Source organism: Brevibacterium casei CIP 102111, assembly GCF_900169275.1.
In the GTDB taxonomy this organism is placed as follows: domain Bacteria; phylum Actinomycetota; class Actinomycetes; order Actinomycetales; family Brevibacteriaceae; genus Brevibacterium; species Brevibacterium casei.
The window spans coordinates 1-57,671 of record NZ_FXZC01000001.1 but is presented as its reverse complement, the minus strand read 5'-3'; the positions used below and the strand labels follow the sequence as shown (position 1 = coordinate 57,671).

48 protein-coding genes and 2 tRNA genes (1 of these 50 running past the window's edge) are annotated in these 57,671 nt (G+C 65.9%); 25 read left to right on the top strand and 25 right to left on the bottom strand.

Annotation, left to right across the window (positions count from 1 at the left end):
* Window positions 1-207, top strand: the end of a protein-coding gene (locus tag BC102111_RS00250; protein WP_232252528.1) for an FUSC family protein. 855 nt of this gene lie to the left of the window's left edge; 207 of the gene's 1,062 nt are visible here — the last part of the coding sequence; its start codon lies beyond the left edge, outside the window; it ends in the stop codon at window positions 205-207.
* Between the two features lie 147 nt (window positions 208-354).
* On the opposite strand, the gene BC102111_RS00245 is transcribed toward BC102111_RS00250, so the two are convergent.
* Window positions 355-1,653, bottom strand: coding sequence for a DUF445 domain-containing protein (locus BC102111_RS00245; protein WP_101623312.1), 1,299 nt, complete (start codon window positions 1,651-1,653; stop codon window positions 355-357).
* Window positions 1,654-1,803: 150 nt separating this feature from the next.
* Between BC102111_RS00245 and BC102111_RS00240 the strand changes: the two genes are divergently transcribed.
* The 4 genes from BC102111_RS00240 to BC102111_RS00225 all read left to right on the top strand — a co-directional run bounded on the left by BC102111_RS00240 (window position 1,804) and on the right by BC102111_RS00225 (window position 3,940).
* A complete protein-coding gene (locus BC102111_RS00240) occupies window positions 1,804-2,214 on the top strand; it encodes a hypothetical protein (protein ID WP_146001374.1) in 411 nt (136 codons plus the stop codon).
* Between the two features lie 12 nt (window positions 2,215-2,226).
* A complete protein-coding gene (locus tag BC102111_RS00235; protein WP_101623310.1) occupies window positions 2,227-2,442 on the top strand; it encodes a hypervirulence associated TUDOR domain-containing protein in 216 nt (71 codons plus the stop codon).
* Entirely contained in the window at window positions 2,439-3,041 is a 603-nt protein-coding gene (locus tag BC102111_RS00230; protein ID WP_101623309.1) for a DUF488 domain-containing protein, read from the top strand. Before BC102111_RS00235 ends, BC102111_RS00230 begins: the two co-directional genes overlap by 4 nt.
* Before the next feature lie 119 nt (window positions 3,042-3,160).
* A complete protein-coding gene (locus tag BC102111_RS00225; protein ID WP_009376848.1) occupies window positions 3,161-3,940 on the top strand; it encodes a class I SAM-dependent methyltransferase in 780 nt (259 codons plus the stop codon).
* A 163-nt stretch (window positions 3,941-4,103) separates the two neighbouring features.
* Here BC102111_RS00225 and BC102111_RS00220 read toward each other — a convergent pair whose 3' ends face one another.
* The 9 genes from BC102111_RS00220 to BC102111_RS00180 all read right to left on the bottom strand — a co-directional run bounded on the left by BC102111_RS00220 (window position 4,104) and on the right by BC102111_RS00180 (window position 14,293).
* Window positions 4,104-4,739: a DUF1345 domain-containing protein gene (locus BC102111_RS00220; protein ID WP_009376849.1), complete on the bottom strand. Its 636-nt coding sequence runs from the start codon at window positions 4,737-4,739 to the stop codon at window positions 4,104-4,106.
* A 247-nt stretch (window positions 4,740-4,986) separates the two neighbouring features.
* Entirely contained in the window at window positions 4,987-5,445 is a 459-nt protein-coding gene (gene rplI, locus BC102111_RS00215; protein ID WP_009376850.1) for a 50S ribosomal protein L9, read from the bottom strand.
* A 16-nt stretch (window positions 5,446-5,461) separates the two neighbouring features.
* On the bottom strand, window positions 5,462-5,701 hold the full coding sequence (gene rpsR / locus BC102111_RS00210) for a 30S ribosomal protein S18 (protein WP_009376853.1): 240 nt from the start codon (window positions 5,699-5,701) through the stop codon (window positions 5,462-5,464).
* 35 nt (window positions 5,702-5,736) lie between these two features.
* The gene (locus tag BC102111_RS00205; protein WP_009376855.1) at window positions 5,737-6,357 is read right to left on the bottom strand and encodes a single-stranded DNA-binding protein; all 621 of its coding nucleotides are present in this window, start codon (window positions 6,355-6,357) and stop codon (window positions 5,737-5,739) included.
* A gap of 31 nt (window positions 6,358-6,388) precedes the next feature.
* Window positions 6,389-6,679, bottom strand: a complete 291-nt coding sequence (rpsF, locus tag BC102111_RS00200) for a 30S ribosomal protein S6 (protein ID WP_009376857.1) — start codon at window positions 6,677-6,679, stop codon at window positions 6,389-6,391.
* Window positions 6,680-6,855: 176 nt separating this feature from the next.
* Window positions 6,856-8,280 (bottom strand): hypothetical protein, encoded by a 1,425-nt coding sequence (locus tag BC102111_RS00195; protein ID WP_009376859.1) that lies wholly within the window; start codon window positions 8,278-8,280, stop codon window positions 6,856-6,858.
* Between the two features lie 50 nt (window positions 8,281-8,330).
* Window positions 8,331-10,670, bottom strand: coding sequence for a transglycosylase domain-containing protein (locus tag BC102111_RS00190; protein WP_009376861.1), 2,340 nt, complete (start codon window positions 10,668-10,670; stop codon window positions 8,331-8,333).
* Window positions 10,671-10,995: 325 nt separating this feature from the next.
* Entirely contained in the window at window positions 10,996-12,702 is a 1,707-nt protein-coding gene (locus tag BC102111_RS00185) for an AMP-binding protein (RefSeq protein ID WP_101623308.1), read from the bottom strand.
* A gap of 109 nt (window positions 12,703-12,811) precedes the next feature.
* Window positions 12,812-14,293 (bottom strand): CCA tRNA nucleotidyltransferase, encoded by a 1,482-nt coding sequence (locus BC102111_RS00180; RefSeq protein ID WP_063250373.1) that lies wholly within the window; start codon window positions 14,291-14,293, stop codon window positions 12,812-12,814.
* Between the two features lie 115 nt (window positions 14,294-14,408).
* Between BC102111_RS00180 and BC102111_RS00175 the strand changes: the two genes are divergently transcribed.
* The 7 genes from BC102111_RS00175 to BC102111_RS00145 all read left to right on the top strand — a co-directional run bounded on the left by BC102111_RS00175 (window position 14,409) and on the right by BC102111_RS00145 (window position 24,002).
* Complete coding sequence (locus tag BC102111_RS00175; RefSeq protein WP_040341368.1) at window positions 14,409-14,897, top strand: NUDIX domain-containing protein; 489 nt, start codon at window positions 14,409-14,411, stop codon at window positions 14,895-14,897.
* A 42-nt stretch (window positions 14,898-14,939) separates the two neighbouring features.
* Window positions 14,940-17,222: a DUF6049 family protein gene (locus BC102111_RS00170; protein ID WP_101623307.1), complete on the top strand. Its 2,283-nt coding sequence runs from the start codon at window positions 14,940-14,942 to the stop codon at window positions 17,220-17,222.
* 3 nt (window positions 17,223-17,225) lie between these two features.
* Entirely contained in the window at window positions 17,226-18,839 is a 1,614-nt protein-coding gene (murJ, locus tag BC102111_RS00165; protein WP_101623306.1) for a murein biosynthesis integral membrane protein MurJ, read from the top strand.
* Between the two features lie 135 nt (window positions 18,840-18,974).
* Window positions 18,975-21,188 (top strand): protein kinase family protein, encoded by a 2,214-nt coding sequence (locus BC102111_RS00160; RefSeq protein WP_101623609.1) that lies wholly within the window; start codon window positions 18,975-18,977, stop codon window positions 21,186-21,188.
* Between the two features lie 169 nt (window positions 21,189-21,357).
* Window positions 21,358-22,347, top strand: a complete 990-nt coding sequence (gene trxB / locus BC102111_RS00155) for a thioredoxin-disulfide reductase (RefSeq protein ID WP_101623305.1) — start codon at window positions 21,358-21,360, stop codon at window positions 22,345-22,347.
* A 109-nt stretch (window positions 22,348-22,456) separates the two neighbouring features.
* Window positions 22,457-22,774 carry a thioredoxin gene (trxA, locus tag BC102111_RS00150; protein ID WP_101623304.1) on the top strand — a complete coding sequence of 106 codons (318 nt, stop codon included), beginning with the start codon at window positions 22,457-22,459 and terminating at the stop codon, window positions 22,772-22,774.
* 91 nt (window positions 22,775-22,865) lie between these two features.
* Complete coding sequence (locus BC102111_RS00145; RefSeq protein WP_009376882.1) at window positions 22,866-24,002, top strand: N-acetylmuramoyl-L-alanine amidase; 1,137 nt, start codon at window positions 22,866-22,868, stop codon at window positions 24,000-24,002.
* 3,171 nt (window positions 24,003-27,173) lie between these two features.
* On the opposite strand, the gene BC102111_RS17915 is transcribed toward BC102111_RS00145, so the two are convergent.
* From BC102111_RS17915 to rpmH, 8 genes are all read right to left on the bottom strand, one after another.
* A complete protein-coding gene (locus BC102111_RS17915) occupies window positions 27,174-28,907 on the bottom strand; it encodes a ParB/RepB/Spo0J family partition protein (RefSeq protein ID WP_009376886.1) in 1,734 nt (577 codons plus the stop codon).
* The gene (locus BC102111_RS00135; RefSeq protein WP_009376888.1) at window positions 28,900-29,796 is read right to left on the bottom strand and encodes a ParA family protein; all 897 of its coding nucleotides are present in this window, start codon (window positions 29,794-29,796) and stop codon (window positions 28,900-28,902) included. The genes BC102111_RS17915 and BC102111_RS00135 overlap by 8 nt, the downstream gene beginning before the upstream one ends.
* A 66-nt stretch (window positions 29,797-29,862) precedes the next feature.
* Window positions 29,863-30,501, bottom strand: coding sequence for a 16S rRNA (guanine(527)-N(7))-methyltransferase RsmG (gene rsmG, locus BC102111_RS00130; RefSeq protein ID WP_100227413.1), 639 nt, complete (start codon window positions 30,499-30,501; stop codon window positions 29,863-29,865).
* Complete coding sequence (locus BC102111_RS00125) at window positions 30,494-31,015, bottom strand: Jag family protein (protein ID WP_009376890.1); 522 nt, start codon at window positions 31,013-31,015, stop codon at window positions 30,494-30,496. Before BC102111_RS00125 ends, rsmG begins: the two co-directional genes overlap by 8 nt.
* A gap of 8 nt (window positions 31,016-31,023) precedes the next feature.
* Window positions 31,024-31,980, bottom strand: coding sequence for a membrane protein insertase YidC (yidC, locus tag BC102111_RS00120; RefSeq protein ID WP_009376891.1), 957 nt, complete (start codon window positions 31,978-31,980; stop codon window positions 31,024-31,026).
* A 107-nt stretch (window positions 31,981-32,087) separates the two neighbouring features.
* The gene (yidD, locus tag BC102111_RS00115; RefSeq protein ID WP_223289831.1) at window positions 32,088-32,459 is read right to left on the bottom strand and encodes a membrane protein insertion efficiency factor YidD; all 372 of its coding nucleotides are present in this window, start codon (window positions 32,457-32,459) and stop codon (window positions 32,088-32,090) included.
* Window positions 32,431-32,805 (bottom strand): ribonuclease P protein component, encoded by a 375-nt coding sequence (gene rnpA / locus BC102111_RS00110; protein ID WP_040341370.1) that lies wholly within the window; start codon window positions 32,803-32,805, stop codon window positions 32,431-32,433. Before rnpA ends, yidD begins: the two co-directional genes overlap by 29 nt.
* A gap of 2 nt (window positions 32,806-32,807) precedes the next feature.
* On the bottom strand, window positions 32,808-32,945 hold the full coding sequence (gene rpmH, locus BC102111_RS00105; protein ID WP_009376895.1) for a 50S ribosomal protein L34: 138 nt from the start codon (window positions 32,943-32,945) through the stop codon (window positions 32,808-32,810).
* A 406-nt stretch (window positions 32,946-33,351) separates the two neighbouring features.
* Between rpmH and dnaA the strand changes: the two genes are divergently transcribed.
* The 9 genes from dnaA (at window position 33,352) to BC102111_RS00060 (ending at window position 44,444) form a co-directional block, all read left to right on the top strand.
* On the top strand, window positions 33,352-34,965 hold the full coding sequence (dnaA, locus tag BC102111_RS00100) for a chromosomal replication initiator protein DnaA (RefSeq protein ID WP_009376897.1): 1,614 nt from the start codon (window positions 33,352-33,354) through the stop codon (window positions 34,963-34,965).
* Between the two features lie 517 nt (window positions 34,966-35,482).
* On the top strand, window positions 35,483-36,622 hold the full coding sequence (gene dnaN, locus BC102111_RS00095) for a DNA polymerase III subunit beta (protein WP_009376899.1): 1,140 nt from the start codon (window positions 35,483-35,485) through the stop codon (window positions 36,620-36,622).
* Window positions 36,623-37,762 carry a DNA replication/repair protein RecF gene (recF, locus tag BC102111_RS00090; RefSeq protein ID WP_063250779.1) on the top strand — a complete coding sequence of 380 codons (1,140 nt, stop codon included), beginning with the start codon at window positions 36,623-36,625 and terminating at the stop codon, window positions 37,760-37,762.
* A 13-nt stretch (window positions 37,763-37,775) separates the two neighbouring features.
* Window positions 37,776-38,288 (top strand): DciA family protein, encoded by a 513-nt coding sequence (locus BC102111_RS00085; RefSeq protein ID WP_009376903.1) that lies wholly within the window; start codon window positions 37,776-37,778, stop codon window positions 38,286-38,288.
* 200 nt (window positions 38,289-38,488) lie between these two features.
* Entirely contained in the window at window positions 38,489-40,486 is a 1,998-nt protein-coding gene (gene gyrB, locus BC102111_RS00080; RefSeq protein ID WP_009376905.1) for a DNA topoisomerase (ATP-hydrolyzing) subunit B, read from the top strand.
* A gap of 122 nt (window positions 40,487-40,608) precedes the next feature.
* Window positions 40,609-43,194 (top strand): DNA gyrase subunit A, encoded by a 2,586-nt coding sequence (gyrA, locus tag BC102111_RS00075; protein ID WP_009376908.1) that lies wholly within the window; start codon window positions 40,609-40,611, stop codon window positions 43,192-43,194.
* Window positions 43,191-44,024, top strand: a complete 834-nt coding sequence (locus BC102111_RS17910; RefSeq protein ID WP_009376910.1) for a DUF3566 domain-containing protein — start codon at window positions 43,191-43,193, stop codon at window positions 44,022-44,024. Before gyrA ends, BC102111_RS17910 begins: the two co-directional genes overlap by 4 nt.
* 122 nt (window positions 44,025-44,146) lie before the next feature.
* Window positions 44,147-44,220 (top strand) — tRNA-Ile (locus BC102111_RS00065).
* Between the two features lie 151 nt (window positions 44,221-44,371).
* Window positions 44,372-44,444: transfer RNA gene (locus tag BC102111_RS00060), tRNA-Ala, on the top strand.
* An 86-nt stretch (window positions 44,445-44,530) separates the two neighbouring features.
* Here BC102111_RS00060 and BC102111_RS00055 read toward each other — a convergent pair.
* The 3 genes from BC102111_RS00055 to BC102111_RS00045 all read right to left on the bottom strand — a co-directional run bounded on the left by BC102111_RS00055 (window position 44,531) and on the right by BC102111_RS00045 (window position 47,949).
* Window positions 44,531-46,057, bottom strand: coding sequence for a multicopper oxidase family protein (locus tag BC102111_RS00055; protein ID WP_101623303.1), 1,527 nt, complete (start codon window positions 46,055-46,057; stop codon window positions 44,531-44,533).
* A gap of 187 nt (window positions 46,058-46,244) precedes the next feature.
* The gene (locus BC102111_RS00050) at window positions 46,245-46,820 is read right to left on the bottom strand and encodes a hypothetical protein (protein ID WP_131248437.1); all 576 of its coding nucleotides are present in this window, start codon (window positions 46,818-46,820) and stop codon (window positions 46,245-46,247) included.
* Between the two features lie 97 nt (window positions 46,821-46,917).
* On the bottom strand, window positions 46,918-47,949 hold the full coding sequence (locus BC102111_RS00045) for an Atu2307/SP_0267 family LLM class monooxygenase (protein ID WP_101623301.1): 1,032 nt from the start codon (window positions 47,947-47,949) through the stop codon (window positions 46,918-46,920).
* Window positions 47,950-48,155: 206 nt separating this feature from the next.
* Between BC102111_RS00045 and BC102111_RS00040 the strand changes: the two genes are divergently transcribed.
* Window positions 48,156-49,652 carry a DHA2 family efflux MFS transporter permease subunit gene (locus BC102111_RS00040; protein ID WP_101623300.1) on the top strand — a complete coding sequence of 499 codons (1,497 nt, stop codon included), beginning with the start codon at window positions 48,156-48,158 and terminating at the stop codon, window positions 49,650-49,652.
* A gap of 142 nt (window positions 49,653-49,794) precedes the next feature.
* Here BC102111_RS00040 and BC102111_RS00035 read toward each other — a convergent pair whose 3' ends face one another.
* Complete coding sequence (locus BC102111_RS00035) at window positions 49,795-51,000, bottom strand: MFS transporter (protein ID WP_101623299.1); 1,206 nt, start codon at window positions 50,998-51,000, stop codon at window positions 49,795-49,797.
* Window positions 51,001-51,174: 174 nt separating this feature from the next.
* On the opposite strand from BC102111_RS00035, the gene BC102111_RS00030 reads away from it, so the two are divergent.
* A complete protein-coding gene (locus tag BC102111_RS00030) occupies window positions 51,175-51,624 on the top strand; it encodes a MarR family winged helix-turn-helix transcriptional regulator (protein WP_009381257.1) in 450 nt (149 codons plus the stop codon).
* On the opposite strand, the gene BC102111_RS00025 is transcribed toward BC102111_RS00030, so the two are convergent.
* From BC102111_RS00025 to BC102111_RS00015, 3 genes are all read right to left on the bottom strand, one after another.
* Window positions 51,600-54,176 (bottom strand): excinuclease ABC subunit UvrA, encoded by a 2,577-nt coding sequence (locus BC102111_RS00025; RefSeq protein ID WP_101623298.1) that lies wholly within the window; start codon window positions 54,174-54,176, stop codon window positions 51,600-51,602. The genes BC102111_RS00030 and BC102111_RS00025 overlap by 25 nt on opposite strands.
* A 125-nt stretch (window positions 54,177-54,301) precedes the next feature.
* Window positions 54,302-54,562, bottom strand: a complete 261-nt coding sequence (locus BC102111_RS00020) for a hypothetical protein (protein ID WP_009381251.1) — start codon at window positions 54,560-54,562, stop codon at window positions 54,302-54,304.
* Between the two features lie 195 nt (window positions 54,563-54,757).
* Window positions 54,758-56,131: an NAD-dependent succinate-semialdehyde dehydrogenase gene (locus BC102111_RS00015; RefSeq protein WP_101623297.1), complete on the bottom strand. Its 1,374-nt coding sequence runs from the start codon at window positions 56,129-56,131 to the stop codon at window positions 54,758-54,760.
* Between the two features lie 368 nt (window positions 56,132-56,499).
* Between BC102111_RS00015 and BC102111_RS00010 the strand changes: the two genes are divergently transcribed.
* Both BC102111_RS00010 and BC102111_RS17505 read left to right on the top strand, forming a co-directional pair.
* Window positions 56,500-56,898 carry a VOC family protein gene (locus tag BC102111_RS00010; RefSeq protein WP_101623296.1) on the top strand — a complete coding sequence of 133 codons (399 nt, stop codon included), beginning with the start codon at window positions 56,500-56,502 and terminating at the stop codon, window positions 56,896-56,898.
* 361 nt (window positions 56,899-57,259) lie between these two features.
* On the top strand, window positions 57,260-57,520 hold the full coding sequence (locus BC102111_RS17505) for a hypothetical protein (RefSeq protein WP_180960553.1): 261 nt from the start codon (window positions 57,260-57,262) through the stop codon (window positions 57,518-57,520).
* The last annotated feature ends 151 nt before the right edge of the window (window positions 57,521-57,671 follow it).

Genomic DNA, 57,671 nt, shown 5'->3' with positions numbered 1-57,671 from the left:
GGGTTCGCGCTCACGTTCTTCACCCCGATGATCCTCCTCATGACCCAGCTCGCGCACCCGATCCCACGCTCGACGCTCATCATCGACCGCGGGATCGAGACCCTGCTCGGGGCGGTCGTCGGCATCGCCGTCGTCCTCGTCGTCGGGTACTTCGGCAGGCGTCGCAGCGCTCAGTCGCGCACGGACGACGGCCTCGCCGAGGCGTGAGCCGGGTTCCGCACTCATCGCACCTCGGCTCGTGCCGGGTCACCGCCCGCGGCCTCGGGCGGATGGGCAGACCGTCGATCGTGAGTTCCGTGCGCATGGCGGCATCGGTCCTCTCACCGGACGATGCGGTCGGTGATGACGCCGGTCTCAGGTCGGGAGGAGGACGATGACCGTGTGGAGGGCGAGGCCGACGAGTGCGCCGATGACGGTGCCGTTGATGCGGATGTACTGGAGGTCGCGGCCGACGTAGAGCTCGATGCGGTCGGCGGCCTCCTTCGCATCCCAGCGTTCGATCGTGTCCGAGATGACGCTGGCGATCTCGGGGCCGAAGCTCTCGGCGAGGTCGCCGGCGGTCGTCGCGACGCGGTCGTCGATCCTCTCCGCGAACGCGGTGTCGGTCTGGAGGCGCTCGGCGAATTCGCCGATGAGATCGGCGATGCGGTCGCGGACCTCGCCGTCGGGTTCGATGATCGCCTCGCGCAGGAGCTGTTTGAGGGAGGTCCAGATCTCGAGGACCGAGTCGACGACCCCGTCCTGGGTGAGAAGGTCGTTGATGATGTCCTCGGCCTTCTCGGCGAGCGGGGTGTCGGTCGAGAGGTCGGTGGAGAGGTCGACGAGCCACGCGTCGAGGGCCTGGCGGGCCTTGTGGTACGGGTTGTCGCGGACGTCGACGAGCCAGCCGAGGATCTCGCGCTGGAGGCGGCTGGCGAGCTGATCGTTGACGAAGTCGGGCACCCAGGACGGGGCGCGGTTGTGGACGATCTCGTCGATGACCTGCGGATTGTCGCTCAACCAGGTGTACGCCTCGGCGATGACGAGGTCGACGAGCTTGTGGTGGGCGCCGTCGAGGACGATCTGGCGCAGCAGCTGACCGAGCACCGGTGACTTCTTCGTCGCGACCAGACGCGGGATGATGACGTTGCGGGTGAGTGCCGCGATCTGCTCGTCGTCGATGCGGTCGAGGACGTACTCGAGGCCGCCGGCGGCCCGGTCGACGACGAGGTCGCGGTTGGCGGACCTGCTCAGCCATTCCCCGGCCCGCCGTGAGACTCCCAGCGACCGGATCTTCGTCGACACCGCCTCGGCGTGGAGGAAGTTCGTCGCAACGAACGCGGAGAGACTCGCCCCCAGGGCGTCCTTCTTCCGGGGGATGATCGCGGTGTGCGGGATCGGCAGGCCGAGTGGGTGGCGGAAGAGTGCGGTCACGGCGAACCAGTCGGCGATCGCACCGATCATCGCGGCCTCAGATCCGCGGGCGATGAAGCCCCAGACGCCCGAGAGGTCGGTGAAGAGGTTCGTCGAGAGGAAGATGAGGGTCGCGAGGATGAGCAGGGAAAGGGCGAGCCGACGCATCTTCCGCAGGCCCCGCGCTCGTTCCCGATCCTCCGGTGTGAGTTCGCTCGGCCCGCCGAAGCGCGGCATCGGCTCGGTTCTCTCGATCGTCATCTCTACCCCCTGGGCACCGACTCTAGCGAACACCGACTCTAGCGAACTATGGGCCGGGTTCCGTGCCGACCGGCTGGGTCGGACCTGGGAACCTCAGCTGCCACGGTCGATCCCAGTGTGCGTTGCGGCCGGCCGGAGTACCGTGGAGGCATGAACCGAGCATTGACCGACCTCGAGAGGAACACAGCGCTTCTCCTCATCCGTCGCGGTCACACATCGCCGAGTGCCGAGGACTATGCGGAGTTCACGCCCGAACAGAAGGAAGGGTGGGATCCGCCGACGGCGATCACGGATGCTCAGCGGGCATTGTGGGAGGCCAACCTCGCCGAGGTGGTCGTCACCTCGGAGTGCGGATGCGGGATGTGTCCGACGGTGGACCTCGATCCTGTCGACGGCAAGACTGTGCGTTCCGACGATGATCTCGTGCTCAGTGCATACCTCCCCGATGCTCTCCTCTACCTCATCATCGACGAAGGTGTTCCGAGCAGTCTCGAGCTCGCCCCGCTCGACGACAGCGTCGCCTACGCCGAATTCCCTCCAGCCGAGCGCATCGAATTCTGAAAGGAGGCCGACATGGCACTCGAATACTCCGTCGGCGATCACGTGGGGTGGAACTCCGAGGCCGGTGAGGTCTCCGGGCACATCATCCGGGTCCACACCGCGGATTTCGACTACAAGGGGCACACGCACCGGGCGACGCCGGACGATCCCCAGTACGAGATCAAGAGCGACAAGACCGATCACATCGCCGCCCACAAGGGCAGCGCACTCCACCTCATCGACGGATGAGCGATTCCGCGCCGGAACCGGATGGGCCCGCATCGGGTGAGCCCGAAGCCCCCGCACCCGCACCGGGCGGACCCGACTTCCTCACGATCGGCCATTCGAACCGGCCCCTCGAGGAGTTCCTCGACCTTCTCCACGAGAATCGCGCCGAGGTGGTCGTCGACGTCCGCAAGCTGCCCGGCTCGAAGGCGAACCCGCAGTTCAACGCCGATGTCCTCGCCGAGGCGCTTGCGGATCAGGACATCGAGCTGCGTCGTCTCGACGGACTGACCGGCCGGCGGAATGTCAGCGACGACGTGCCCTTCGACGTCAACGCATGGTGGGAGAACCGCAGCTTCCACAACTACGCCGACCACGCCCTGACCGACGAGTTCGCCGCCGACATCGACGTCTTGCTCGGCTGGGGCGAGGATGCCCGGTGCGCGGTCATGTGCTCGGAGGCCGTGTGGTGGCGCTGTCATCGGCGCATTATCGCCGACTACCTCCTCGCCCGTGACCGTCCCGTCCGTCATGTGCTCGGAAGGAATCAGACCGCCGAGGCGGTGCTCAGCTCAGGTGCCGTCGTCGCCGACGACCGGACCATCACCTACCCGAAGCGCTGATTCCGCCCTCAACGTCCTCGTCCTACCCTCGGCAGTCTTCCCGAGGAGGATCGAGTTCGAAATCGGGCTCGGATTCGCACCGGATCCTCCTCGGGAATGCTGTTCCTTAGACTGTCCAAATGGAACCCCATACCGACAGAGCGCGAGCCGAGTCCTTCGGTCCCGTAGCCGACCAGTATGACCGCTACAGGCCCCGGTATCCGAAGGAGCTGCTGACCGCGATGTTAGAAGCTTCGTCGGGTTCGAAACCTCGACTACGGGCACTTGATGTCGGTGCAGGTACCGGGATTCTTGCCATGCAGTTACGGGAGCGAGGGTGCGATGTCCTTGCGGTCGAACCCGATCCGGGCATGGCCGCCGTCGCCGCAGGCAAGGGCCTGCACGTGGAAACGGCGAAGTTCGAACAGTGGGACCCATCCGGCAGAGAATTCGACATCGTTGCGTTCGGACAGTCGTTCCATTGGGTCGATCCGGTTCCGGCACTTTCCCGAATTCGGAAGATCCTCACTCCCTCAGGCACACTCGCACTTGCCTGGAACCGCATCGTTCCACAGGGCCCTCCCGCGAGGCGAATCGATGAGACCTTGGACGAGTATCTTCCGCAGCAAGATCGTTCCAGTGGAGAAGTCGACAGCGAGGGCGCAGAACAGGACGGCCCGGCCCCATTGGTCGAGGTGCTGCGACGGAATAGCTTCGATGTCGAAGAACTCCACTTCGAGGAAAGCCTCCGATACGCTCCAGAGGCGTGGTTGTCGATGGTCGCCACCCATTCGGATCAGCTCACTATGGGGACCGAAGATCGACTGGCTCTGCACACCGCGCTCAGGGATGCTCTAGGACAGGACGTACTCGAGACGCAGAACCATGCGCTGTTGCTTGTGGCGAAACCACGACGATGAGCACCGCCCTAGCGAGAATGGGTGACTCCCCGAGGAGGATCGAGTTCGAAATCGGGCTCAGTTTCGCACTGGATCCTCCTCCGGAACAGCCGACAGCCCCGACTGCGGCGTCGACAACACGCACGACCGCACCCGCAGCGCAACTCCCTGCGCCCCGCCACCCTCAGTTCGAGAAGACCCCGACGACGAGGTTGATGGCCGTGGCGAGGATGACCGCGTTGAAGACGTAGGACAGCAGACTGTGGCGCAGCACCACGGCGCGGATCTGCGTGTCGGAGACGCTCGTGTCCGTGACGCCGAAGGTCATGCCGACCGCGTAGCCGAAGTAGAGGAAGTCCTTGTAGTTGGGCACCCGATCGGAGTTGAAGTCGATGCCGCCGGGGGTCCCGTCGCCGAAGTACATGTAGGCGTAGCGCGCGCTGTAGAGGATCTGCAGGCCGGCCCAGGACATGAAGACGCCGAGGAGGGCGATCGCCGCCTCCCAGTTCCCGGCCTGGGAGCCGCCGACGATCTGGAGGAGGATGATGCCGCCGAGACCGCAGAGCTGGGCGATCGTGATGACGACCTCGTCGAGGACGGGGTTGAAGTCCTCCCGGCTCGCGTTCGACTTCGTCTCCTCGGAGGACATCGGCCACAGGGCGGCGGTGCCCACGAGCACGAAGAACGTCGTCGCCGCCGCGATGCCGACGAGGAACCCATCGCCGGTGGTGGTGAGGAGACCGACGATGCCGCCGATGATGAATCCGACGATGATGGACGCGACGAGCCGTCCGGTGGCGCTGATCATGAGCTTCTTCATTGGGTCACGTCTCCAATCGACCGGGGCGGGAGTTCCGACAACCGAGGTTTTCGACAACACTCTGCCACACCCGGAGCCGATCTGGCCGTTCCCAGCCACGTGAATGCACGACCGCCGGGTGCCCACGGTGGGGCACCCGGCGGTCGTGGTCTCGGCGGCCGGTCCCGGAGGACCGACCAGCTCACAGTCCCGGAGGACCGATCAGCCTACGGTCCCGCAGGACCGTCAGCCGATCAGGCTACGGCGATCAGGCCTTGCCGATGACGTCGAACTTGGCGTTCGCGGTGATCGTGTCGTTGACGCGCACGACAGCGGTGTAGCTGCCGGAGGTCTTGACGTGACCGGTGAGCGCCACCTGACGACGATCGAAGTCGTGTCCGGTCGCGGTCTGCAGCGCCTCGGCGACGAGTGCCGGGGTGACGGCGCCGAAGAGGCGACCGTTCTTGCCGGCTTTGAGCTCGATGCGAGCGCTCGTCGACTCGAGCTGGTCCTTGACGCGGACGGCTTCGTCGTGGTCGGCGATCTGCTTGGCCTGACGGGCCTTGCGCAGCGCGAGGATCTGCTTCTCCGCGCCCTCGGTCCACGGGGTGGCCCAGCCGCGGGGGACGAGCAGGTTGCGCGCGTAGCCGGCGCGAACCTCGACGATGTCACCGGCGGCCCCGAGGCCGTCGACTTCCTGAGTGAGAATCACTTTGCGATTCGGCATAACTGTTCTCCTCCGATCAGCGAGCAGAGCTCGAGTAGGGCAGGAGTGCCATCTCGCGGGCGTTCTTGACGGCCTTCGCGATGACGCGCTGTTCCTGCACGGTCACGCCGGTGACGCGCCGTGCACGGATCTTGCCACGGTCAGAAATGAACTTGCGGAGCGTAGCGGTGTCCTTGTAGTTGATGTTGGCCGCTTCGCCCTTCTTGAGCGGATTCGCCTTCTTCTTGATAGGCTTCCGGATCTCTGGCTTTGCCATGAGTCTCTCCTGTATGAGAAATGTCTAAAACGTGGTCAGAACGGCGGTTCGTCGGCGCCGGGATTGCCCCAGCCGCCGTTGTCGTTCTGGGGAGAAGATGATGCCCACGGGTCGTTGTTCGGACCGTTGTTCCCCTGGCTGTAGCCGCCCTGGCGCTGTCCACCCTGCTGCGGGTTGCCCTGCTGCGGGTTGTTGCCCCACCCCGACGACTGCTGCTGGTAGCCGCCCTGCTGGCCGCCACCCTGGTAGCCGCCGGAGTTGCCGCCACCGCCGGAGAAGCCTCCGCCGCCGCGTTCGTTCTTCGAGACCTGAGCGGTCGCGCGTCGCAGGCTGGGGCCGACTTCGTCGACGTCCAGCTCCATGACCGTGCGCTTCTCGCCTTCCTTGGTTTCGAACGAGCGCGACTTCAGTCGGCCCTGCACGATGACCCGGGTACCCCGCTGCAGCGATTCGGCGACGTTCTCTCCCATCTCACGCCAGACCGAGCAGCGCAGGAACAGGGTCTCCCCGTCCTTGAACTCGTTCGACTGACGGTCGAAGATACGCGGCGTCGAGGCCACGGTGAAGTTCGCGACTGCAGCACCGTTGGGTGTGAAGCGCAGTTCGGGATCGCTTGTCAGGTTCCCGACGACCGTGATGACTGTTTCGCCTGCCATTGAATGCTCCTCAAACGGGGTAGCGTGACGCTTACTTGGCGTCCGGGCGGAGGATCTTGGTCCGCAGCACCGACTCGTTGAGTCCGAGCTGACGATCGAGTTCCTTGGTCGTGGCCGGCTCCGCGTGGAAGTCCACCACGACGTAGTAGCCCTCGGACTTCTTCTGGATCTCGTAGGCGAAGCGCCGACGTCCCCAGATGTCCACGTTGTCGACGGTTCCGTTCTCTGCCGGGACAACCTTGATCAGGTTGTTCACGGTGTCAGCCAACGTCCGCTCTTCGAGGTCGCTGTCGAGAATGAGCATGAGCTCGTAATGACGCATGTGTCACCCACCTCCTCTGGTCTTCACGGCCATGGTCGGTCCATGGCAGGAGGGTAAATGCGTGCCCGTTCCGTCCTCCGCGAGGTCCGCGAAATGGGAACAGACCTCCCTATTCTACGGGACCGCGCCGCCGGCTGTCATGTCGGTTTCCCGTGCCCTTGGCCACGGGGGCAGGGTCATTCCCTCGCCGAGGCGGTGCCCGAGTCCCCGTGTCCGCCTGAGTCTCCTTCGGCGGTCTTCCCGGCACCGCTGCCGGCCGCTCCATCATTCCCGCCGGCCGCGACGTCGGCGCGGGGGCCCGCGCCCTCGGAATCGGCATCGCCGGTGGCTGGCTCTGCCGACCGGATCCGCGGGCGCAGCCGTCCGCGCACCCGACGCCGGTAGAGGTTCTCCCCAGCGAAGACGACGACGATGATGAGGGCGAAGAGCCGCAGGAGGGAGAAGAGGGCGATGAAGGAGGGTTCGAGGCCCTTGCTCGGATCGATGCCGGTGACGTCGCCGAGTTGGATCGCAATGGCGAAGACCGCCTCGGCGAGGGCCCAGGCAATGAGCACCCACCACCGGGACACGGCGAGGGCGAGGAAGGGGAGAAGCCACAGCGAATCCCACGGCATGAGGGCGGGGGCGAGGACGAGGCACGAGCCGATGAGCAGACACGAGGTGACGGCCGGGTCGAGGCCATGCACACGCACCATGAACAGGGCGACGAGGACGCCCGCCACAAGGAGCCCGCTCGCGACGATCCACACCGTCGCCCACGTCCCGGCGTCACCGATGCGGGCCATGACGAGGATCGAGGCGAACGAGCCGCCGTCGACGGCGTCCGAGAGCCACTGGGTCACGCGACGGATCGTGGTGCCGTCGGCGACGAGGATGATCGCCGAGGCGATCGTCGCGGTGGCGATCATCATCTGCGGGTTGCGGTGCTCGAGCCGGCCCGGCGGGTAGAGCCCCGAGAGCGCGAGGGCGGCGAGGACGAGGAGAGCGAGCGGATTCTCGAACGCAGCGATCGCGAGCAGGATCCCCGCCAGCCACGGTCGCGGAGTCACCGGAGCCGGAGCGACGACGAGGACGACGGCCCAGAGACTGAGCGCGAGCGCGAGAGGGTCGAGCGTCGATCCGAGGGTGAAGAGGATGACGGGTGAGGCGAAGACGGCGACGAGCCATGCCCGCCGGCGGGCGAGGAGGAGCAACGCCACACCGAGTGCCGCGACCCCGACGACGTTGAGGAGAAGGACGAACGCCATGAACACCGAGACGTCGTCGGTGATGAGGCGGAAGACGTCGACGAGCACGCCGTCGAGGACCGAGAGACCCGAGGCTCCGCCGCGAGCGCGGCCCACCGCCTCGGGATTGAACTGCCCGAGGAACGCCGTCGACAGCGGGCCCGCGCACATCCTCGCCGAGGCGCTCGGCCGCTCGTAGCCCGAGCTCAGACACGGACCCTGGAGAGCGAGAGCGAGGAACGTCGTGATCCCGAGGATCCCCGCGAGGACGAACGCCTGCCCGCGCAGATACACGGCCGATGCGGAACCGCGGTGAATGCCGTCCGGACCGCCGAGCAGGGGCTCGGCGATCCGGGTGGCTGGAGTCGAAGGCATATTCAGAGGTTACCGGTCATCGGAGGACGACCGGCCCCCGGCGTGCGGGATCACCCGCCGGGCGCTCCGGTCGGCGGATCGATAGGAACCGGCTTCTTCGGGGGCTTAGTCGGGTCCGGTTTCTTAGGCGGCTTCGTCGGATTCTCACCGTCCCCGCCTTCGTCTGACGACCCGGTTTCGTTGCCGTCCTTGGACCCTTCATTCGACCCGTCGGCGGAGTCCTTGCCGTCGGTATCGGCGGTGGAGTCGGCGTCCTTCTCCTTGTCCTTGTCCTTGCCGGAGTCCTTCTCCTCGTCGTCCTTGGGCTTCTTCGTCGGTTCGTCGACGGGAGCCTTCTTCCGCGCGTCGTCGTCATCCTCGCGCGGCTCGCGCTTGGGCGCCGGAGGAGCGTTCGTATTGGCGGGCTTCTTCACCTCTGGCAGCTTGCCGCGCTCGGGGAAGGGTTCGACCTTCGTCCCCTCGAGGGCGTCCTTCATGTACGCCGTCCACACCTGGATCGGGAACGAACCACCGGTGACCTCGCTGCGACCGCCGTAGGCGCCGATCGGCACGGACTTGCCGTCGACCTCGCGGTAGAGGACGACCGAGGTGGCCAGCTGCGGGGTGTAGCCGGAGAACCACGCCGACTTGTTCGACGTCGAGGTACCGGTCTTGCCGGCCGCCGGGCGGCCGAGGTTCTGGGCGTAGCTGCCCGACCCGCCGTTGACGACCTGGCGCAGGGCGTAGGTGGTCTCGGCGGCGACGGCCTTGTCGAAGACCCGCTCACCCTTGGTGTCGGCCTTGTAGACCTCTTCGCCGTCCTTCGAGACCGACTCGATCGAGTGGGTCTCGTGGCGCACGCCGTTCGAAGCGAACGTCGCGTAAGCGGTGGCCATGTCGATGACCTTGACGCTCGGCGTACCGAGGACGTTGGCCGCGTTCGGGGTGAGGTCGATCGTGCAGTTGCCGGTGTCGCCCGAGGCCATCTGCTCCTTCGTGCAGTTGGGGCTCAGGCCCGCCCGCTGTGCGACGTCGACGGTCTTGTCGGGACCGACCTGGACGTTGAGCGCTGCATAGGCCGTGTTGATCGAGGACTGCGTGGCCTTGAGCAGGGTGACCGGTCCATAGCTCGAGCCGCCGAAGTTCTTCACCGGCCACGGAGTGCCGTCATTGTTGAGCGTCGTCGGGCTTCCCGGGTACCGATCGGTCAGGCGCACGCCGTTCTCGAAGCCGGCGACGAGGGCGAAGGGCTTGAACGTCGAACCCGCCTGAGCGTGTCCCTGCGTCGAGGCGTTGAACGCCTGATCGAGGTAGTTCTTGCCGCCGTAGAAGGCTTCGATGCCGCCGGTCTTCGGATCGATCGAGACGAGGCCCGCCTGCAGGCCCTTCGGCTTGTCCTTCGGCAGGTCGTTGATCGCCTGCTCGGCTTCCTTCATCCGCTTCGCGTCGAAGGTCGTGACGATGTTGTAGCCGCCGCGGTCGAGCTGCGACTCGTCGATCCCGAGCTTCGCCATGGCCTCCTTGCGGACGTACTCCCACATGTAGCCCTTCTGACCGCTGAGCGAGTCCTCCTTGCTCTGCGCCTTGACCTCGGGCATCTCGACCTGGTCGGCCTGCTCCTGGGTGATGAAGCCCTCGTCGACCATCGACTTGATGACGTAGTCGAAGCGATCCTGGTACATCTCCGGGTTCTCCGCCGGATCGGCGGCACCGGGGCGCTGGATCATCGCGGCGAGGAGCGCCGATTCGGCGAGATCGAGGTCCTTCGCGGACTTGCCGAAGTAGTTCTGCGCTGCGACCTCGACACCGTAGGAGCGGCGTCCGAGGTAGATCGTGTTGAGGTAGTTCGCGAGGATCTCGTCCTTGCTCTGCTGCTGGTCGATCTTGAGCGCGATGAACATCTCCTTGACCTTGCGGTCGAGCGAATGCTCGTTCGTCAGGTAGAAGTTCTTCACGTACTGCTGGGTGATCGTCGACCCGCCGCCGGCGTACTGGTTGGTCACGACGCCGACCACAGCGCGGGAGAGGCCCTTGATCGAGATGCCGCGGTTCTCGTAGAACGACGTGTCCTCGGCAGCGATCGCGGCCTTCTGCATCGGCTCGGAGATCTCACCGATGTCGACAGACCTCCGGTCCTCGATCTTGTAGTGGCCGATCGGGGTCTTGCCGTCGTTGTAGTAGATCGTCGACGTCTGCCCGGTCGCCTCGAGGTTGGGTTCGGGGACCTCGGTCGTCGCGTAGCCGATTGCGAACGCGATGCACGCGAGGATGATCGCACTGAGACCGCCGACGACGAGGATGCGCAGACTGGGCAGGAAGCGCGTCCACCCGCTCACTCCGGCACGCGGATAGTTGAGCAGATTCTTCGTCTTCCTGCCTCTGGTTCCGGCTGCTTTCTCTGCCTTAGCCACCCAAGGTCCTCCAGGTCTTCTCCACGTCCCGCACTGCGATGGCGACGAGGTTCGAAAAGGTCACAAATGGATTTCAGTGTCGCACGCGTTCATTGGAACACCGTGAAAAATGCGGTTCCGCCGCGCCATGTGGCTGCTGAGCATCACCCGCTGTGAGAACGGCGCGCCTACGGCAACCCGTTCACCAGCAATTTTACATCTCTTCACGTAAAGCAAACACTCAGAGTGCGTGTTTGCTCACATTCTCCCTTGTCACAGGCACTGAAATCGCCTCGGCCGCGAGGCCGACCTCCCGTCCGCATCCCCTGTCGTGCAGCCGCCCGACTCAGCCCTTGAGGTCGAAGTCGGTGTCCGCGTACTCGGTCCCCTCGACAGCGGGTTCGCCGCTGAAGGGGTGGAGCTGATCCTCTCTCGCGCGGAGTTCGACGCGACGGATCTTGCCCGAGATCGTCTTCGGCAGCTCGGCGAACTCGAGTCGGCGGATCCGCTTGTAGGGGGCGAGGTTCTCCCGGCAGTACGCGAGGATCGAGCGCGCGGTCTCGGCATCGGGCTCGAACCCGCTGCCGACGACGACATAGGCCTTGGGGACGGCGAGACGGACCGGATCCGGGGAGGGGACCACGGCCGCCTCGGCGACGGCCTCGTGCTCGATGAGCACGCTCTCGAGTTCGAACGGGGAGAGCCGGTAGTCGCTGGCCTTGAACACGTCGTCGGCCCGCCCGACGTAGGTGATGTAGCCCTCCTCATCGCGCTGCGCGACGTCGCCGGTGTGGTAGACGCCGCCCTCGAAGGCCTCAGAGGTCTTCTCGGGGTTGTTCCAGTACCCGGTGGTCAGGCCGAGCGGAGGCGGGTCGAGGCGGAGGCAGATCTCGCCCTCGTCACCCTCTTCCCCGGTGGCCGGGTCGATGAGGACGACCTCGTAGCCGGGGAGCACCTTGCCCATCGACCCGTACTTGAGCGGCTGGTCCGGGGAGTTGCCGATCTGCAGGGTCGTCTCCGTCTGTCCGTATCCGTCGCGGATGAGCACACCCCATTCGCTCTTGACCCGGTCGATGACCTCGGGGTTGAGCGGCTCACCCGCCCCGAGGGCCTTCGTCGGCGGGGTCTGCAGCTGGCCGAGGTCGGCCTGGATGAGCATCCGCCAGACCGTGGGAGGCGCGCAGAAGCTCGTCACCCCGGCCCGATCCATCGTCTCCATGAGCGCGCCGGCGTCGAACTTCGAGTAGTTAAAGAGGAACACGCACGATTCGGCGATCCACGGGGTGAAGATGTTCGACCAGGCGTGCTTCGCCCATCCGGGCGAGGCGACGTTGAGATGGACGTCGCCGGGGGTCAGCCCCATCCAGTACATCGTCGAGAGATGTCCGACGGGGTAGGAGACATGGGTGTGGGCGACCATCTTCGCCTTCGACGTCGTGCCCGAGGTGAAGTAGAGCAGGAGCAGGTCGTCGGCGCGGGAGCGGCCCTGCGGTTCGAACTCGGTGCGCTCCTCCTCGGCCTCGGCGTAGGCATAGTCCTGCTGGCGGGTCGGCTCTCCGCCGACGACGATGCGGACGACCTCGGCGTCGACGTCGTCGAACTTCGCAGCGTCCTCAGGACCGGCGACGACGAACTGGGCCCGGCCCCTCTCCACGCGGTCGCTCAGGTCGATGGGGCCGAGCTGCGTCGTCGTCGGCAGGAGCACGGCGCCGAGCTTGATGCCCGCGAGCATCGTCTCCCACAGCTCGACGTGATTGCCGAGCATGACCATGACGTGGTCGCCGCGCTGGACGCCGGAGCGGCGGAGGAAGTTCGCGACCTGGTTCGAACGTGCGGCGAGCTCGGCGAAGCTCCACTTGCCCTCCGACCCGTCCTGTTCGACGATCCACAGCGCAGGATCGTCGTTGTCCTCGGCGATCCGGTCGAACCAGTCGATGCCGAAGTTGAAGTGCGAGAAGCGCGGCCACTCGAAGTTCTCACGGGCAGCGTCGTAGTCGCTGCGGAGCTCGATGAGCCGGTCCCTGGCCGCCCGGAACTCGTCAGTCACAGTCATTGCGGTCTCCTCGTGCTCGCTGCTCGCGCGTCGCCTGTGACGGCGCACACATTCTCACGACTCCGAAGTTACCAGGCGGCGGCCGCCCCGGTGGAGGCGGGGGGCGGTGTCACTCCTTCGGGGCGTTCTCCGCCCACCAGGCCCGCAGCATCTCCTCGGCCCGCTCCTCGCCGAGCGGTCCGTGTTCGAGGCGCATCTCGAGGAGGTGCTTGTAGGCCCGCCCGACGAGCGGAGAGGGTTCGATGCCGAGGATCTCCATGATCCGCCGACCGTCGAGGTCGGGCCGGATCGCCGCGAGCTCCTCCTGCTCGGCGAGCGCGGTGATCCTCGACTCGAGATCGTCGTAGGCGAACGCGAGCCGGTCGGCCTTCTTCCGGTTCCGCGTCGTGACATCGGCACGGGTGAGGATGTGGAGGCGGGTGAGCAGAGCTCCGGCATCGGTGACGTAGCGGCGCACGGCAGCGTCCGTCCACCCCGCATCCCCGTAGCCGTAGAAGCGCAGATGGAGTTCAACGAGGCGGCAGACGGCTTTCGTCGTGTCCTTGTCGAAGCGCAGGGCCTTCATCCGCTTCGCCGTGAGCTTCGCGCCGACGACATCGTGGTGGTAGAAGGTCACGGCACCGCCAGGGAGGAAGTTCCTGGTCGCGGGCTTCCCCACATCGTGCATGAGGGCGGCGAAGCGGACGACGAAGTCGGGTTCGGGCAGGTGCTGTGGGTCGGCGGCCTCGACTCCGGCTTCCCGCTGCCTCGCGGCATAGGCGGCCTCAAGGTCGACGGCCTGCCGGAGCACGGTGAGACTGTGCTGGTAGACGTCCTTGTGCCGGTGGTGCTCGTCGGTCTCGAGCCGCAGCCCTGCCACCTCGGGCAGGACATGGTCGGCGATCCCGGTGCGCACGAGCAGGTCGATCCCGGCGGCGGGATCGACGCCGGTGATGAGCTTGACGAGTTCGACCTGGATGCGTTCGGCGGAGACGATGGCGATCCGGTCGGCCATCTCCGTCATCGCCGCCTCGACGCCGGGATCGACGTCGAGTCCGAGCTGTGAGGTGAAGCGCGCGGCGCGCATCATCCGCAGCGGATCGTCGGAGAACGAGTCCGCCGGGGTTCCGGGTGTCCGGATCCGGCCGGCCATCAGGTCGTCGAAGCCCTGGTAGGGGTCGACGAAGGTCTTCTGGGGCAGGCGCACGGCCATCGCCCCGATCGTGAAGTCGCGGCGGACGAGGTCGGCGTCGAGGTCGGTGCCGAAGCGGACGACGGGCTTGCGCGAATCGGGCTCGTACGCCTCGGCGCGGTAGGTCGTGATCTCGATCTGCACCCCGGACTTCATCGCTCCGATCGTGCCGAACTCCCGGCCGATGTCCCAATGGGCATCGGCCCAGTCGACGATGAGGGCGAGGATGTCGTCGGGGCGGGCGTCGGTGGTGAAGTCGAGGTCGGGCATCGGCCGTCCCATGAGCGCGTCGCGCACCGAGCCGCCGACGAGGGCGAGCTCGAATCCCGCCTCGGCGAATCGACTGCCGAGCGGACCGAGGATGTCGTCGAGCTCATCGAGCTTGTCGTACAGCCGCACATGCGCGCTCTGCGGGTCCACCGAACTCCTGACTCTTGGAGGTAAGCCGGCCTGCGGGCACGGCGATCGAGCAACCTCCAGCCTACCGGGAGCGCGTCAAGCGGGACTTCCAAGAATCGCCCATTAAGGTAGGAGAATGACCACACCGATGCCCAAACCGGGACCGCGGGCATCCCGACGCACCACGGTCGAGGAGACATCCGCCGGGGGCATCGTCGTCGACTTCTCCAGTCAGGATCTCAGTGTGGCCGTCATCGCCCGACTCAACCGCGCAGGGCGTCTCGAGTGGTGCCTGCCCAAAGGGCATCTCGAAGGGGAGGAGACCGCCGCCGAGGCGGCCCGCCGTGAGGTCGAGGAGGAGACCGGGATCCTCGGCCAGGTCATCTGCCCGCTCGGTACCGTCGACTACTGGTTCACGGTGACCGGGATCCGCATCCACAAACTCGTCCACCACTTCCTGCTCCGCGCGAGGTCCGGCACGCTCACGGTCGACAACGATCCCGACCAGGAGGCCGTCGACGCCGCCTGGGTGCCCTTCGACGAGCTGCGGACGCGATTGTCGTTCGCCAACGAACGCCGTATCGTCGCCGCTGCCCGTCCCATGGTCCGTGAGTGGGAGATGTGAGGGCGGTGTGCCTGTGTGCCGCATGACGAACGAAATGGAACAGTGAACAGCTTCACCCCCGCGCGCGTCCTCTTCGCGCTGCTGACTGCGACCCTGCTGCTGGCAGGGTCGGTCTTCGCCCTCCCCCTGGCCGCGGCGGCTTCCGGCGGCCAGAGCGGCGAGAATGCGAGCGGCGCGGCCGACGGCGGCGACGCCGACGGCGGGAGATCCGGCACCGGCGTGTCGATGCGACTCGATGAGATCACTCCGTGGCTCGACGACAAGGGCACCCTGACCGTGCGCGGAACGGTGACGAACTCGACGGACACGGCGATCGTCGATCCGCAGCTGCGCCTCGGCATGTCGCTGCGCACCCTCGACTCCGAATACCGCATCGAAGCGTGGAAGACCGATCAGTCCCGGCACCGGGTCGTCGCCGATCTCGACAGCGACGGGCCGGAGGCGAGGAAGCAGGCCGAGAAGCAGGGCGGTGACGATGCCGATCCGGTCACCTCGGTGGATGCGACCTTCGCCAAGGAACTCGCCCCGGGGTCCACGGGCGAGTTCACGATCACGGTGCCCGCCGACCAGCTCGGTCTGCGCGCGTCCTCCCCGAACTCCTCGTGGGGGTCCCGTGGACTGAGCGTGCAGATCCGCGACGCCTCCGGGGCGCTGGCCACCGGAGTGGGCTTCACGACGTGGTATCCGAACCCGAAGTTCGATCGCACAGCGATCAGCTTCCTCGCCCCGGTCACCCTGCCCGGCTACACCACCGACGGCCTCATCGGCCCCGACGAGCTCGATGCCGCGATCGCCGAGGACGGAGCGCTGACGAACGCCGCCCGGGCGTTCGAGGACCCCAAGGTGGCCATCGCCCTCGACCCCAGGGTCGTCGCCTCGTTCGAGGCCGCCGTGGCAGAACCCCCCGCCGAGGACGGCGAGGAAGAGGAGACCGGTGCGCCCTCCCCGCCGCCGAGCCCTGGTGAGACCGCAGCCGCCGAAGGCCCCGACGAGCGGGAGGAGCAGCGCAAGCGCCTCGACGCGTGGTACCGCGAGTTCCTCGCGACCGCAGAGACCCGCACGGTGCTCGCCCTGCCCTTCGGCGATCCCGATCAGAACTCGCTCACCGGCGAGGAGCTCGACGACCTCGGTGCCTTCGCGGAGAAGGAGAAGAGCATCGTCAAGGATGTCCTTCCGAATGCCCGCACGGACATCGCGTGGCCGATCGCCGGCACCGCGGACCGTGCGGACCTCCGCGCCCTGCAGAAGGCGGGGAATTCGACGGTCATCCTCGATGACGTCCAGCAGCCTCCCACCTCAGGCATCCGCGAGGACGCGCATTCGGTGACCCGGACGACCTCAGACGGGCAGTCGACCGTCGAGACGCTCATCTCCGACTCGGCCCTGACCCGGCTGAGCGCCGACGTCATCAACGCCGAGGCACCGGCGGCGGCGATGAGCGAACTCGTCGCCACGACCGCGGCGATCCAGTCGGAGGCGCCCAACCGGTCACGGCACCTGCTCGTGCCTCTGCCGCGCACGACCGCCTCGGCGGGGTGGGAGTCGACGGTGAAGACCGTGACCGGAACCCCCTGGATCGAAGCGGCCGGTCTCGATGCCCTGCTCGAGAGCGATCCCGAACCGCGGGGCCTGCTCCAGAAGGCGACGGATCCCGAGCGGATCGCCACGAGCACGCTCGAGGGGATCGCCGAGGTCCGGACCACGGAGTCGAAGTTCAACAGCGCGTTCTCCGATCCTGAGGCCGCGAACACGCGCCTCGACCGGTCCCTGCTCGCGTGCACCTCGGTCGCGTGGACCCTCGGCGGGGATTCGTCGACGTGCCTGGCGAAGGCGCAGCAGACGAGCCGGGCGCAGATGGACGGCCTCTACCTCGAGAAGGGCTCCTCGGTGCTCCTCGTCACCGGGGAGAAGACGACGATCCCGGTGACGATCGTCAACGACACCAACGCCGAGGCGACGCTCAGGCTGCAGATGAAACCGCAGACCCCGCAGCTGCGGGCCCAGACCACGGAGACCGTCGCCGTCCCACCCGCAGAGACGATGCGCGTCGACGTCCCCGTCGAGGGGCTCGCGAACGCCGACGTGCCCACGACCATCGAGATGGTCACCGCCGACGGCGTCGTCCTGCCCAGGGACGCCTCACTGCTCGTGCGGGTCCGCGCGGACTGGGAGAACATCGGCACCGCGGTCGTCGGATTGGCGCTCGCGGCCGTGTTCGTGATCGGCTTGGTCAAGTCCGTGTCCCGCGGACGGCGGAAGATCCCCGAACAGCAGCTGGCGGCGGCGGTCGCCCGCGCGAAGAACGACGAACCGGAGAAGAGGTAGGACGTGGCGAACTTCTCGAGCCTGGCGCGATCCTCGGCGATCATGACCGCCGGCACCCTGGCCTCGCGCATCCTCGGCCTCGTCAAGGCCTCCCTGCTCGCCATCGCGATCGGCATCACCGCCGTCCAGGCCGACGCCTTCGACGTCGCGAACAAGGTCCCGAACACCCTCTACATGCTGCTCGCCGGCGGCGTCGTCAACGCTGTGCTCGTTCCCCAGCTCGTGCGGGCGACGAAGCGCGAGGACGGCGGACGCGACTACACGAACCGCCTCCTCACGCTCTCCTTCCTCCTGCTCGCGATCGTCAGCGTCGTCGCGACGCTCGCCGCCCCGATCCTCGTTTGGCTCTACTCCTCGGGGTGGAGTCCTGAGCAGATGGCGCTGGCCACGGCGTTCGCATACTGGTGTCTGCCGCAGCTCTTCTTCTACGGCCTCTACACGCTGCTCGGCCAGGTCCTCAACGCGAAGTCGTCGTTCGGTCCCTACATGTGGGCGCCGGTGCTCAACAACATCGTCGCGATCGCCGGACTCCTCGTCTTCATCGTCGTCTTCGGCACGAACACCGCCTCACCGCACACGCTCGACACGTGGACGCCCGAGAAGATCGCGCTCATGGGCGGGTCGGCCACCCTCGGCGTCGCGGCCCAGGCGCTCATCCTCATCTGGCCGCTCAAGCGGATCGGCTTCAGGTACCGGCCGACCTTCGGCTTCCGCGGCGTCGGCCTCGGCACGGCCGGCAAGGTCGCCTTCTGGACGTTCGCGGCGATGCTCATCGGCCAGCTCGGCTTCCTCATCATCTCCCGCGTCGCCGCCGGCGCTTCGATGCCCGGCGAGGGGAACGCCTCGAACGCGGCGTACACGTATGCCTACCTCGTCTTCATGCTCCCGCACTCCCTCATCGCGGTCTCGCTCGCCACCGCCCTCTTCACCTCGCTGAGCAGGAACGCCGCCGAGCACGACACCGAGGCGGTGAAGTCCGACTTCTCGATGGGCGTGCGCATGGTCGGGCTCGTCAACTCCTTCGCCGTGGCCGCCCTCGTCGTCCTTGCCTCTCCGGTGGCGATGGTCATCGCCGGCAACGGTCGGGAACAGGCGATGGCCGTCGGTCTCGTCATCATCACGATGGTCTTCGGGCTCATCCCGTTCAGCGCGAACTACCTCGCCCAGCGCGTGTTCTACGCGTACGAGGACGCGCGCACGCCGTTCTTCATCCAGCTGCCGCAGATCGTCTTCCAGTCCCTCGCCGTCCTCTCGGCGTCGATCTTCCCGAAGTCCGTGACGGTGGCGATCATCGGCCTCGTCATGAGCCTCGGCTACCTCTTCGCGATGATCCTCTCGTTCGCCCTTCTGTCCAAGCGTCTCGGCGACATCGGCATCCGCGCGATCGCGAAGGCGCATGTGAAGTTCCTCCTCGCCGCTCTCGCTGCGGGACTCGCCGGCTACGGGCTGCTCCTCTTCTTCCCGGACTTCGCGCTTTCGGGTCAATGGCAGGCCTTCGTCGTCACCGCGGGAGTCGGCACGGTCATGCTCATCGTCTACGTCGGAGCCTGCTTTCTGCTCCGAGTCCGAGAGTTGCATTCGATTATTGGCCTCGCAGCTGGAAAACTTAGGAGATAGTCAGTCCTCGTCCGTCCCGCCGCCCCGGAGGTGATCCCCCTGATCGATATCGAACCCGGCATGGTCGTTGCCGGTCGCTATGTCGTATCAACGGTTGACCGCCCGTGGTTGGAGGACAGGCCCGAGGTCGGTGCGGTGTGCACCGCCCTCGACGCGATCCTCGACGAACCGGTCCTCATCCACGTCGCCGACGCCTCAGGCGGCTCCGACGTCCTCGAAGCCGCACGCCGGGTATCGATCCTCGGCGACCCGCGGATCGCCCCGACCCTCGACGTCGGGAACTCGAACGGGCTCGACTACGTCGTCTCGACGCGCATCGCCGTCACCCCGCTCGGCACCATCCTCCCGAAGACGCCGCTTCCCGTCGACGCCGCCCGCGCGCTCATCGGGGAGGTCGGCACGGTCCTCGTCACCTCGGCGAGGCGAGGTCTCTTCCACATGTTCCTCCGCCCGAGCGTCGTCGGCATCAACGCGAACGGCGGGATCCTTCTCTCGGGAATCGGCATCGATGCCGCGCTCGCGCTCGGCAACGGCGTCATCGACCCCGACGACTACACTCCCACGGCAGCCTCCCGGCAGGACGCCCTCGACCTCATCCGACTCTTCTATGCAGCGGTCACCGGGTACTGGCCGGGCGAGGAGGGCAAGGACGGCATCCCCCCAGCGCCCCGCGAGAACTCGCGGATCGCGCGGGCGAAGTCACTCAACCCGGAGATCCCCGCCGAACTCGATGACTTCGTCAGCGGTGTGCTCACAGGCGCCGATCCCGGTCCCGGGTCCGTCGCCGAGGTGCTCGGATTCCTCGACGAATGGGACGCCGAGCTGCTGCGCTACGTCAACCGCACGCCCGCAGCCGAGAACGACAAGCTGTTCGACGAGTCCCCGTCCAGCTTCGACGAGGCGACGAAGCTGCCGAGTCCGGGTCCGGCGCCGCTCGGCGGGTCGACATCGCAGGCCAGCGACGACCAGGTCAAGGCGGCTCTGGTGCGCATCGGCATCACCCGTCCTGGAACCCGTGGCCTGGCTGCCGGTGTCGTCGGTCGCACGACCGGTCGCTACGCGGAGCGCATGCAGATGCGACAGGCCTCGAGCTTCCCGATCGGCGCGGAGCAGATCGACAACGCCGCGAAGGACTGGGACGAGTGGTCCCCCGAGCAGACGTACTCGGAGTACTCCGGCTACTCCGCGCATGAGTACGACGAGAATCTCACGACCCCGATCCTCAACCGCGATGAACCCGACCCGGACACGCAGGCGATGGACATCGTCGCCGTCGACGAGGAGGACGACGACAACGACACCCGCGTGATCATCGACGACGAGGACGACGGTTCGTGGTTCCTCGGCGGGATGTTCGAGACCTCGGAGCAGCAGCGCGAGCACCAGCTGCGCGAATACGAACGCGAGCGCCGCATCGCACGTGCGAAGGAGGAGGAGGCCAGGCGCCGCCTCGCCGCCCTCGATGCTTCGGCTGCCGCGCGGCGCGAGGAAGCCGAAGCAGCGGCCCCGCCGAAGCAGGTGCGCAGGCTCTCCCCGGAGACCGTCGACCAGGGCGAAAGCGGGACCGCGGCCGCCGGGACCGCGGCGGCCGGCGTGGGCGCGGCAGCGGCGGGAGCCGGTGGACCCGGGAACACCGCACCGACGAGCTCAGCACCCACCGGAGGGTCCGGGCACGGGAACGGTGGGGCCGCCTCGGCGAGCAGCCTGGCGTCCGCCCCCGGGGAGGACCCGCGGGAGACCCGAGCCCGAACGCGGAAGCCCTTCGCCCTCCTCGTCCTCGGTCTCCTCGTCGTCGCCGCAGTGATCATCGGCATCATCGTCGTCAATCTCAATTCGGGACAGGACGAGCCGACGGCGACGCCCGAGACTGCGGCTCCGAGCGAACCCGCGGAAGACAGTCCGGCCGAGGAGGAGCCGAAGGCCGAGCCCCCGAAGATCGCCGAGGTCTCCGCACTCGATCCCGAGGGCGACGACAAGGAGAACGACGACCGCGCCGGCGACGTCGTCTCCGGCGAGAAGGGGTCGTGGCGGACGGATCGCTACAACTCGGCGAAGTTCGGCAACCTCAAGTCCGGGGTCGGCCTGCTCTTCGAGCTCGAGAAGTCGGCGACCGTCAATGAGGTCACCGTGAAGTCCTCGACTTCCGGGGGAAAGTTCGAGATCCTCAACGGCTCCGATCCCACCTCGGCGAAGAAGGTCGGCGAGGGCGAGTTCGAAAAGGGCGACGACGGGGTGACCGTCAAGCTCGATGAGGGCGTGGAGACCGATTCTCTCATCCTGTGGATCACCCAGCTGCCCAAGGATGACGGCGGGTACCGAGCCACCATCAGCACCGTCGACCTCGCCTGAGCGGTCGCGGTCGGCCACGTCAGCCGGTGGACCACCTCGGCGGGGGTGCCCGGACGACGGCCGCAGGCGACCGCTGCCTGCGGAATAGTCGCCGTCGGGCTGCCGTTACCACTAGGCTAGGAATCCAGCGTCAGCACGGCGCACGAGACTACGACAGGGAACGCACAACATGACTGACACACAACTGGTGATCATCGGGTCCGGTCCGGCCGGATACACGGCCGCCGTCTACGCCGCCCGAGCCAACCTGTCACCTGTGGTCATCGCGGGATCCGTGACCGCCGGCGGTGAGCTCATGAACACCACCGACGTCGAGAACTACCCCGGGTTCCCCGCGGGGATCCAAGGTCCCGAGCTCATGGAGGCCATGCGCGAGCAGGCCGAACGCTTCGGAGCCGAGGTCGTCTACGACGACGTCGAGACGCTCAAGCTCAACCCCGGAGCCCATCAGATCGAAACCGCCCTCGGCGCGCGCTACACCGCCAAGGCCGTCATCCTCGCCACCGGCTCCGCCTACCGCGAGCTCGGACTGCCGAACGAGAAGAAGCTCTCCGGCCACGGGGTGAGCTGGTGCGCGACCTGCGACGGCTTCTTCTTCCGCGACCAGCACATCGCCGTCGTCGGGGGCGGCGACTCCGCCCTCGAGGAGGCGACGTTCCTCACTCGCTTCGCGTCGAAGGTCACGCTCATCCATCGCAGGCAGGAGCTCCGTGCCTCCCAGGCCATGCAGGATCGTGCGCGCGCTGATGAGAAGCTCGAGTTCCTCCTCGACACCGAGGTGGCGGAGATCCATGGAGACGAGGCTCTCACCGGGCTGACGGTCCGCAACACCGTCACGGGAGAGACCTCCGAACTTCCGGTCACCGGTCTGTTCGTCGCGATCGGGTCCGACCCGCGCACGAGCCTCTTCGCCGAGCAGTTGCCCCTGCGCGCCGACGGCTACCTCGAGGTGGAAGGCCGCTCGTCGAAGACCGCCGTCGAAGGCGTCTTCGCCGCCGGCGACGTCATCGACTCCGTGTACCGTCAGGCGATCACCGCAGCCGGGTCCGGCTGTGCGGCCGCCCTCGACGCGGAGAACTACCTCGCCGATCTCGAGGCCTCAGAGCAGCTCGAAGCAGACGGCGACCACGAAGCCGCCGTCGAGGTCATGAACGCCTGACGGAGGCGGGTGCACCAGGCTCCGGAGTCTGCCTGCGCCCTGGGGGAATGAAACCCCCGCACACGCTGTTCTCGGTAGAGACAGACCACCGCCAGCAGAAAGGGAGCTCATGACGACCGAAGTCACTGATGCCACGTTCGATGAGACCGTCCTCAAGTCCGATAAGCCCGTCCTCGTCGACTTCTGGGCCCCGTGGTGCGGCCCGTGCCGCATGGTCAGCCCCATCGTCGACCAGATCGCCGACGAGAACGCCGACAAGCTCACCGTCGTCAAGGTCAATACCGACGACAACCTCGAGACCGCGAGCAAGTACGGGATCACCTCGATCCCGGCACTCTACGTCTTCAAGGACGGCGAGGTCGCCAAAACGATCATCGGTGCCCGTCCCAAGCCGGCGCTGGAGGAAGAGCTCGCAGAGTTCATCTGATCAAGTTCCAAGGCGCCTGTTGTAATATCAACAGGCGCCTTCGGCGTATTCCCCTCGGAAACACACCCCAGAGAAGCAGATTGGCACGACATTGAATCACCACGGACGCCCCCAGTTCAGGAACGGGGACACCTCAGAGGTCCTCCCTGCGATCAAATCGCAGATGGCGCGTCTCGGTCTCACTGTCGGCGATGCCCACACCCAGGACTTCGATCGTCCCTTCGAGCTCGCCGTCCGGCAGTTCCAGCAGACCAGGGGAATCCTCTGCGACGGTGTGCTCGGCACTGAGACGTTCGCAGAGCTCGAACGGGCCCGGTACCAGCTCGGGGACCGTGTGCTCCGTTTTGACCCCGTCAAGGTCCTCACGGGGGATGATGTGCTCTCGTTGCAGCGCACCTTGTCGGGATTGGGGTTCTACGCCGGCCGAATCGACGCCGAATACGGTGCCACCACCGAAGCGGCGGTCAAGGAGCTGCAACGTGGTCTCGGAACCAAGGTCGACGGCGTCGCAGGACCGCAGACGCTGCGTGGACTCTCTGCCGTCGATCGCAAGCAGAGCACGGGCAACCTCTTCGCCCTCGAGGAGCACGCTCGAGTCGCGGCGTCGGGAACATCGCTCGCCGGCCGCACCTTCGTCATCGAAGCGGCGACGACGATCGCGGACTTCGTCACCCTGCCGATGAACGAGGAGCAGAGCAGGCTCGAGAGGGAAGTCACTACAGATGTAGCACGCCGCTTGGCAGGGCGCCTGGAGGCCGTCGGTGCTGGTGCCGTCCTCCTCGATGGCGATGCTGCCGAGATCAATGCGGCCGATCAGCTGGGCGCGTCGGCCGTCGTCACCGTCACCGCCGACGTCAGTCGGTCGCCCGGAGCGAACGGTCTCGCGACGTTCTATTTCGGGCACGAGGAACATCCGGACATCAACTCACCGGTAGGGGCCCGTCTCGCGGGCCTCATCCAGAGTGAGATCACCGCGCGTACGGGAATGCAGGACTGCCGATCCCACGCTCGCACGTGGTCATCACTCAAGCGCCTCCGCACACCCAAGGTCCACGTGGTCACCGGGTACCTCACGAACGAAGGCGATCGACGCAACCTCGAAGACCCTGCGGTGCGCGACGCCATCGCGGATGGCATCGCTGCAGCGCTGCAGCGTCTCTACGTCAGAGAGGACTCCGATCCCGAGACCGGTACCCTCAGTCTCGCCGAGATCAAGGCCTACGGCTGAGACTCGCTGATCGATTCGGGTCCGCTCATTCGTCGCCCGTTCCATGTGATTCACGAATCGCCGATGCCTCGATGCTGAAAAGCCCCGTTGGCCAGGTATTGTCGCCGTGCCCGTCCCTCGAGACCATCGGCCCATCGCTGATCCGAATCGGTCGAGCAGAGCGCAGAGTCGCCCCCCTGTCATAAGTGCCCCATGTCGTAAGTACTGTGCGAGATACCCGACGGCAAGCAACCAACGGTCGGCGATTATGCCGACGACGACTTCCTTTGAATAGACCCACTGCACAGGACCGCGCGAAAAGCTTGCACATATTCCCAACCCGCCACCACCCAAACCTTCCGCATTACCTCCACACGAACACCGTTTCCGCGGTTCAGCCATGCCGGTCGCAGCCACATATGCGGCTGAGATGGGAATGGAGGGAAGCGGCTTCCGTTTCACGTGGAACCGAGGTCCAATCACACCCCAGAAGTTCCGACATCCACGGCTCATTCTCGTCGGCGGGCGCCCACAGAGTCGATCCCTCGGTTGACTATCCGGTCAAGTAATCGGCAGACGACAAGCATTTTCGCCCTCCGCCAGCGACATCGTTCGGCTGAAAGATGCCCGTGCGCCAGTGCGTGTGTTTCCGTCTTCAGTTGCTCGTACCATGTGGAGCCATGTGGATGCATGATCTGCCGTACCAATTCCACGATGTACGATCTGGCGTAGCGATTCCACACAGCGGGTAGGTCACCAACATCAAGTCACGAAGTCCGCAGCATGCTGGAGGAAGGCTACTCTGTCGCAGAGTTGGACTGTTTCACGTGAAACAAGGTGCGCAGCTCGGACACGTCTTTACGTCGAACATGGCTCGGACACGTCTTCGCTTCGAACACAGGGGGAGCACATCCTTAACTGGGTTTCACGTGAAACAACGATGACAACTGACGTCCAGCGTAGGTCGCCATGGATTCCGCTAATCCAGGTTTCAGAAACACATGCCCAACAAATCTCCCCGCCTTGTTACCGACACCGCTTCTTCCCAGAAGGTGGGTTTCCTTCGATTGACGTATTGGAGGACCTGGTTTCACGTGAAACGCACCGTGTTCCCTCTCTGAGATGCACGTCTGCCAGCTCACGCGAGTACGCCTATCAGCCGACGGTTCACGGAAGAACTATGAATCCAGGAGCGAAAGACCACAGCCTTCAGTTCCAATCCTTCGTCCGTACCGACGACTGCCCCAAGCGGTACCTTCAGCTGAATCCCGCGGTTCCGGACTCCAACAATGTCGTCCACTTGAGTAAATCGACCAACCTGGGACGACTCGGTAGCCTCCGGTTGTCACAGAAGCCTGCCCTCCCGATAAGCTTCACTCGTAAGACGTTGGGCCGACCCCACGCGTGTTTCACGTGAAACGCGCCTGCTGACGATCATTGGGCAACATTACCGTCGGTCAACAATGTTCATCGCTGATCCAAGAGCTTCGCATTGCGCCGGGAAGCAGACCACCAGATCGATGCAAACACTTATTCACAGTGCATCGCGCTAAAGAAAAATCGCGGATGAAACCCACTCCAGTGAATCGTAACTGCGGCCTGTGCCTCATCAGACCGATTTCCACCATCTGGTGTACCACTTTAATAATATGTTTCACGTGAAACGGCTACCAGCGAACTGAAATCACGACCGGAGGGACGAGCGGGTGTCCGCCTATCTGTTCCACAGGACGCTGCAATCGACGCTACATACCTAGAACATGGAGCAGACTTCGCAAAACGGCCACCAGATAGATGTTTTGAATTGGGCCGTGCATTGATGCGGACTCGACCTGTTGGGTTCATTTGCTTCCTACAACCGCCTCAAATAGACCTCGGTTCTACAGGAGCGAGCGCTCAGGTGAGGACTGCCGGAAACTGCTTGATGGGTTGAACGGCTTCAGACTGGAAAATGATCGCACCGACATACGCACGTAACGACTCGGGTACATGGTGAGCTCGGAATCGTAAGTGGCGGCCCGTTTCACATGAAACTGGTTGTAGCCATGTTTGGGACTGGTCAGTACTCACCGGATTCAGGAATCGTCGCTTCTTCGGATACTCCACGAGATTTGTGCTCTGATCTTCGTTTCACGTGAAACGCCGCCCGGCCATCCCTACCAGCGCTCATCTCCTTCATCCAGCAGTCGAGTTAACCGTACATAAGTGAGTGGAGATCAAACGCCGGAAAGTAGGCAGGCATTGAAAAGGACCGAACTCGATTGAATCCACGGAGAACGACCACTCATGCCACCAACATCGGTACCAAGTATGCTGCGGCGCAATCGAACCTCGATATCGTGCGTTCTGAGTTCAATAGTCAACTTCCCGTTTCACGTGAAACACCGTGTTCCAGTTTCACGTGAAACCTCAGACGAGTCACCCACGAAGATCTCCAACGCACATGCCAGACAGAGGCATTTGTGACGCCGCTACTTGTTCCGACAACCGTCTAGAAGGAATCTCCAGGTTCAAGCGAACGTGGAGTAACCGAATGCAGAACTCGGTCGAAACGTTCACCTGTCGTCTCACGCTTGCGACCGGCTTACCGGACGACTGAACCGTGCAAATGGACCAAACCAACGTCGACGAGTTCCGTGGCCGATTCTTCCTCTGGAATAGCACTGCTGCTGTCATCCAAATCCGTTGATCGCTCCCGTCATAGCGCCACGTTTCACGTGAAACGGGAGTCTGATCGCCGGTACGCAGTTAGTGGGACAAGGCCATGAGTCAGCGCATCCCGGTTTCACGTGGAACACACGTACCTCCCCGGTTCAGGGCGAATTGCATCAATCGAAACTCATGAAATGCCCTAGTCGAGACCACCTGTTAAATGGGACAGTGGTGTTCAGTCGCATGACACTGAGAATGCTGTGACCGCAGGAGTTCTATCATCGTAGGCGCGAATCTGCGCAATTTGTGTCACCGGCAGCCCAAACGTGTCACCGGCAGCCCAAACAACGTGCTTTCAGCCGGGTTCAACGCGCAGATCAACGACTTCTATAAAGACGAATACTTACGGGCCGCGGCAACTCCTGAACAACCGCAAGCGAACCGACCCAGCTATAACTCGGCTTGATATCGGCAGTTCCGCAGTCCCCAGGAGTTCTGGCTGACAAGTGGGCTTCGAATCAGAGGAAGATACCGCGTGACCTATTCGGGGGACTTGACGCCGAGAAGGGCGAGGATGCGGTCGAGGTCCTCCTGATTGGCGAACTCGACGCTCAGCTTGCCCTTGCGCTTGCCGACGGTGATGTTGACCTTCGTATCGAGACGATCACCCAGACGCTCGGCAACCTCGATGAACTCGGGCGCCACACGCGATGTTGCACGTGAAACATTCACCGAGTCGCCGCGGTTGAGGAGCACAACGGCTTCCTCAGAGGCACGCACAGAAAGACCCTCGGCGACTATTCGCTGAGCAAGGACTTCCATCTGCTCCGGATCCTTGAGACCGAGGATAGCGCGAGCGTGTCCGGCCGAGATCACGCCGGCTGCGACGCGACGCTGAACCAGCGGTGGGAGACGAAGCAGGCGCAGGGTGTTCGAGATCTGCGGACGGGAACGTCCGATGCGCTCCGACAGCTCCTCCTGCGTGCAGCCGAAGTCCTCGAGCAGCTGGCCGTAGGCAGCCGCCTCTTCGAGAGGGTTGAGCTCGGCACGATGGAGGTTCTCAAGCAGTGCATCGCGGAGAAGGTCCGTGTCCTCGACATACCGGACGATCGCAGGGATCGTCTCCAGACCGGCTTCCTTCGTCGCACGGAGTCGACGCTCACCCATGATGAGCTCGTATCGCTCGGCCTCACCGGGCTTCCGGCGTACGACAACAGGCTGGAGCACACCGATCTCGCGAATGCTGTGAACGAGTTCAGCGAGCTGATCCTCGTCGAAGACGGTCCGCGGCTGACGAGGGTTCGGATCGACGAGAGCGACGTCGATCTCTCCGAATGCCGTATCCGGGATCGAATCGACTCCCGACGCTTCAGCAACGCCGTCCGCCTCATCATCGGCGTCGTTGACGGCTGCGGCATCGCCGGATCCATCGTCGCCCGACGTGATCGCAACGTCTACTACATCAGTAGTAGACATTCCGGTGTCACTCGGCTGGCCTGCCGGTTCCTCAGCCGAGGCCTCTGTCTCCGGGCCGGCGTCCGCGGCAGCCTCGTCGTCGCTGAATCCCCTCGAGGTGTAGACACCAGGATGGTCTTCACGGACGTCGTCGTTCGGTGCAGTGAGGTCAACGGCGCTGGTCTCCTCGACAGCTGATGCCTGCTCAGCCGCCACCGCAGACTCCGCAGTCTCGGAGGTCGCGGGCTCGACGGACGAGCGCTTCGCCGCTGGGGACGCAGTCTTGGAACCCGACGCCTTCGCTCCGGCCGTCTTCGTCCCTGCCGCCTTCGCCGCGGATCCCGACTTCGACGTCGTGGATCCAGTGGCCTTGGACGCTGAGGACTTGGAGGCTGCGCCCTTGGCAGCAGCGGTCTTCGCACCCGCAGCCTTGCTGGCTGCGCCAGTCTTACCGCCTGCGGCCGCCTTGCCCGTCGAGGACTTCGAGGCGGCACTCTTCGTCGTTGAACTCTTCGCCGATGTGCCGGCCTTCGAACTCGCGGTCGACCGAGACCCACTCTTCGCCTGCCCGGCGCCTGACGACTTCGCCTCCGAACCCTCAGTTGCCGACTTCGGCTTGCGACGCCTCGAGGACTGCATCGTCGCCGCAGGGTCGGTACGCCGACTGCGCCCAGCCTTCGTCTCCTCACCGGCACCACGGGACTGTTCGTCGGCATTGCCGCCGGAGAAGAACACGTCGACAGGGCGATCGTTCGACGCAGCATCGGGAATGAGCGCTCCGAGACCTCGCCCCAGTCCGCGCTTCTTGCGTTCAGCCACGTTCCACTCCTCGGTTCGCGATTTCCTCAGCGGCTTCCAGGTAGGACAGAGCGCCGCTGGAATGAGGATCATAGGTGATGACAGTCTGTCCGTAGCTCGGCGCCTCGGAGATCCGCACAGATCGCGGAATCGCCGTCCCCAGCACTTGCTCCGGGAAGTGAGAGCGGACGTCTTCGGCGACCTGGGCGCTGAGGTTCGTGCGACCGTCGTACATCGTCAGGAGGATCGTCGAGACCGAGAGCTGCGGGTTGAGGTGCTTCTGGATGAGCTGGATGTTCTTGAGCAGCTGGCTCAGTCCCTCGAGCGCGTAGTACTCGCACTGGATCGGGATGAGCACTTCGCGCGCGGAGACGAATGCGTTGACGGTGAGCAGCCCCAGGCTCGGCGGGCAGTCGATGATGACGTAGTCGACGCGGTCCCCGGCCGCCGCTCGCTCCTCGAGGTAGAGTCCGAGCGACCGCTGCAGCCGCTGCTCGCGGGCGACGAGGGAGACGAGCTCGATCTCGGCACCGGCGAGGTCGATCGTCGCCGGCACGCAGACCAGGGTCTCGAAGTCCGGTGCCTGCGCCACAGCATCCCGCATCGGGACATCGTCGATGAGCACATCGTAGATGCTCGTGACGTCGGAGTAGTGGTCGATGCCGAGTGCCGTACTCGCGTTCCCCTGCGGGTCGATGTCGATGACGAGGACGTTGAGGTTCTGCTTCGCGAGTGCACCGGCGATGTTCACGGCGGTCGTCGTCTTGCCGACGCCGCCCTTCTGGTTGGCGATGGTGAAGATGCGAGTCGAATCGGGTTTGGGGAAGCTCACCTGTGCCAGTCGGTCTGCGCGACGGTTGTCGCGAGCGATCGCGGCACCTATCGGAGACGACTCGTCCATGATCGGCATTCGGCGCACTCCATCATCCATCGGGTTCACAAAGCTACTGACAGCCTAAACCAATTTCAGTTCGTTCTATTTCTTCGCTATTTCCACAACGCGGCTGGGGGTTTCGAGGATCCCCCCGTCGACGAGGTGGACCGTCGGCTGCCCGAAGCGGTACCGCTTGAGCAGCTTCTTCGCCTTGACGAGCTCACTGTCGACCGAGGCCCCCTTGAGGGCGAGGATGCGCCCTTCGGGACCGATGACCTCGTGCGTCCATTCGACGAGGGTGGCCATCGCCTTGACGGCCCGCGCGGTGACGACGGTGAACATCTCCTCATCGACGAGGTCCTCGACCCGAGCCCTGACGATGCGGACGTTCTCAAGGCCGAGGTCGTCGACGACCATCGTCAGCCAGTCGACGCGACGCTCCATCGGCTCGATGAGCACGACGGTCGCCTCAGGTCGCATGAGGGCGATCGGAATCCCCGGCAGACCGGCCCCGCTGCCGACGTCACCGACGACGTCGTCATCGCCGACGAACTCGGCGACCACCGCGCAGTTGAGGATGTGCCGCGACCACAGCCTGTCGAGTTCACGCGGGCCGATGAGGCCCCACTCGATCCCGGTAGTCGCCAAGTGCTCGGCATAGCGCTGGGCGAGGGGGAACGCCTCACCGAAGTACTCCTCGGTTCCGGCCGGCGGAACCTCGACCTCCGTCAGGTCAGTCATCAGCGGGACGGACGACGACATGACGTCCGTCGCCCTCGCCTTCCGACTCGGACACGAGTCCGGCCTTCGCCACCTGATCGTGGATGATCTTGCGTTCGAAGCTGTTCATCGCCTTGAACGCGAACTCCTCGCCGCTCTCCTTGACTTCGGCGATGGCGTCCTCAGCCTTGCGGATGAGTTCGTCGCGCCGGCTCGAGCGGTAGCCGTCGATGTCGAGCATAAGCCAGGACCGCTGGCCCGTGCTCGTCTGCACGGCGAGACGGACGAGCTCCTGCAGCGCACCGAGGGTCTTGCCGTCACGGCCGACGAGCGTGCGCAGGTTCGAGTCGTCCTCGTCCTCGCAGACGATGGACAGCTGCGCCCGGCCGTCGGCGACGTCGATGTCGATGTCGCCGTCGATGTCGGCGATGTCCATGAGCTCTTCGAGATAATCCGCCGCGATCTCGCCCTCTTCCTCGAGGAGCTCGGCACGGGTCGGCTTCGCAGCCTTGTCGTCGATGGCTTCTTCTGACATGTCCTACCTCAGCGCTTCTTGTTCTTCTTGCGGTTCTTGCTCACGGGCTGCTGACGCTGACCGGTCGGCTTCGGTGCCTCGACGGTGGTCTGCGCAGACCCCTTGATCTCTGCCGACGGAACGGTCTTGCCCTTGCGCGCCTTGCGCTCGAGCATCTCCTTCTCGGCCTTCGACCCGGGTGCCGGCATGTTCCTGATGACCATGTGCTGCTGGACCATCGTCCAGGTGTTCGACACGAGCCAGTAGAAGAGGACGCCGAGCGGGAAGTAGATTCCGCCGACGCCGAAGACGACGGGCATGATGTAGAGGAGCATCTTCTGCGACTGCATCATCGGGTTGGCCATCGCGGCCTCCGACATGTTCTTCGCCATCATCTGCTTCTGCGTGATGAACATCGTCGCAGCCATGATGATGATGAGGACCGCGGTGAGCACCTTGACGGTGATGCCCGGATCCATGAACGTCGCCGAGAGGGAGACGCCGAAGACCGAGGACTCCTCGGCCTGCTGGGCGAGCTCCTGGGTGAGGCCGCCGATCGCGTCGATCTTGCCCTCAGCCACGTTCTGCATGTTGTGGATGACGCGGAAGAGCGAGAAGAAGATCGGCATCTGCACGAGGAGAGGCAGACACGACGCCCACGGGCTCGTCTTGTTGTCGCGGAACAGGGCCATCTGCTCCTCGGCCATCGCCTGGCGCGAGTACTGGTCCTTCTTGCCCTTGTACTTCGCCTGCAGACGCTGGATCTCAGGCTGGAGGAGCTGCATCTTCCGCTGGGCCCGGATCTGGTAGACGAAGAGCGGAATGAGCAGTGCGCGGATGACGACGGTCAGACCCGCGATCGAGAGCACCCAGGTCCAGCCGTTGGCTGCGGGCAGACCGAGTGCGGTAAAGATGTCATGGAAGATCGCAAGGATCCAAGCCACTACCCACTGCAGGGGGTAGAGCAAGCTGTCGATCCAGTCCATTCAGTTCTCCTCGTTGCAACGATCCATCACGATCGTTCATTGTGCCATTGTTGTCAGTCGGTCGCGACACGGGTGCGGACGCGGATCTCTCGGCTCGTATCAGGCCCTCACGGACGCTCGCCCCGCATGCCGGCATCAGCGTCATGGAGCATCTGGGACCGGGCTTCGCGGGCTGAGCCGGGAACATGGTCCACCCCGCCGTGGGAGAACGGATTGCACCTCAGCACTCGCCACCCAGTTAACACCATTCCCTTGAGAACTCCGTGTATCTCGAAGGCCTCGAGGCCGTACATCGAGCAGCTGGGATAGTACCGGCAGACCTGTCCGTAGAGCGGAGAGACGACCACCCGATACGCGCGGATGAACCACACGAAGGGCATCCTCGGTGCGATGCGGACGAACCACCACAGCCCCGGCCAGAATCCGGCCGGACGCTCGGGCACCTCGGATTCATGTCTGAGGTCGTGTTCGGCGTCCACGGTTCTGCTTCTTCCGGGCCTTCCCGATGAGGTCGTCCACCTCGGTGGCCAGCTGGGAGTACTCCGCCTCCGCGGCGTTCGGCAGCGCCCTGACCACGAACAGGCTCCCCGTGCCGAATTCGTCCAGCCGGGGCCGGACGATCTCCCGCAGCCGGCGTTTGACCCGGTTGCGCGTGACCGCGTTGCCCACGGCCTTGGATACGATGAAACCCACGCGCGCGGCGTGGGAATCATCAACGTCTCTCAGGCTGTGCGCCATGAGGTGGTCCGAGCGCACGCGGACACCGGCTCTGAAGACTCGTCTGAAGTCGTCGCCGTGCCGGAGGCGGTGCGCATCCGGAATCACATTCAGGCCGAGACTTCGGAACGTCCCTTGCGACGACGCGAAGCCAGGATGGCGCGGCCCGCGCGGGTGCGCATACGCAGACGGAAGCCGTGCTTCTTGGCGCGCTTGCGGTTGTTGGGCTGGAATGTACGCTTGCTCACTTGAGGTCTCCGATTTCTAGATCGCGGATGAACGCCTGAAGCGTTCTCACAAAAAACGGCGGTGCGAGTCTCGACCGCCGAGCACTCCTGTGCATGAGAGCTATACAGAGAATCGGATGCAGCCCGGTACACAGGACACTCCATCTTAGCCAAGGCGCTCAGGCCCGGTCAAACCGCTCAGAGATGTTCCCCGTCACGGTGCCCGGCCGTCGACTCCCATTCACCTCTGCGTCGACTCCCGTCTTCCACAAGTCACAATCATGTAGTTTTCCACACGCTTATCCACCCGTGTGGAGTATCGCCCGGCCGACTCGTCACTCCTCCACAAACTGTGGAAAACTGTGTGGAAGTCATGCACAGGTGTGGACCGTGCGACGAAGACGATCGACAGAAGAGAGGATCGACGGTGTCGAATTCCAAGAACGAGCTCATCGGCCAATGGCAGACGGTGGTCTCTACCCTGGATCAGGACGCCGACCTCACCCGACATCAGAAGAGCTTCCTCTACCTCGCCCTTCCCAAGGCTCTCGTCGACAACGCCCTCGTCCTCCTCGCCGTCCGTGACGAGCATTCGCGCCGCACCATCGAGACCCGTCTCCTCGAGCCGCTGACCAGGGAGTTCTCCAAGGTCATCGGCTTCGACGTGACCTTCGGCTTCGTCGTCGACCCTGAACTCGACGTCCCGATCCGCTTCGACGAACTCATCGACGATGCGTCCGCAGAACCCTCGACCGCTGCCGAGACCACGGCCCCGACGGCATCCGACGCCGCACCCGCACCGGCCCCCGCACCGGCGACGGAGATCGACGAACCGGCTGTGGCTCCTCCTGCCGCCCCGGAGCCCTCCCCTGTGGGGAACAGCGCTCCCGCACCGTCCGCCGACACCGGCACCCGACCGGCCGATTCGCGCATCGAGGTGGAGATCGCAGAGGCGACGACCACCCCGACCCCGCCCGTCGACGTCCCCGGCGTCGCCCAGCTCAACCCCAAGTACACGTTCGACACCTTCGTCATCGGCGCGTCGAACCGCTTCGCCCATGCCGCGGCCTTCGCCGTGGCCGAAGCGCCGGCGAAGGCGTACAACCCCCTCTTCATCTACGGCGACTCGGGACTGGGCAAGACCCACCTCCTCCACGCGATCGGGTTCTACGCCACTCAGCTCTTCCCCGAGATCCGCGTCAAGTACGTCTCGAGCGAGGAGTTCGTCAACGACTTCATCAACACGATCGGCTCTTCTCGGACGTCGAACGCGCTGCGCCCGGCCTTCCAGCGCCGCTACCGCGAAGTCGACATCCTCATGATCGACGACATCCAGTTTCTCCAGGGCAAGGACGCCACCGTCGAGGAGTTCTTCCACACCTTCAACGCCCTCCACAACGAGGCGAAGCAGGTCGTCATCACCTCCGACCAGCCGCCGAAGATGCTGAAGGGCTTCGAAGAGCGGCTGCGGTCCCGGTTCGAATGGGGTCTGCTCACCGACGTCCAGCCCCCGGACATGGAGACCCGCTTCGCGATTCTGCGCCGCAAGGCCGCCGGCGAGCACCTCGACGTTCCCGACGACGTCCTCGAGTACATCGCCTCCCGGGTCTCATCGAACATCCGCGAACTCGAGGGCGCCCTCATCCGCGTCACCGCCTTCGCCAACCTCAACGACCAGCAGGTCGACGTGTCGCTGGCCGAGACGGTCCTCAAGGACTTCATCACCCAGGACGACACCCCCGCGATCACCGCTGCCGACATCATGGGGCAGACCGCCGCCTACTTCAGCCTCACCCTCGACGACCTCTGCGGGACCTCGCGCTCGCGGACGCTGACGACGGCCCGGCAGATCGCGATGTACCTCTGCCGCGAACTCACCGACCTCTCCCTGCCGAAGATCGGGCAGGCCTTCGGCGGCCGCGACCACACGACAGTCATGCACGCGAACAAGAAGATTCGAACGCAGATGGCCGAGCGGCGGGCGGTCTACACCCAGGTCACCGAACTCACAAACCGCATCAAACAACAGCACCGCCTATAGAAGACGCTATGCACACCTGTGGATAACTCTGGGGACAATTCGACCACAGTGGGGATAACTCTGGGGACGGAGTCCTGCAGCCACGTGGACGGATGTGAACTACACGGCTGTGCTTACCCAGGCGTCCCCGAACACCAGCCTGCGGTTGCACATCCGATCCACACCCCGACGACGGCAGAGATCCCAGGAGTGCTCTGCGTCCTGACCGTTTCGTCCACAGGTTCCACAGGTGCTGATACTTCTGCTGAATCAATCTCAGGTGACAGGAGGGCGACCGCCATCGTCTGCTGACGATGACGTGATGGGCTCCGCGCTGCTGAGCGAACGATCAGTTCGGTATTCGAACACGTCCCGGAAACCGGTTCTCGGATCCGAGATTCCCAGGCTTCCTCCGCGTGTCCTCCCCGTTCGTTCGGCCGTCCTCGGGTATCGCGGAATCGGTTAGGCTGTGTACAGTTTTCCGAGCACCGTCACGCCGAAGCCGAACGCACATCGGGTGATATCCCGAAGGAGTAAAGTGAACGACGAAGCAACCCCTCTCAAGTTCAAAGTCAATCGCGATGTCCTCGCCGACGCCGTGACCTGGGCGACCAAGACCCTCCCCAACCGCCCCTCTGCTCCCGTCCTCACCGGAATCCTCATCACCGCCGAGACCGGCGGGACCGTTCGCCTCGCCGTCTTCGACTACGAAGTCTCCTCGCGAGTCGAGATCTCCGCCGAGGTGGTCTCGCCCGGCACCGTGCTCGTCTCCGGCCGCCTCCTCGCCGACATCTCCAAGGCCCTGCCCAACCAGGAGGTCACCCTCGAGCAGATCGGCTCGAAGGTCGACGTGACGTGCGGATCCTCGCGCTTCTCCCTGATGACGATGCCCGTGGCCGAATACCCCTCGCTGCCGCAGGTGCCCGACGACTCCGGCACCGTCTCCGCCGGCGAATTCCAGAACGCCGTCTCCCAGGTGACGATCGCGACCTCGAAGGACGACACCCTGCCGATCCTCACGAGCGTGCGCGTCGAGATCGAGGGTGAGAAGGTGACGCTGCTCGCCACCGACCGCTACCGGCTGGCCGTCCGCGAATTCACGTGGAATCCCGGGCGCCCCGACGTCTCGGCGGTCGCTCTGCTGCGCGGTCGCACCCTCTCCGACGTCTCGAAGTCCCTCGGCGGTGACGTGACGATCGGTCTGAGCACCGATTCTGGCAAGGATCTCATCTCGTTCACCTCGGCGGGACGGGTGACGACCTCGCTGCTCGTCGAGGGCGAGTACCCCAAGGTCCGTTCGCTCTTCCCCGACTCCGTGCCGATCCACGCGATCGTCGAGACCGCAGTCCTCCGCGAAGCCGTCCGCCGTGTCTCCCTCGTCGCCGAGCGCAACACCCCGCTGCGCTTCGAGGTCACCGACGGCCTGCTCACCCTCCACGCCGGCACCGGTGACGACGCGCAGGCGTCTGAGGCCGTCGAAGCCGTCCTCGAGGGAGAGCCGATCACCGTCGGCTTCAACCCGCACTACATCGCCGAGGGCCTCGCCGCCATCGAGAACCCGTACGTGAACTTCTCCTTCACCCAGCCGATGAAGCCCGTCATCATCTCCGGGCAGAAGGACCTCGAGGCCTCGGCCGACGAGTCGTATCGCTACCTGCTCATGCCCACGCGCATCTGAATGTGGATATCCCGACTCTCGCTGCGTGGCTTCCGGTCGTACCCTGAGCTCGATCTCGAGTTCGCGCCCGGGGTGACGACCTTCGTCGCCGACAACGGTACCGGCAAGACGAACGTCGTCGAGGCGGTCGGGTACCTCGCGCACCTGCGCTCGCATCGTGTGGCCTTCGACGCCCCGCTCGTCAATGAGGGCGCGAGCACGGCGACGGTCTCCGCGCTCGTCAACCGCGGGCAGCGGCATGCAACGGTCGAGGTCTCCATCCAGTCCAAGGGTGCGAACCGGGCACGGGTCAACCGGTCCCCGGTGCGGATCAGGGAGATCCTCGGGCTCGTCTCCGCCGTCGTCTTCGCCCCCGAGGACCTCAGCCTCGTCCGCGGGGAGCCGGCGGAGCGGCGTTCGTGGATCGACACCCTCGTCGTCGCCCGCAATCCCCGCTTCGCCTCGGTGATCACGGACTTCGATCGGGCCCTCAAACAGCGCAACGCCCTGCTCAAGCGGCTGCGCGAGGACCGCGATCCCGGACTCGAGGCGACCCTCGACATCTGGAACATGGCCTACGCCGACTCCGCCGCCGAACTCGTCTTCGGTCGTCAGCGGGTGCTCGCCGACATCGTCGCCCCGCTGCAGGAGAACTTCGCGTACATCGCCGCCGATGCCCGACTCGAACGGCAGGGAGTCACGGTCGCCTACGATTCGCGCATCGACTACTCGCAGGTCGCCTCGGCCGCCGAGGCGAAGGAGCTCCTCCTCGCCGCCCTGGAGAGGCGACGGACGACGGAGATCGAACGCGGACTCACTCTCCACGGACCCGGCCGCGACGACATCGCCCTGATGATCGGCTCCCACCCGGCGAAGGGCTACGCCTCCCACGGGGAGACGTGGTCGCTCGCGCTCGCCATGCAGCTCGCCGGCTGGGACCTGCTCAGCGCCGACGCCGGAACGCCTGCCGAACAGCCGATCCTCGTCCTCGACGACGTCTTCGCCGAACTCGACACCGGTCGGCGCAGCCGGCTGGCCTCGCGGATCACCGAGGCCGAACAGGTCCTCGTCACCGCGGCCGTCGATGCGGACCTGCCGGACGGCCTCGGCGGTGAGCGCATCGGCCAGGCGGCCCTCCTCGGCGCGGGAGCCCAGCGATGACGGGAGGCCGGGCATGAGCGGGATCGAGCGGGATCCCTCGACCCCTGTCGCGGCCCTCGAAGCCCTCGACCGGGTGCGCCGGATGGAGGTCACCGAGGCGCGGTTCATCCGCGGGCGCCGCCGCTCCCGCGTCCGCACGGACGTCACCTACACCTCGGCGGGCAAGGACAGGCGGGACCCGACGTCGATCTCCTCGGTCCTCGGCGGCTTCATCGCCACCCAGGGATGGTCGTCGTCGATCGACATCGGCAAGGTCCTCGGCCGCTGGTCCGACCTCGTCGGCGAACAGGTCGCCCGGCACGCCACTCCCGTCGACTTCTCCCCGCCGCTGCTCGTCATCGCCGCGGACTCGACGACGTGGGCGACGCAGCTCCGTGTCCTGCGCCCGACGATCCTCCGTGCCCTCGAGGCGGGACTCGGGTCCGCGACGATCACCGAGCTCGAGATCCGGGGGCCGCAGGGACGCAGCTTCAAGAAGGGCCGGCGCAGCGTGCGCGGGCGGGGTCCGCGGGACACCTTCGGGTGAGCTCGGACGCTGCCGACGACCCCCGAACCCGGAAATCCACAGAAAGCCACCAGCGGCCATAGCCGGGTCCCATCGTGTCCGGGGGTACGTCAGCCGGTCGGAAAAAGCGGGAGAGGACGTTTCTGGGCCGCTTGCGGGCATTTCTGTCCGCCGCGCGGTAGAATGGACAGCTGATAGCGTTCATTTGCACGAGGAGTCACATGACGACCGAGGAACAGTCCCACTACGATGCCGGGGATATCACGGTACTTGAAGGTCTCGAGGCAGTCCGCAAACGTCCAGGCATGTACATCGGGTCGACCTCGGAGCGTGGTCTCCACCACCTCGTGCAGGAGATCGTCGACAACTCCGTCGACGAGGCGATGGCCGGGTACGCCGATGACATCGATGTGACGATCCTCGCCGACGGCGGCGTGCGCGTGGCCGACAACGGACGCGGAATGCCCGTGGCGATGCACCCGACCGAGCACAAGCCCACCGTCGAGGTCATCCTCACCATCCTCCATGCCGGCGGCAAGTTCGGCGGCGGCGGCTACGCCGTGGCCGGCGGTCTCCACGGCGTCGGTTCGACCGTCGTCAACGCGCTCTCCGAGCGCCTCGACGTCGAGGTCATGCGCGACGGCTACCACTGGACGATGGACTTCCGCCGCGGCGTGCCCACCGGTGAGCTCCAGCGCGGAGAGCCGACGGAGGCGACCGGGACGATCGTGACGTTCTGGCCCGATGCCGAGATCTTCGAGACGACCGACTTCTCGTACGAGTACCTGCGCGCCCGCTTCCAGCAGATGGCGTTCCTCAACAAGGGCCTGAAGATCCGGCTCATCGACGAACGCCACGTCCAGGTCGACGACGACAACGTCCAGATCGACGAGGACGAAGAAGCCGAGGCGAAGCCGCGCGAGGCGACGTACCTCTACGAGCACGGGCTCCTCGACTACGTCCAGTACCTCAACTCGGCGAAGAAGGTCGACCTCATCAACCCCGACATCATCGTCTTCGAAGCCGAGGAGGCGGGGCAGACGCTGTCGCTGGAGATCGCGATGCAGTGGACGACGGCGTACAGCGAGTCCGTCCACACCTACGCCAACGTCATCAACACGCATGAGGGCGGGACCCATGAGGAGGGCTTCCGCACCGCCCTGACCTCGCTGGTCAACGCCTATGCCCGCGAGCAGAAGCTGCTGCGGGAGAAGGATCCGAACCTCACCGGCGACGACATCCGCGAGGGCCTGACCGCCGTCATCTCCGTCAAGGTCGGCGACCCCCAGTTCGAGGGCCAGACGAAGACGAAGCTCGGCAACTCCGAGGTCAAGGGCTTCGTCCAGCGCGTCGTCCGCGACGAGCTCGGCCACTGGTTCGAGTCGAACCCCGCTCAGGCCAAGGACGTCGTCCGCAAGGCGCTGCAGGCCTCGCAGGCCAGGCTCGCCGCGCGGAAGGCCCGCGAGGCGACCCGCCGCAAGGGCCTGCTCGAGACCTCCGGCATGCCCGGCAAGCTCAAGGACTGCCAGTCCAAGGACCCGGACATCTCCGAGGTCTTCATCGTCGAGGGCGACTCGGCCGGCGGGTCCGCCGTGCAGGGCCGCAACCCCTTCACGCAGGCGATCCTGCCGCTGCGCGGCAAGATCCTCAACGTCGAGAAGGCCCGCCTCGATCGGGCCCTGGGCAACAACGAGGTCCAGGCGATGATCACCGCCTTCGGCACCGGCATCGGCGAGGAGTTCGACCTCGAGAAGCTGCGCTACCACAAGATCATCCTCATGGCCGACGCCGACGTCGACGGCCAGCACATCACGACGCTGCTGCTCACGCTCATCTTCCGGTACATGAAGCCGCTCATCGAGCACGGGTACGTCTACCTCGCGATGCCGCCGCTGTACAAGATCAAGTGGTCGAACGCGCACTACCAGTTCGCCTACACCGACAGGGAGCGCGATGCGCTGCTCACCGCCGGCAAGGCCGAGGGCAAGCGCCTGCCCAAGGAGCAGGCGATCCAGCGCTACAAGGGTCTGGGCGAGATGAACTACGAGGAGCTGTGGGAGACGACGATGGATCCCGACACCCGCCTGCTCAAGCAGGTCACCCTCGACGATGCGATCGTCGCCGACGAGATCTTCACCGTCCTCATGGGCGACGACGTCGACTCGCGTCGCCGCTTCATCCAGGAGAACGCGAAGGACGTCCGCTTCCTCGACATCTGAGCACGACCTCGCCGAGGTGGCCCCACCTCGGCGAGGGATCCGCTGCGCATTCCATCCGCCGCCGTTCGCGTCCGCAGAGATGACGCCAGAAGAACGGTTCGAACACAAGGGAAGAGCCCACATTGGCTGACGAATTCGAAACACCGACCGAGATCAACCGGGTCGAACAGGTCGATCTCAACCTCGAGATGCAGAGGTCGTACCTCGACTACGCGATGAGCGTCATCGTCGGGCGCGCACTGCCCGACGTCAGCGACGGCCTCAAGCCCGTCCACCGCCGCGTCCTCTACGCGATGTACGACGGCGGGTACCGTCCCGACCGGAACTTCTCGAAGTGCGCCCGCGTCGTCGGCGACGTCATGGGTCAGTACCACCCGCACGGCGACTCGGCGATCTACGACGCCCTCGTCCGCCTCGTCCAGCCGTGGACGATGCGCTACCCGCTCATCGCCGGCCAGGGCAACTTCGGCTCGCCCGGCGACGACGGTGCCGCGGCGCCCCGGTACACGGAGTGCAAGCTCGCTCCGCTGGCGATGGAGATGGTCCGCGACATCGACGAGGACACCGTCGACTTCCAGCCCAACTACGACGGCCGCAGCCTCGAACCGGTCGTCCTGCCCTCGCGGTTCCCGAACCTGCTCGCCAACGGTTCGGCCGGCATCGCCGTGGGCATGGCGACGAACATCCCGCCGCACAACCTCCGCGAACTCGCCGCCGGCGCTCAGTGGCTGCTCTCCCACCCCGAGGCGACGAAGGAAGAGGCGCTCGAAGCCCTCCTCGGCATCGTCAAAGGCCCCGACTTCCCGCTCGGCGCCACAATCCTCGGCCACAAGGGCATCGAGGACGCCTACCGGACCGGTCGCGGTTCGATCACCCAGCGCGCCGTCGTCGAGGTCGAGGAGATCCAGGGTCGGACCTGCCTCGTCGTCACCGAGCTGCCCTACATGGTCAACCCGGATACCCTCGCCGCGAAGATCGCCTCCTACGTCAAGGACGGCAAGGTCGCCGGCATCGCCGACCTCCGCGACGAGTCCTCGGGCCGCACGGGTCAGCGGCTGGTCATCGTGCTCAAGCGCGACGCCGTGGCCAAGGTCGTGCTCAACAACCTCTACAAGCACACCTCGCTGCAGGAGAACTTCTCCGCGAACATGCTCGCGCTCGTCGACAACGTGCCGCGCACCCTCTCCCTCGACTCGTTCCTGCGCCTGTGGGTCAAGCACCAGATCGAGGTCATCGTGCGCCGGACGAAGTTCCGTCTGCGCAAGGCCGAGGAGCGCGCCCACATCCTCCGCGGCTACCTCAAGGCCCTTGACGCCCTCGACGAGGTCATCGCCCTCATCCGCCGCTCCCCGTCCTCGGACGAGGCGCGGGCGGGACTGATGGAGCTCCTCGAGGTCGACGAACTCCAGGCCAACGCCATCCTCGATCTCCAGCTGCGCCGCCTCGCGGCCCTCGAGCGGCTGAAGATCCAGGAGGAGTCGGAGAAGATCGAAGCCCTCATCGCCGAGTACAACCTCATCCTCGAGACCCCCGCCCGGCAGCGGGAGATCGTCTCCGAGGAGCTCGACGAGGTCGTCGAACGCTACGGCGACGACCGGCGGACGAAGATCCTCGCCGGCTTCGATGGGGACGTGTCGATGGAGGACCTCATCCCCGAGGAGGAGGTCGTCGTCACGATCACCCGCGGCGGGTACGCCAAGCGGACCCAGTCGACGCTCTACCGCGCGCAGCACCGCGGCGGCAAGGGCATCAAGGGCGCCCAGCTGCGCGGCGACGACGTCGTCGAGCAGTTCTTCGTCACTTCGACGCACAACTGGCTCCTCTTCTTCACCAACACCGGACGCGTCTACCGGGCCAAGGCCTATGAGATCCCTGAGGGTTCCCGGGACGCGAAGGGACAGCATGTTGCGAATCTCCTGGCACTTCAGCCGGGTGAGACGATCGCGAAGGTGCTCTCGATCCGCGACTACGACGAGGCGGAATTCCTCATCCTCGCGACCAAGTCCGGAGTCGTGAAGAAGACCCGCCTGAGCGAGTACGACTCGAACCGCACCGGCGGCGTCATCGCCATCAACCTCCGCGAGTACAAGGGCGAGCCGGACGAACTCGTCTCCGCCCGCATCGTCTCCTCCGAGGACCACCTGCTCCTCATCTCGCGCAAGGGGATGTCGATCCGCTTCGCTGCCGATGACGATTCGATCCGTCCCCTCGGCCGCGTCACCGGCGGTGTCACGGGCATGAAGTTCAAGGACGACGACGAACTGCTCACCATGGACGTCGTTCAGCCGGGCACGTACGTCTTCGTCGTCACCGAGGGCGGCTACGCCAAGCGCACCCCGGTCGATGAGTACCGTGTGCAGGGCCGCGGCGGCCTCGGCATCCGAGTTGCGAAGATCACCGAACAGCGCGGAGACTTGGTGGGCGGCCTCATCGTCGACGAGGGTGAAGAGGTCCTCGTCGTCATGGAGCGCGGTAAGGTGGTGCGGTCGAACATCGACGAGGTTCCTGCGAAGGGACGCAACACCATGGGTGTGGTGTTCGCGAAGCCGGGAAAGAATGACCGTATCATCGCAGTAACCCGTGGACCCGAGACCGCGGTGGAAGACGAAGACGAAGCCGAGGCAGTCGAAGCTGAGGTCGTGGCACCGGAGGCGGAGACGCCTGAGGCCGTCGAGACCGAGACCGGCAGCGAGGATGTGGAAGAGTGAGCGACAACAAGCAGACAGGACCCGGCAAGATCATCAGGACGTCGAGCGGATCGACCCGCCTGACCGCCGGCTCCTCGAAGACCGACTCCTCGTCCGGCTCCTCAGGCTCTGCGGGCGCCGGCAACCGCTCGGGGGGATCCAAGCCCGCCGCTGCCCCGAAGACGGGCACGACGTCCACTCCCGCCTCGGCGAAGGGATCGCGGACCGACGACAAGTCGACCGTCGTCGCCCCTCCTGCCCCGAAGGCCTCACCGAAGCCCGGACGGGCCCCCTCCACGGGCTCCGGTCCTGCCACGGCCGCGGCGTCGACCGCCTCGGCGGAGACCTCAGCGGCAGGCCAGGGCACCGGCAGCGGTCCGGCCACCTCGGTGATGGGCAACGTCGCGAACACGGTCCGGGCGAGCTCCGGGGGCGTGAAGATGGGCGTGAAGAACATGGTCGACAACGGGAAGGGAAAGAAGAAGAAGGGTCCCCGGACCGTTCGCCTCACCGTTGCCGCCGTCGACCCGTGGTCGGTCATGAAGATGTCGTTCCTCATGTCCGTGGCCATCGGCATCGCCACAATCGTCGCCTTCGTCGTCCTCTGGGTCGTCCTCCAGGCCACCGGAGTGATGAGCGGACTCGAGGCCACGATGACAGAACTCGCCGGTGCGGAGTCCGCTGAGCGCCTCATCGGCATCTTCGGCTTCGGTCGGGTCGTCGCTGCCGGCTTCATCATCGCGATCATCAACATCGTGCTCATGACGGCGCTGTCGACCCTGGCTGCGTTCATCTACAACATCGGCTCTCTCATCGCCGGCGGGTTCCACCTCACCCTCACCGACGACTGACGAAGTGTCCGTCCCCGGACGGAATCGACGCGGATCCGCGGGCTGTGAGGCGTGTCACGGCTCGCGGATTTGTGCAGGGGATGACCGGTTCGGTATATTTTTACTTCGGGTTCACCCCGAAAGGGCCTATAGCTCAGGCGGTTAGAGCGCTTCGCTGATAACGAAGAGGTCCCTGGTTCAAGTCCAGGTAGGCCCACTTCCTTTCGAGGAGGATCATGAAGAAGTGGATTCTCTCCGGGCTCACGCTCGTGGGGCTGGGAGTGTTCTTCCGGTGGCGGCACACGAATCAGCGTGCCCAAGCCGAGTGGTCAAAGCACACCGATTCGGTGTAGGGTGATTACCCACCTGGGGGTATGGCGCAATTGGTAGCGCATCTGCTTTGCAAGCAGAGGGTTAGGGGTTCGAGTCCCCTTACCTCCACTCGAGTAGTTTTGAGACAGCACTCGTAACACGAAGGCCCCGAACCTGATGGTTCGGGGCCTTCGTCGTGGTCGGCCAGTCGAGAGCTACGCCTGGTAGGCGATCACCCCCATCATCCCGGCCTCTCCGTGGTAGACGTTGTGGCAGTGGGTGAGCCACCGACCCGGGTTGTCCGCGTCGAAGTCGACGGTCAGGGTCGCCCCGGGCAGGACGATCGACGTGTCCTTCCGTGGGCCTCCGCCAGCGAGCTGATACGTGTGCCCGTGGAGGTGGATGGGATGCCACATGTCTGTGTCGTTGACGAAGCGCACCCGCACCCGGTCGCCCTCGGAGATGCCCCACGCGTTCTCGAGCGGTTTCGCATGGTCGAAGCGGTTCCCGTCAAAGGCCCAGTCGTATTTCGCCATCGACCCGGTGAGCCGGATGGTGATCTCCTCATCGGGCGTCTTCGACGGCAGCGCCACTGACTTGGCGGCGGTGAGCACCTCGGCCGTCAGCGGCGCGGCCCCGAACTCGCCGATCTCCCCGTCGAGGGCGGGAGGCTGCCCGGACCCCGCCCGGAGTAGAGCATGCGTGCGCTGGGTCTTGCCCTCCGCCTCGGCGACGAGGGCGAAGACACCGTCTCCGACGGTGACGATCGCGTCATACCGCTCGCCCATGCCGAGGAGCAGCGAGTCGGTCTCCGTCGGCTCGACGGGGAAGCCGTCGGTGTGGGTGACGGTGAGGCGGTGCCCGGTGAGGGCGAGACGGAACGCGGTGTCGCCGCCGGCGTTGATGATGCGCAGGCGGATCCGCTCGCCCGGCTTGGCGGTGAAGGTCTCCGGGTCGTCGGGACCGCGGCCGTTGACGAGGTAGTGCGGGTAGAACACGTCGCCGGCATCGCCGCCGAGGACATCGGAACTCGCGCCCATGAGGGTGTTGCCCATCCGCATCGGCCCGCCCATGCTGCCGTGGTCCATCCCGCCCATGTCCCCCATGCCGCGGGTGAGTTCGGTGAGGACCTCGTCCGGGGTCGCGGTGACGCCGTCGAGCCAGTCGTCGAGGATGATCACCCAGTCGCGGTCGTAGTCGAGCGTCTCCTCGGGGTCGTCGACGATGAGGGCGCCGTAGAGTCCCCGGTCGAGCTGAGCGCCGACGTGCGGATGGAACCAGTAGGTTCCCGGATGCGGGGCGATGAAGTCGTACGTGAAGTCACCGCCTGCCGGGACCGGTTCCTGAGTGACCGCGGGTACGCCGTCCATGTCGTTGCGCAGTGCGAGTCCGTGCCAGTGGATCGTCGTCTCCTCCGGCAGGCGGTTGCGCAGGGTCGCCTGGAGGCGGTCACCGGCGTTCATGCGGATGACGGGAGCGGGGATCTCCCCGAAGCTCCACGTCTCCGCGGTGGTCGTGCCGAGGGTGAGGGTCGAGGCGGCCGCGGTGAGGGTGACGGTGACGGTCTCGCCGGTGGTCTCGCGGTCGGCTTCGGCGTCGTCGACGCGCTGTGAGGCAGGGTCGAGGAAGTCGCCTCCCGAGGCCTGGGCGGCGCAGCCGGTGAGGGCGAGGACGCCGAGGGCTCCGGTGAGGAAGCCGCGACGATGCAGCGGACGCGAGTTGAGAGGTCGGTTGCCGGTCATGGTGTGTTCTCCAAATCAGTTGGATCGTGCTCACGGTGAGCGGGCGGTGCAGAGGCGCACAGGCGTGCAGCCGCTGAGGCGCGTCGGCGCGGTGTGCGGCGTGAGCCGAAAGAGGTTGGGTCGTGGTCGCTCACGGGAGCGTGATCGAGGTGTCGCCGGCCGGGAGGTGGCCGGCGACGATCACGGCCTACGTCCGACTGATGGAGAGAACGGTGAGACTCGGCGCGTGCGAGTCCGGAGGTGCAGGGATGCGCGCGATGACCGGGCGCGACCCGGCCGTGTCACCGCGCGGGAGGCGGAACACCGTCCCCCGGGACCGGGGCAGGAGGAGGGAGAGGACGATCGCGGCCAACGCGCACATGAGCATGACGATGCACGGGGTGAGCGGATCGTGGTCACCGGCGCACGGCATGTCGGCGCAGGTCACGGCGGTGATCTCGTCGTTTGCGGAGATCTGCCCGACGTCGGCAGGCTGATGCCCGCCCATCGCCGAGGCGGCTCCCGGTGCCGCATAGCCCGACGCACCGTGGGAGGACCCCGACATCCCGTGCGCGGTCGACGTCACGGACCCCGTCATAGCGCCCGACATCTGGCCGGACATCGCGTCCGACATCTCCCCGGCGTGGGGCAGCGCGAGCAGGCCCGCGGCCATCGTCAGCGCCGCGATGAGGAAGAGGACCATGCGCACCGACGATGGGCGCCTGCGGGAACGCGAGGGCGCTCCCGAGACGCGCGCAGCGGTTGCAGATCCTGATGAACTCATACCCAGTCAGGGTATCTGCTCGCGCGGCGTCGGGCAACGACGACGCGGTCCCCGAGCCGCCGGCGGGGTCGGTTCAGCAGCCGGCTCAGCATCCGGCTCAGCTGCCGGCGAGCATGTCCTTGACCATGGGCACGACCTTCTCGCCGTAGAGGCCGATCGAGGTCTGCCGCGTCTCGTGGGTGACCTTGCTCTGGTCGTACTTGAGGTCGAAGCGGTCGATACCGAGGGCCGTGATCGTCGTCGCGATCTTCTTCGCCACCGTCTCGGGCGAGCCGACGTAGAGCGCGCCGGTCTCGATCTCGGCCTCGAAGTCGCCGGGCTGCGGGGGCGGCCACCCGCGTTCGCGGCCCATCCGCCTGCGCATCGCGGTCCACCCGGGTTCGACGATCTCGCGGGCGAGCTCATCCGACTCGGCGACGAGACCGGGCGAATGGACGGCGATCGGCCGGTGCTCGATGCCGTATTCGTCCTGGGCACGGTGGAAGAGGTCGATGTAGGGGGCGAAGCGCTCGGGCTGCCCGCCGATGATCGCGAGGAAGAGACTGAACCCGTACTTCGCTGTGCGCACCACCGACTCGGGGCTGCCGCCGACCCCGACCCAGGCCGGGATGGGCTTCTCGGTCGAGGGGAACACCTGCTGGTTCGACAGCGCGGAGCGTGTCGTCCCCTGCCAGGTCACGGGCTGGTCCCGCAGGAGCTTCGCGAGGAGCTCGAGCTTCTCCTCGAAGAGGACCTCGTAGTCGCTCAGGTCGTATCCGAAGAGCGGGAACGATTCGATGAATGACCCGCGGCCGGCGACGATCTCCGCACGCCCGTTCGAGACCGCGTCGAGGGTCGCGAAGCGCTCGAAGACCCGCACCGGGTCATCCGAGCTGAGCACCGTGACCGCGGATCCCAGTCGGATCCGCTCAGTGCGTCCCGCGATCGCCGCGAGCACCATCTCGGGGCTGGAGACCGCGAAGTCGGGGCGGTGGTGCTCACCGACTCCGAAGAAGTCGAGCCCCACCGAATCGGCGAGCACGCCGTCGGCGACGACGTCGCGCACCGTCTGCGCATGGGTGATGAGTTCGCCGTTGTCGTCCTCTGTGAGCGCACCGAAGGTGTCGAGCCCGAATTCCACATCTGCCATGCCCTGCCAACGCCGAGGCGGGACAAAAGATTCCGTGTCCGTGCCGTGTGGGAGCCTGAAGGCTGAGCGGCCTGCGCCGGCGACGACGAGCGGAGTACTGTGAGAACGGTGGGAGAATTTCCCCACCACCCGGAATAAAGCCGCACGGACGCGCCGTTGCCTGCTGTGTCTGCCTGAAATCCGCCTCTTCCGATCGGAGACCAGACTTGTCGAGTGACAAGAACACCGCCCAAGCACCGTCGTCCCACGACGATGTGATCGACCCGGCGGGGATGCGGGTCATCTGGCTCCTCCTCGTCGCCGCGTTCGTCGCGATCCTCAACGAGACGACGATGGCGATCGCCATCCCGGAGCTCAACCGTTCGCTCCACATCCCGCCTGAACTCGGGCAGTGGCTGACGAGTGCGTTCATGCTCACCATGGCCGTCGTCATCCCGACCACAGGGTTCCTCCTCCAGCGGTTCACGACACGGCAGGTCTTCCTCACCGCGATGATCCTCTTCTGCCTGGGCACACTCATCTGTCTGCTCTCGCAGGGCTTCCCGATGCTCCTCGTCGGACGCGTCGTCCAGGCGGGCGGCACCGGCATCATGATGCCGCTGCTCATGACGACGATGATGAACGTCGTCCCGCCGCATCAGCGGGGACGCATGATGGGACGGGTGAGCCTCGTCATCTCACTCGCTCCGGCGATCGGACCGACGATGTCGGGCATCGTGCTCGACTCCCTCGGCTGGCGCTGGCTCTTCGGCATCGTCCTGCCGATCGGGCTCATCGCCCTCGGTCTCGGTGCGAAGTGGATGACCAACCTCGGCGAGACCACCCACGCCCCGATCGACGTCGTCTCGATCATCCTCTCGGCGTTCGCCTTCGGCGGCATCGTCTTCGGCCTCAGCCAGTTCGGCGGCGGCGAATTGGGTGCCGGCGCCTCGGCCGGAACGGGCCTGGCCTGGGCGTCGATCGCCGGGGGGCTCGTCTTCCTCGGACTCTTCGTGTGGCGTCAGCTCGTCCTCATCAGAGCCGATCGGGCGCTGCTCGACCTGCGCGTGTTCACCTCGCGCAACTACGTCCTCTCGGTCATCATCATGGCGGTCGTGGCGCTGTCGATGTTCGGCACGCTCTCCCTCCTGCCGCTCTACCTCCAGAGCGTCGTCGGCCTCAATGCGACCCAGTCGGGCCTCGTCCTGCTCCCGGGATCGGTGCTCATGGGCCTTCTCGGTCCGGTGATGGGCCGCATCTATGACGCGAGAGGCCCACGGACGCTGCTCATCCCCGGCACGATCCTCATCGCCTCGGCGATGTTCGCGTACTCGAACGTCGGAATCGGCACCCCGATCTGGGTCCTCGTCATCATCCAGATCGCGATGTCGCTCGGACTCGCCGGGTCGTTCACGCCGCTCTTCTCGGCATCGCTGGGATCGCTCGAACGGCGTCTGTACTCCCACGGATCCGCTGCGCTCAACACCCTGCAGCAGGTCGCCGGCGCCGCGGGCACGGCGCTGCTCATCTCGATCTACTCGGCGGCTCTGCACGCGGGCCAGGCCGCCGGCAAGAGCGTCGCGGAGGCCGGGGCTCCGGGGGCTCATTCGGCGTTCCTCCTCGCTTCGGCGATTGCGCTCGTCCCCGTCGTCCTCGCCTTCTTCATCAAGAAGCCCGAAGACCAGAAGACGCCTGACGATCACGCGGTCGCCCTCGAGAGCTGACCTCGGCGGCCTCGGCGATCGGGGCGAGCATCGACGGTGAGGCCGTCGAACTCGCCCTCGATGCTGCCGAGGCGATCCGGTTCGAGAGCTGAGGTGTCGGAGTCCGGCACCTGGTGCCAGAGGCTGGGTCAGACTCTCGGGCTCAGGCGCTGATGTCCGCGGTCACGGGAGTCTCGGCGACCGCCTGCTTCCGACGCAGCTCGCCTCCCCGACCGAGACCGGCGACGAGGAAGACGACGAGACCGGCGAGGGTGACGAGCGCTCCGGCCCACAGAGGTGAGGCGTAGCCGAGCCCTGCGGCGATCGTCAGGCCGCCGACCCATGCGCCGAAGGCATTGCCGACGTTGAAGGCCGCGATGTTCGCGCCCGAGCCGAGCGTCTGGGCACCCTCCGAGTGGCCCATGATCCGCATCTGCAGCGGCGGGACGGTTGCGAACCCGAAGCCGCCCATGAGGAAGAGGGCGACGATCGTCGCAATCTGGTTGCCGGCGACCTGCGAGAAGACGGCGAGGATGACGATGAGGCCGATGAAGAGGGTGAGCAGGGTCGCGCCGAGGTTCCTGTCCGCAGCCCTGCCGCCGAGGAAGTTGCCGACGAAGAGGCCGACGCCGAAGAGGACGAGCAGCCACGGAACCGTCGAGGCCGCGAATCCGCTCACACCGGTGAGGGTGAAGGCCATGTAGGTGAAGGCGCCGAACATGCCGCCGTAGCCGAGGATCGTGATGAGGATCGACGCCCATACCTGAGGCGAGCGGAAGATCCGGAACTCGCTGAGGATGCTGCCCGTCGAGGTCGAGTGGACGCTCTCCCTGGGGACGAGCGTGACGATGCCGATGAGGGCGATGATGCCGATGACCGAGATCGCCCAGAACGTCGAACGCCACCCGGCAGCCTGGCCGAGGAACGTGCCGAGGGGAACGCCGAGGACGTTCGCGCTGGTCAGACCCGCGAACATCATGGCGATCGCCGCAGCCTGACGGTTGGGAGCAACGAGACTCGCGGCGACGACGGAGCCGATGCCGAAGAACGCTCCGTGGCAGAGGGCCGCGACGATCCGGCCGATCATCATCATCTCGTAGCTCGGCGCCATCGCGGAGAGTGCGTTGCCAAGGATGAAGAGGACCATGAGTGCGATGAGTGCGGTCTTCCGGTTGACGCGGGTGAGCGCGACCGTGAGGAGGATGGCGCCGACGGCGACAGCGAGCGCATAGCCCGAGATGAGATAGCCGGCCACGGTCTCGGTCACCGCGAAGTCCGCCGCCACTTCGGGCAGCAGACCCATGATGACGAACTCCGTGAGTCCGATGCCGAACCCGCCGATGGCGAGGGCGAGCAGTGCGAGGGGCATGGAAGGTCCTTCCGATGGGAATGAGAAGTGGTTGGTCGGGTGGTCCGCGGACGGTGCACCCGCAATATGCGGCGTGCGCAGTAGTTGCACACGCATCGATATAGATACTTGCACACGCGTTCTATCTGCGCAAGTCGTGTATCATGGAAGGACGAACGAAGTGAGGAGAAGCACGTGGGGATCAGGGACGACGCGGTGGAGATCCGGGCCCGGGGCTGGCGCACGCTCGCGGCCCTGCACGGACTCATCGACACCGAGCTCGAGCGCAGCCTGCAGCGCGAGCACGGGCTTTCGGTCGTCGAATTCACCGTGCTCGACGCGCTGAGCAGGCAGGACGGCTGGCATATGCGGATGCGACAGCTCGCCCGCGCGGCAGCGCTGTCCTCGAGTGCGACGACGCGGCTCGTCACCCGACTCGAGGACCGCGGTCTGCTCACCCGCATCCTCTGCGCCGACGACCGGCGCGGCATCTACACCGAGCTCACTCAAGCAGGTGAGAAGCTGCTCGCCGCAGCCAAGCCGACGCATGATCGAGTCCTCGAAGAGGCGCTCGCCGAGGCACGCGAGACCCCGGAGCTCGAACCTCTCGTCTCCGCGCTCTACGCCGAAGCGCCGGTCGCCTGAGCCCGGCGGGTGCGGGCCTCGTGCAGGTGCGCACCGGTGAGGCTCTCTGCCTCCTCGGCGAGATCGACCGGGGTGCCCGTTGCGACGATCTCACCGCCGTTGTCACCGGCCCCCGGACCGAGGTCGATGATCCAGTCGACGATCGAGAGCGTCCTCAGGTCGTGATCGGCGATGACGACCGTGTTGCCCGCGTCGACGAGGAGCTGGAGCTGACCGATGAGCATGTCGATGTCGGACGGGTGGAGACCCGTCGTCGGTTCGTCGAGGATGTAGAGGCTGTGACCGCGCGCTGAGCGGTGGAGTTCGGAGACGAGCTTGATCCGCTGCGCCTCCCCGCCCGAGAGCGTCGGCGCCGACTGACCGAGGCTGACGTAGCCGAGTCCGATGTCGGCGAGCAGGGTGAGGATCTTCGCCGCCGGCGGCACATCGGAGAGGAACTCGGCCGCCTCGTCGACGGTCATCGCGAGGACATCGGCGACCGACCTCCCCCGGTAGGTGACCTCGAGGGTCTCCGGGTTGTAGCGCTTGCCGTGGCAGACCGGGCATGGGGCGGTCTCCGTGGGCATGAAGAGGAGTTCGATGCTCACGACCCCGTCTCCGAGGCAGTTCGGGCAGCGCCCCTCGGGCTGGTTGAAGGAGAACCGTCCGACGCCGAAGCGGCGTGCCTTCGCTTCCGGCTGGGCGGCGAAGAGCCTGCGGACGGTGTCGAAGAGTCCCGTGTAGGTCGCCAGCGTCGACCGGGAGGTGCGGCCGATGGGACGCTGATCGACGACGATGACGCGATCGATCGCCTCGAGGCCCGTCGTCGATGCGGTCGCCAGCTCGTCGTTGCCGAGGTCCCAGACCGGCACTCCGTGGGAGATCTCCTCGGCGATCTCGACGGACTGCGGGTTCCTCTCCTCGTCGGCGGTCACCTCGGCGAGGTCGAGGGTGGTGCGGACGGCATCGGCGAGTGCCGTGAGCACGGAGGTCTTCCCCGACCCGGAGACTCCGGTGATCGCGGTGAACGCATGGAGGGGGAGGCAGACGTCGATCCCGGTGAGATTGTGGCCGGTGACGCCGAGGAGGCCGATCCACTCGGTGAGCGCGCGGGGAGCCGGTGGCGACGGCGGCAGCGGAGGAACCGGACCGAGGTAGCGGGCGGTGACGGATTCCGCCACCTCGGCGATGCCGTCGGCCGGACCGTTGTAGAGCACGCGTCCGCCGTAGCGCCCGGCCCCGGGACCGAGGTCGACGATCCAGTCGGCGGCGCGGATGACGGGGGCGCTGTGCTCGACGACGAAGATCGTGTTGCCCTCGTCTCCGAGCCGGCGCAGGGCACCGAGGAGGAGCTCGAGGTCGGCGGGGTGGAGTCCCGCCGAGGGTTCGTCGAGGACGTAGAGGACTCCGAAGAGCCCGCTGCGCAGCTGCGTGGCGAGGTGGAGGCGTTTGAGTTCGCCGCTCGAGAGCGTCGAGGTGGGGCGGGCGACCTCGAGGTAGCCGAGGCCGAGGCCGATGAGAGTGCCGAGCTGGTCGACGAGGACGTCGATGAGGGCCTGGGCGGCCTGGTTGCGTTCGACGGAGAGCTCCCCGGTGGCCGGGTGGGTGCGGGCGTTCTCGAGGAAGGAGACGAGCCCGGTGAGCGGAAGGCGGGCCGCCTCGGCGATGTCGATGCCGGCGATCGTCACAGCCAGGGCTTCGGGGTTGAGGCGTTTGCCGTGGCACGTGGGGCAGAGCCTCTCCGTCATGAAGGATGCGGCAGTTGCGCGCATCCGCGCCGAGGCGGAGTCGGCGAAGGTGTGCTCGACCCAGCGCTTGGGGCTCATGTACGTGCCCTTGTAGCCCTCCTTGACCTCGACCGTGGGCTGGTCGTCGGTCGTGAGCACCCATTGCCGGGTGTCAGCGGGGAGGGAGTCGAAGGGGACGTTGATGTCGATGCCGAGGTCGCGGAGCACCCGACGGTTGTTCTTGCCTCCGAAGGCGCCCGGCCAGGCGACGATCGCTCCGTCGTCGATGCTCAGCGACGGGTCTCCGACGAGGCGGTCCTCGTCGACCTGGAGGAGGCGGCCCATGCCCGAGCACGTCCGGCACGCGCCGACCGCGGTGTTCGGGGAGAAGCTGTCGGAGTCGAGCGGGGCGGCGTCGCGGGGGAAGGTGCCGGCGAGGTCGGCCGGTCGATAACCCTCGGGGTATGTGCCGGAGCGGGAGTAGAGCATGCGGAGGACGTTCGAGACCCGCGAGACCGTACCGACGGTCGACCGGGTGCTGCCCGACTGCTGCTGTTGGAGGGCGACGGCGGGAGGGAGTCCGGTGATGACGCGGACGTGGGGAGCCGAGCCCTGGTCGATGAGGCGGCGGGCGTAGGGGGCGACCGACTCGAGGTAGCGCTGGCGGGACTGGGTGTAGATCGTGCCGAAGGCCAGCGAGGACTTGCCGGATCCGGAGATCCCGGTGAACGCGACGACGGTGTCGCGGGGGATGTCGAGGTCGACGGCGCGGAGGTTGTGTTCGCGGGCGCCGCGGACGGCGATGTGTCCGGCGACGACGTCGCTGGTGAGACGATCGGCGGTCATGGGTTCGATCCTAACGGCGGGGGTCTTCATCCTATGAAGCAGGTGGAGACGACTCCGGCCGACAGCGAATGCTTCGCTGTCGGCCGGATGCGGTCGATGTCTGTTCCGTGGAGGGGAACCGTGCTTCAGGAGTTCTCGTCGCGCTCCTTGTCCGCCTGTGAGAGGTCGCTGGCGGCCACGGAGCGGACCTCCTCGGAATCTCCGTCACGGGTGAGGTCGCCGGCTTCGGAGGCGACCCAGGCACTCGTCTCGCCGCCGCGGTCGTCGGACTGACGGAGGACGCTCGCTGCGACGGAGCGCTCCTCCTCGGTGGCGTTGGGATCGGACATGATGCGAGCGGCTTCGGATGCGCTGACCGAACCGGATTCTGAGGTGTTCTCGGACATGTGCTGACCTTTCTCGACTGTGGGGCGGAAACCCCCGTGGGGCTGTGGGTCGGACCCCTGTGGATGGGTGTTCTGTCTGGCATCGGCCAACTGGGGGAGTCCACAGCTTTGAGCCAATTCACATTGTTGAATGTGAAACCGTGGCGGGCCCGGTCAGACGCACAGCGTGAGTGGACAGCGATGTGCCGTGGTCCCTCAGGGGTGGACGCGGATGAGGTGCTCGTTGGTGAACGCCCGCAGAGCCCATTCGGCGTTCTCGCGGCCATAGCCGGAGCGGTTGATGCCGCCGAAGGGGTATTCCGGTCCCGACTCCATGTGGGAGTTGACGAAGCTCATGCCCGCGTTGATCTTCGCGGCGAAGCGCTCGCCCTTCTCGAGGTCGTCCGTCCACACCGAGCTCATGAGCCCGTACTCGGAGTGGTTGGCGATCTCGAGGGCGTCCGCTTCGTCTTTCGCCCGGTAGATCATCACGGCCGGACCGAAGAGCTCGTTGCATCCGAGGTCGGAGTCCGGGTCGATGTCGGTGAGCAGGGCCGGGGACATGAACCAGCCGGGACGGTCGAGCTTCTGCCCGCCCGTGTGCAGTGTCGCGCCGTTCTCGACGGCCTTCGCGATGCGCTCGACGATCTCATCTCGTGCGCTCTCCGAGGACAGCGGCCCCATCCCGACCTCGGGATCATCGAATGTCGAGACCTTCGTCGCCTCGACGGCCTTCTTCGCCTCGGCGACGAATTCGTCGTAGAGCTCGTCGACGACGATGAAGCGCTTCGGGGAGGTGCACACCTGTCCGGCGTTCGTCAGGCGGATGCCGACGACCTTCTTCGCGAGTGCGGGAACGTCCGTGGAGTCGAGGTCGACGAGGGGGTCGTTGCCGCCGAGTTCGAGGACTGAGCGCTTGAGGTACTTCGCGGCGATGCCCGCGACCGAGGCACCGGCCGCTTCGGACCCGGTGAGGGAGAAGCCCTTGACCCGCGGATCCTTGAGGACCTCCTCGGCGTGGGAGCTGTCGAGGTAGATGTTCTGGTACACGCCTTCGGGCAGGCCCGCCTCGACGAGAAGGTCGGCGAAGTACTGCGAGGACACGGGACAGATCGAGGCCTGCTTCATGATGATCGCGTTGCCGACGACGAGGTTCGGGATGACGAAGCGGGCGATCTGGTTGTAGGGGAAGTTCCACGGCATGATGCCCAGCAGCACGCCGAGCGGATCGTGGCGGACGTAACTGCGGGCGGCTCCGGCGGAGGGCAGTTCGGTGGGGTTGAGGTATTTGTGGGCGTGGTCGGCGAACCAGCGGGCGGTGCGGGCGACCTTGTCCACCTCGGCGAGGCCCTGCTGCTTCGGCTTGCCCATCTCACGGCCGATGATGTCGGTCATCTCATCGGCGTTCTCATCGACGAGGTCGGCGAACCGTCGGAGGATCGCCGAGCGTTCGATGAGGGGTGTGTCCTTCCACGGCTCAAAGGCGGTGTGGCCGCGGTCGATGTAGCCAGGGATCTCCTCGACGGGGACCGAGGGGAACTCCTCCTCGACTTCACCGGTGTTGGCATTGGTGAGTGCGAACTTGCTCATGGACGATCCTTTCGCGATGGAGGTGGGGACCTCGGTGAGGCGGTGTCCGCAACGAGGGCGGAATCCCCGTGTGGACTCCTCGGTGGAAATCCTCGTTGAGACTCCCCTTTCGAGGGTATGCCTCTTAAGGGAACACGGGGAGAGGGTGAGGAATTCCTGAAACGCCGCTTGTCGGATTCCTCGAACCTCGCCGAGGTGATCCCGGACAGACAGCGGCACCGGCCATTGTGCGGGGCTGGGGCTCCGAGGTCACTGCGGCGATGAGGCTCCGCGCTGAATGTGCAGGGCTCGTGGAACCGCCGCGGCGTGGGCCTCCAGTGACGACGATGGGGTTCCGCGGGGACGGTCGCGGGCATAGGGTGGGCAGCATGGAGAGAGTGAACGGAATCGGCGGATATTTCCTGCGTGCCAGCGATCCCGATGCACTGTCGGCCTGGTACCAAGACCGGCTCGGGGTCGACACCACCGAGGGAGTGTGGCGGCAAGAGGCGGGGCCGACCGTCGTGGCGGCGTTCGAGGCGGAGACGGACTACTTCGGCGAGCGTGCCGACGGGTTCGGGCGACAGCAGACGATGCTCAACTTCCGGGTCGACGACCTCGACGCGATGCTCGAACAGCTCCAGGCCGCCGAGGCGGACGTCGACGATGAGATCCAGGAGATGGAGGGCATCGGCCGCTTCGGTTGGGTGACCGATCCCGAGGGCAACCGGATCGAACTGTGGGAGCCGGCGCCCGAGACGCTGGGGGATCCTGACGCGGAGGGTTGAGCCCGTCACAAGTGGTTCAGTCGGAGCGGTCGGCTCGGCCGGCGCCGTCGGTTCGGTCGGCGCTGGCGCTTGACCCCTTCCGCCGGTGTACTCGTCACCGACGGTTGAATCCACCGCCGATCTCCGACTCCGCTGCCGTCGCCTGATTCCACTGCCGAGATCACCTCAACGTCGACCGATGGATCTCTGGTGTGTCCGGCATCGGCTCCGCTCCGCCTTGCAGATTACGGTGCAGACACGTCGACTTTTTGCGACAGCGTTCATCGGCGCAATGCGGTGCCTGTTTCCTCAGAACGGTGGTGGGTCGGTGACGGGGTCGTGGTCCCAGTTGATCACCGGGGGTGGCTGTCGGGTGAAGCTGGTGTCGTACTCCGTGACAGGACCGCGAGTCACGAAACCCGGTCCGGCGTTCGCGGTGGTTGGGTTCGCGGTCGTCGGGTTCGTGTTCGCGCTCGTCGCGCTGGGATCCGGCGGCGTGGTGTCGAGATTCGCTGTCGCGGGGTGTCCCGAGGTCGACGATGCGTCGACCGTGCTCTCCCAGGGAGCACGGGTATCGCTGTCGGGATCGACGGCCAAGATCCAGGGATCACCTGGCGTGTTCTGCGGTGACCGAGTTGCCTGAATGGGTGCACTCGCTGGGACGGGCTGTCAAGCCCCGGGTTTCGTAGAGGCTCCTATTCTTGGTTTCCTAAGCAGCCGCGGGTTCTGTCCCGGACTGGTTGATCCATTCGGAATGGACCTCGACGGGCGGTCGGTAGTTAATCGCTGAATGC

Excerpts from the sequence above, each read along its gene's own strand:
- BC102111_RS00245 (WP_101623312.1), bottom strand. The coding sequence starts at position 1,653 with ATGACGATCGAGAGAACCGAGCCGATGCCGCGCTTCGGCGGGCCGAGC.
- BC102111_RS00240 (WP_146001374.1), top strand. The coding sequence starts at position 1,804 with ATGAACCGAGCATTGACCGACCTCGAGAGGAACACAGCGCTTCTCCTC.
- BC102111_RS00235 (WP_101623310.1), top strand. The coding sequence starts at position 2,227 with ATGGCACTCGAATACTCCGTCGGCGATCACGTGGGGTGGAACTCCGAG.
- BC102111_RS00230 (WP_101623309.1), top strand. The coding sequence starts at position 2,439 with ATGAGCGATTCCGCGCCGGAACCGGATGGGCCCGCATCGGGTGAGCCC.
- BC102111_RS00225 (WP_009376848.1), top strand. The coding sequence starts at position 3,161 with ATGGAACCCCATACCGACAGAGCGCGAGCCGAGTCCTTCGGTCCCGTA.
- BC102111_RS00220 (WP_009376849.1), bottom strand. The coding sequence starts at position 4,739 with ATGAAGAAGCTCATGATCAGCGCCACCGGACGGCTCGTCGCGTCCATC.
- rplI (WP_009376850.1), bottom strand. The coding sequence starts at position 5,445 with ATGCCGAATCGCAAAGTGATTCTCACTCAGGAAGTCGACGGCCTCGGG.
- rpsR (WP_009376853.1), bottom strand. The coding sequence starts at position 5,701 with ATGGCAAAGCCAGAGATCCGGAAGCCTATCAAGAAGAAGGCGAATCCG.
- BC102111_RS00205 (WP_009376855.1), bottom strand. The coding sequence starts at position 6,357 with ATGGCAGGCGAAACAGTCATCACGGTCGTCGGGAACCTGACAAGCGAT.
- rpsF (WP_009376857.1), bottom strand. The coding sequence starts at position 6,679 with ATGCGTCATTACGAGCTCATGCTCATTCTCGACAGCGACCTCGAAGAG.
- BC102111_RS00195 (WP_009376859.1), bottom strand. The coding sequence starts at position 8,280 with ATGCCTTCGACTCCAGCCACCCGGATCGCCGAGCCCCTGCTCGGCGGT.
- BC102111_RS00185 (WP_101623308.1), bottom strand. The coding sequence starts at position 12,702 with ATGACTGTGACTGACGAGTTCCGGGCGGCCAGGGACCGGCTCATCGAG.
- BC102111_RS00175 (WP_040341368.1), top strand. The coding sequence starts at position 14,409 with ATGACCACACCGATGCCCAAACCGGGACCGCGGGCATCCCGACGCACC.
- trxB (WP_101623305.1), top strand. The coding sequence starts at position 21,358 with ATGACTGACACACAACTGGTGATCATCGGGTCCGGTCCGGCCGGATAC.
- trxA (WP_101623304.1), top strand. The coding sequence starts at position 22,457 with ATGACGACCGAAGTCACTGATGCCACGTTCGATGAGACCGTCCTCAAG.
- BC102111_RS00135 (WP_009376888.1), bottom strand. The coding sequence starts at position 29,796 with ATGCCGATCATGGACGAGTCGTCTCCGATAGGTGCCGCGATCGCTCGC.
- rsmG (WP_100227413.1), bottom strand. The coding sequence starts at position 30,501 with ATGACTGACCTGACGGAGGTCGAGGTTCCGCCGGCCGGAACCGAGGAG.
- BC102111_RS00125 (WP_009376890.1), bottom strand. The coding sequence starts at position 31,015 with ATGTCAGAAGAAGCCATCGACGACAAGGCTGCGAAGCCGACCCGTGCC.
- yidC (WP_009376891.1), bottom strand. The coding sequence starts at position 31,980 with ATGGACTGGATCGACAGCTTGCTCTACCCCCTGCAGTGGGTAGTGGCT.
- recF (WP_063250779.1), top strand. The coding sequence starts at position 36,623 with ATGTGGATATCCCGACTCTCGCTGCGTGGCTTCCGGTCGTACCCTGAG.
- BC102111_RS00085 (WP_009376903.1), top strand. The coding sequence starts at position 37,776 with ATGAGCGGGATCGAGCGGGATCCCTCGACCCCTGTCGCGGCCCTCGAA.
- gyrB (WP_009376905.1), top strand. The coding sequence starts at position 38,489 with ATGACGACCGAGGAACAGTCCCACTACGATGCCGGGGATATCACGGTA.
- BC102111_RS00055 (WP_101623303.1), bottom strand. The coding sequence starts at position 46,057 with ATGACCGGCAACCGACCTCTCAACTCGCGTCCGCTGCATCGTCGCGGC.
- BC102111_RS00050 (WP_131248437.1), bottom strand. The coding sequence starts at position 46,820 with ATGAGTTCATCAGGATCTGCAACCGCTGCGCGCGTCTCGGGAGCGCCC.
- BC102111_RS00045 (WP_101623301.1), bottom strand. The coding sequence starts at position 47,949 with ATGGCAGATGTGGAATTCGGGCTCGACACCTTCGGTGCGCTCACAGAG.
- BC102111_RS00035 (WP_101623299.1), bottom strand. The coding sequence starts at position 51,000 with ATGCCCCTCGCACTGCTCGCCCTCGCCATCGGCGGGTTCGGCATCGGA.
- BC102111_RS00025 (WP_101623298.1), bottom strand. The coding sequence starts at position 54,176 with ATGACCGCCGATCGTCTCACCAGCGACGTCGTCGCCGGACACATCGCC.
- BC102111_RS00020 (WP_009381251.1), bottom strand. The coding sequence starts at position 54,562 with ATGTCCGAGAACACCTCAGAATCCGGTTCGGTCAGCGCATCCGAAGCC.
- BC102111_RS00015 (WP_101623297.1), bottom strand. The coding sequence starts at position 56,131 with ATGAGCAAGTTCGCACTCACCAATGCCAACACCGGTGAAGTCGAGGAG.
- BC102111_RS00010 (WP_101623296.1), top strand. The coding sequence starts at position 56,500 with ATGGAGAGAGTGAACGGAATCGGCGGATATTTCCTGCGTGCCAGCGAT.